The sequence below is a fragment of the Micromonospora sp. NPDC003241 genome (assembly GCF_053589795.1).
This window is the reverse complement of the sequence record NZ_JBSFSO010000049.1, coordinates 1-52,398: the sequence shown is the minus strand read 5'-3', so window position 1 is coordinate 52,398 and position 52,398 is coordinate 1. Positions and strand designations below refer to the sequence as shown.

The following is a 52,398-nucleotide window of genomic DNA, read 5'->3' as shown; positions in this document are numbered from 1 at the left end:
CAGCAACTTCGCGGCGGTGAACAACAGGATCAACGCGAAGATCAGGAACGCGAAGTCCAGCGTCTGCAACGCCGCCGCACCCAACGCGATGAAGACGCTCCGCAGCACCAGCGCCCCGGCGATGCCGAACAGCAGCACCCGCTGGGCCAGCTCCGTCGGCACCGCGAACGCGGCCAACAGCAGCATGAAGACGAAGAGGTTGTCCACCGACAGCGACTTCTCGACCAGATAGCCGGTGAGGTAGTGGACGCCCGGCTCGGAGCCGAACTCGGACCAGACCCAGGCACCGAAGGTCAGCGGCAGTGCGATATAGAAGGCCGACCAGCCCAACGCTTCCTTCAGCGACACCCGGTGCGGGCGATGCGTCACCGCGAAGTCGAGCACCAGCAGGGCCAGCACCCCGACGATGGTCACCGTCCAGAGCAACGGCGTGCCCACGGAGTGAAGTTCACCGGCGGAGTAAGACAATTCGGGCATGGGCCTTCCTCGAACACCGTGCATGTTCGAGGTCTCCTTCACCCACCGTTCGTGGGCAACCACCCGAGGCACACCCGGGGTGCGCCGTACTGACCGGTATGGTTCGTGGGAAGTACTCCCCTCGTACCGCCAAGGTTAGGACAGCCCGACCCCGGCCGCCAGGCGTCGGCGCGCGGCGCGTCGGCATGACGGTGCCCCGCCCGCTCCACACGAGGTGGGCGACACCGGCCGGGGCGCGACCGTGGTGGAGATCACCGAGGGCGTCGTCCCACGTCACCGACAGCGATCGCCCCGAACGGGGCGGACACGAACGCCGACGTCTTTCCACGCCGAGGCCGCACGCCCGGCCGCCGATCGGTATGGCCTGGGCCACGCCGGGCGGATTGTCGGCGTACCCGGCATGCGTGCCGGGTAGCTACGGAACTTTGCACCGACCAGCGCCACCTGCGGAGGTGATCGGATGACCGGGACGTTGCAGCAGCTCGTCGACCGCAACGACCTCGAGATGATCCGTGGGTGGTTGGACAGCAGACCGCCGTACGAGATCGCCGACGAACTCGCCCGACTCGACGCGGTCGCGGCCGGGGTGCCGTTCCGGCTGCTCGACAAGGACCCGGCACTCGCCGTCTTCGAGGAACTGGACCCGGTGGACCAGCAGCGCATCCTGGTGGGGCTGCGCGACCAGGCGTTCCACGAGTTGGTCGAGGAGATGGACCCGGACGACCGGGCCCGCATGCTCACCGAGGCGCCGGCCAAGGTCGCCCGGCGCGTCCTGGCCGGGCTGTCGCCGCGCGAGCGACAGATGACCGCCGAGCTGCTCGGTTATCCGCCCGGCTCGGTCGGGCAGATCATGACGCCGGAGGCGGTCGCGCTGCCCCGGCAGGTGACTGCCGCCCAGGCGCTCGACGTGGTGCGGCGCAAGGGCGCCGAGGCCGAGACCGTGTACGTGTTGCCGGTGGTCGACCCGGGCCGTCGCCTGGTCGGCGTGGTGGAGTTGCGGGACCTGGTGCTGAGCGCCGCCGACGTGCCGGTGGCCGATCTGGTCGACACCCATGTCTTCCGGGCCCGCGCCACCGACCCGGCCGAGGAGGCCGCCCGCCTGATGCGGGAGACCAACACCATCGCCCTGCCGGTCGTGGACAGCGAGGACCGGCTCGTCGGCCTGCTCACCATCGACGACGCGATGGAGATCATCGAGGCGGCGGACACCGAGGACGTGGCCCGTCAGGCCGGTACCGCGCCCTGGCCCGGCCACTACATGGCGGTGAGCGTCTGGCGGTTGGCCCGCTCCCGGGCACCCTGGTTGCTGCTGCTCATCGTCGCCTCGGTGCTCACCGTCAACGTGCTCCAGGCGTTCGAGGCCACGCTGTCGCAGGTGACCGCGCTGGCCCTGTTCATCCCACTGCTCGTGGGCACCGGCGGGAACGCGGGTGCACAGGCCACCACCTCCGCCGTACGCGCTCTCGCGCTGGGCGAGTTGCGCGGCTCGGACCTGCCGGCGGTGATCTGGCGGGAGTCCCGGGTCGGTCTGCTGCTCGGCGCGTTGCTGGCAGCGGTCGGCCTGGTCGTCGGCGTGGTCGTGGTCGGTGGTGAGATCGCCCTGGTCGTCGGCGTCTCGCTGGTGATCATCTGCGCCTGGGCCGCCACCGTCGGCGCCACCATGCCGATGCTGGCCAAGCGGCTCCGCATCGACCCGGCAGTCGTCTCCGCGCCGATGGTGACCACGCTCGTCGACGCCACCGGATTGATCATCTACTTCGGTGTCGCGCACGTCGTGCTGACGTTCTGACCTGACCCCCGACCTGCGCTGGCACCCGGCGGGCCACGTGACGGGCCCGCCGGGTGTGGCGGTGGTTCAGCGTTGCAGGGTGAGCAGTCCGGGGCGGTAGGGCAGGAGGCCGTAGTCGCCGCCGGAGCTGGGGGAACGTCCCTGGTAGAGCAGTTGCAGGTTGCAGGCGTTGACGGTCATGGTCTGGTCCGCGTTGGTGCGGATGAGTTCGCCGTGGCTGATGTCGTTGGTCCAGGTGGCGCCGCTGTTGGCCTTACCGGCGAAGGGGTTGCTCTCGGTGGCCGCCTGCGGCGTCCAGGTGCCGCCCAGGCTGGTGGCCGTGAACGAGCGGAAGAACCGCCCCTGGGCACCCATCGCCTCGACGAGCATGAGGTAACGGTTCTCGCCTTCGAGCTTGTAGACCTGGACGCCTTCGAAGAGGTTGGCCGTGGTGTCGGTCATGATCGTCGTGTAGTTCGAGCCGAAGCTGCCGGGGAAGTTCCCGATGGGCATGCTGGCCCGGTAGATGCGGCCGTTGTCCCCGGCGAAGAAGAGGTACATGTTCTGGCTGTCGCCGATGACGGCCTGGTCGATCGGGCCGGTGTTGGAGTTGGAGATGCTGCCGCTGAACAGCGTCTGCGGTGCCGACCAGCTGTTCACGTTCGTCGGGTTGGTCGACGTCCGGTAGGAGAACGCCGGGCCGCCCCACTGGTAGGCCAGGACCCACACGTTGCGCGGCGCGAAGTAGAACAGCGACGGGGCCACGGCGTTGAACGGCATCTGGTTCTGGCTGGCCGAGCCCATCTGGTTCCAGTTGGAGAACAGGCCGAAGTTCATCGACCCCCAGCTCGTGCCGAAGTCGTGCGTGGTGCCGTAGACCAGGTGCTGGCCGTTGTAGGGGGCGTGGGTGAAGTCCTTCAACGACACCCATCCCGAGCGCGGCTGCGCCAACGCACCCGTGGACGACCACCGGTACGACGACGGCAGGGAACACGTGCCCGGTGGCGGCGTGGTCGGGGGCGGGGTGGTCGGCGGCGGCGTGGTGGGCGGCGGGGTCGTCGGTGTCGTGCCGCCGTTGCAGGCCACACCGTTGAGGGCGAAGTTGGTCGGTGCCGGGTTGCTGCTCGTCCAGGAGCCGTTGAACCCGAAGGACACCGAGCCGTTGGTCGGGATCGCGCCGTTGTAGCTCACGTTCCTCGCGGTCACCGCCGTGCCGCTCTGCGTCAACGTGGTGTTCCAGGACTGCGTCACCGTCTGCCCGGCACCGAAAGACCAGGTCAACGTCCAACTGCTCAACGGATCGCCGAGATTCGTGATCGACACGTTGGCACCGAATCCACCCTGCCACTGCGACGCCACGGCGTACGTGACCGAACAACCTGCCGCTGCGGCGCCGGCCGGCGGCGCGACGACGGCCACCGCCGACGTCGCCAGCATCGCCACGCCGGCCGACACCAGACTGGCATTGACCATTCTGGATCTAGCCATGAAGCATCCTTCCCAGCACGGAATCGACCGACGCATTCGCGAAGGTCATTGTTAGGTGAGCGTTAACATACGTGTCAGGCATGCTACGGGAGCGCTCCCAACCCCTCAACCTTTGACGCCGATGGATGCGATTTAGGTCTTTGCGCCCATCCGAGGCCGGTGCCGCCGCCCACGCGCACCTGGGTACGCGTACTCAACCCGGTCCGGCCCGCGCGCTCAGGTGTCGGCGCGTCGGCGCGAACAGGATTGGCGACATGGCCGAACTGCCGCACCGACACATCGCCCTGGGTACCGCCGAGTCGCCGCTGCCGGCGCTGGCCGCGCGGTGCCGACAGACGACGCTGGCGACCGGCGGTCGCGCGGTCGCCACGCTGACCCGGCTCGCCGGTCGCCACCCCGCCGGATGGCGGTGGCTGGCCCGGCGGCACCACTCGCTCCTGGACCGGCTGGCCGCGGCGAACGCCCAGGCGTTCTGCGAACGGGCCGCTCGACAGGTCCCCGCGTACCGGTCCTTCCTGCGCACCCGCCCGGCCCGCGCCCGCCGCAGACTGGCCGACTTCCCGGAGACCGACAAGCACGGGTACGTGGCGGCCTACGACTCCGCCGCGCGGTGCTGGCAGGGCCGCATGCCGACCCGGGGAGTGGTGGTCGACGAGTCGGCCGGTTCGTCCGGGCGGCCGTTTAACTGGCCCCGGGGCGCCCAGGAGCTGCGCGCGGTGCACCGGGACATCGCCGGCTACACCGGGCTGGTCTTCCCGATGCGCCGACCGTTCGTCATCAACGCGTACTCGATGGGGGCCTGGGCCACCGGGACCACGACCGGCGCGGCGATGTCCCGGATCGCGGTCGTCAAGAACACCGGCCCGGACCTCGGGAAGATCGTCGACACGCTGCACGAGTTCGGTCCCGACTACGACTACCTGGTGACCGCCTACCCGCCGTTCCTCAAGCACCTGCGGGACCGGCTCGACGCCGGCGGCTTCGAGTGGGGGAAGTACCGCGTCTTCGCCAGTTGCGGGGGCGAGGGCATGACCGAGGCGCTGCGCGACTACCTGGAGCAGCGGTTCGCCCTGGTCCGCTCCGCGTACGGGGCCTCGGACCTGACCATTGGCATCGGTGCCGAGACCCGGTTCACGGTGTGGCTGCGGCGGCGGTTGCAGACCGACCGTGGGCTGCGGGCCGAGCTGCTCGGTGCCGACGAGCAGCGGCTGCCGATGGTGTTCCAGTACAACCCGTTCTCCACCTACCTGGAGACGAACGACCGTCGGGAGCTGGTGTGCACGGTCACCGGTGACGTGCTCCAGCCCCGACTGCGCTACAACATCGGCGACGAGGCGGTGCTGGTGCCGTACCAGCGGATCGTGGAGCTGGCACACGCCGACCCGGTCCGCCGGGCCGAGTTCCGCACCGCCGTCTCCGTCGAGCGGATGACCCTGCCGGTGCTGCTGCTGTTCGGCCGGCGCGACTCCACCGTCTCCTACCTGGGGGCCAACCTCTATCCCCAGGACGTCGAGTACGGCCTCTACACCGGCAACCCGCACGCCGCCGAGATCAACCGCTTCTGCCTGACGTTGGTCGAGGACGCGTCGCTGGAGACCCGGCCGGTGATCCACATCGAACTGCGCCGCCCGCTGCCCGAATCGCAGCGCGACGCGCTCGTCGCCGCCTGCCGCAGCGGCGTACGCCGGCACCTCACCTCGGTCTCCCGGGACTTCGCGCAGTCGCTGCTGGAGGACCCGACCGCCGGTGACCTGCGGGTGGAGCTGCACGAGCCGGGCAGCGGCCCGTTCACCGGCGAACAGAAGATCAAGAACGTCTACCTGGTGAGGTGATCATGCGTACCCGTGACTTCTCCCGCGCGCCCGCGCAGGCCCGCGCCGGCGCCATGTTCATCGGCGGGACCCGCTACGCCAACCCGCTGGTGCTGCTGCGACTGGCCCCGGACTGGTTCCGGATGGTCCGTGACATGCGCCGGATGTCCGGCTACTGCTGGCACACCGTCTACTGGCAGTTCCCGCTCACGCTCGGCACCATCGCGTTCTTCACCGACCGCGACGCGATGCTGCGCTTCGCGCGTACCCGCCACCACCGGAAGCTGATGGCCTGGCTGACCGACGGCACCCGGAACGCGACCGCCGGATTCATCCGGCTCTACACGGCCTCGCCGGACGGGTACTCCAACGGCACCTGGCGTGCCGAGGGACCGGAGATGGGGCACATCGACACGTTCACTCCGCTCGGTGCGGAGACGACCGGCCCGGCGGTGATCCGGTGAGTGCCGACGCGTACCGCTTCGAGCGGGTCACCTGCCGGCGTGGCCTGCGGGAGTTCCTCGGGCTCACCGACCGTCTGTACGCCGACGAGCCGCGTCACGTGCCCACTCCGCGCCAGCAGATCCGGCAGTGGTGGCAGGACGGCACCCCGATGTACGTGCTGCGGGACGCCACCGGCACGGTGGTCGGCCGGACCACCCTGCACACCGACTCGGCCTTCGACGCCAAGATCGGCCGCCGGTGTCAACTCTTCGGGCTGACCGAGTTCACCGCCCCGGCCGCCCGACCGCTGTTCGAGGCGATCTCCGCGCACGCCGACCCCGACCGGGACCTGCTCTTCGGCCCGGTGGCGCTGCTGCCCAACCAGGCCGGTGGCGTGATCACCTCCGGGTACGCCGAGCGCGGCTTCGTCGACAGCGCCTGGAACCCGGCGCACTACGCGGCGGCGTACGAGGCGTACGGGTTCCAGCGCCGGTTCGAGTCCGACACCTGGATCTGCCCGGTGCCCACCCCGGCCGAAGCGGCGCCACCGGTACGCGTCGACCCGGACGGGGCGCGGATCGAGCTGCACCGGGGTGACGTACGGCGTCTCGACGACCAACTCGACCTGCTCCGCGGCATGTTGAACGACTCCTTCGCCCAGCTCGGGTACTACACCCCGATCTGCGCCTGGCAGCTCCGGCGGCAGACCGACGGGCTGGCGTACCTGCTGGACGAGTCGTTGCTGCTCTATCTGACCCGGGACGGTCAGCCGGTGGCGTTCACGCTGTGCGTACCGGACATCAGCGAGTTCATGGTGGCGGTCCGCGGCGACCTGCACCTGGTCAACCAGATCCGGCTGCTCGGCACCCGCCGCCGCTACCGGCGGGAGGCGGTGCTGATCGTCAAGGGTGTGGTCCCGGAGTACCAGGGGCGCGGCTACCAGCGGTTGCTCTCCACACACCTGCACCACAACCTGCACACCGCCGGCTACACCGCGCTGCGCAGCACCTACGTCGGTCGGGACAACCCGGCGTCGGCGGCCCAGTACCGGCGGCTCGGTGGCCGCCCGTTGCACGGCTACACCTTCTATGCCAAGGAGCGGTAGGTGGACGTCGCCGCGTTCCGCGCGCTCGAACCGCTCTGCTGGCGGGCACCGAGCGCGCACAACACCCAGCCGTGGCGGCTGCGGTACGAGCCCGGGCAGATCCGGGTCGGGTGGAACCCGACGTACGCCCTGCCGGCGGCCGACCCCACCGGTCGTGACCTGTGCCTGTCCCTGGGCACGTTCGTGGAGACCTGCCTGATCGTCGCCGCCGACGCCGACCTGCCGCTGGAGTACGTCGCCGACCGCGACGACCCGTGGGTGGGCTGGTTCCGGCCGGCACCGAGCCGCTACCCGACGCCCTTTCGCACCACCGAGGTCTGGGATCGGCGTACCCACCGGGGCGGTTTCGTCGGCGGGCCGGACAGCGACGCGCTCGCGGCGGTGGACGCGGTCGCCCGGCAGGCCGGCGGCAGCGTCCGGACCGTGCCGCACGCCGACCGCCTCGGCGCTCTCCTGCGCGAGGCCGACCGGCAGGTGTACGCGGACCCGGCGGTCGTCGCCGAGCTGCGCCGCTGGCTGCGGCTGACCCCCGCGCATCCCGGCTACCGCGCCGACGGCCTCACCGACCGCTGCCTCGGGCTGTCCCGCCCGGCCGCGAACGGGCTGCGGGCGGCGCTGGCCGCGTATCCGGCGCTACGGCGGCTGGGGTTGCCGAGGCTGCTCGCCGCCGCCGAAGACCCGCTCGCCCGAGGCGGCGACGTGCTGGTCCTGGTCGCGCCCGAGTGGCTGGACCGGACCGGGCAGGTGGAGTTCGGGCGGGTGCTGCTGCGGTGCTGGTTGACGCTGCACGCGGCCGGGTTGGCGGCGCACCCGCTGAGCCAACTCGTCGACGTCGCGGCCACCCGGACGGCGCTCGGCACGCTGTTGGACGTGGCACCGGACCGGCTGCTGCACGTGACCAGGGTGGGCCACCCCACCCGACCGGCACCCCGATCCGCACGCCGCGTCACCGGCAGTGAGCACCCAGCGCCGCCCCGATGTAAGGAAGGGACCCTTTCAATACACCAGGCGTTAGTAGGGGACCCCTCCTTACACCTCGGACGCCGGCCGAGCGACAGCCAGGTTGCGGACGGTCACCTTGGAGGCGACACGTCGCAACATTGACATCGTTCGCTGACACGGCATACATTCGTGCCGATCTGGCAAGCGCTTTCATCACCGCCCCCGTCCTGGGCACAGCTGGGCGGCCTTCGCCGCACTGTGGGAGCGCTCCCGTCTCTGCGTCGTCACCGACGGCAGGTCGAGGCATCCAATTCCGAGGAGGACCGGAGCAGCGATGAAAAGACGAATGAGAGCGTTCACACACAATGCGGCCCGGGTGACCGCAGGTGCCGTACTCCTGGCGTCGGCCGGCGTCGCCGTGGCGATGCCCGCCGGTGCGGCGGCAGCCGGTTGCTCGGTGAACTACGCCGTGTCATCCCAGTGGCAGGGTGGCTTCGGCACCAACGTCACCATCACCAACCTCGGTGACCCGCTCACCAACTGGACGCTGACCTGGACCTTCGGCGCCGGGCAGAGCATCGACCAGGCGTGGAACGCCACGGTGAGCCAGAGCGGCGCCGCCGTCACCGCCCGGAACGTCAGCTACAACGGCGCCATCCCCACCAACGGCAACACGTCGTTCGGCTTCAACGGATCGTGGACCAGCAGCAACCCGGTGCCGACCAGCTTCTCGCTCAACGGGGTGGCCTGCACCGGCGGCACCACGCCCACCACGCCGCCGCCGACGACCCCACCGCCCACCACCCCGCCGCCCACCGGCGCGGCGGACATCACGGTCAACACCGCCACCCGCCACCAGACGGTCGACGGGTTCGGGGCGGCGCAGTCGATCTGGGGTAGCGCGTGGTCGACTGCCGAGACGCAGACATTGGTCGGGATGGGTGCCAACCAGTTGGGGTTGTCCATCGTGCGGACCGGTCTGTCGCCGGTGTCGAGCGAGTGGGCGACGCATGTGAACTCGTTGAGGACGGCGAAGTCGTCCGGGTCGGGCGTGAAGATCCTGGCCTCGCCGTGGACGGCCCCGGCGGCGTGGAAGACGAACAACAGTCGGATCAACGGCGGCAAGCTGCGCACCGACTACTACGACGACTACGCCAACCACCTCAACAGCTACGTCCAGTACATGCGCGGGCAGGGCGTGACGATCGACGTCACCTCGGTGCAGAACGAGCCGGACTGGCACCCGGACTACGACTCGATGGACTGGAGCGGCACCGAGCTGCGCAACTTCGTACGCGACCACGGCACGCGGGTGCAGAACACCAAGCTGATGGTCGCCGAGGCGGTGAACCTGAACTACACCTACACCGACCCGACGCTCAACGACACCACCGCCCGCAACAACATCGGCTACATCGGCGGACACCTGTACGGCACCGAGGCGTCCGGCCGACTCCGGTCGTACCCGCTGGCCGACCAGCACAACAAGCCGGTGTGGATGACCGAGTGGAACCTGCACGCGGCCGACGGCAACGGCTCCAACATCTGGGGCAACCCCGGCAACCAGACGGTCTGGAACGAGACGCTCGACGACATCATGCGTACGGTCCACCGGTCGATGGAGGCGAACTGGACCGCCTACGTCTGGTGGTACGGCAAGCGCTACTACTCCTTCATCGGTGACGGCGAGGCCGCCTTCGGCACCACCGCCGGCGCGCCGCTCAAGCGCGGATACGCCTTCTCGCAGTACTCCAAGTACGTCCGCCCCGGCTACCAGCGCGTCGCCCTGGCCAAGAGTTCCAAGGCCTCGCCGTTGGAGGTGACCGCGTACCAGGGTGGTGGGAAGACCACGCTGGTGATCCTCAACCGCTCGACCAGCGCGGTCAACAACGCCGTGATCCAGGTGCCGCAGTCCGTCACCCGGGCGGAGCACTACCTGACCTCGTTGAGCGCCAACGCGGCCAGCCAGCCGACCAGCGTCAACGGCGGGCAGGTCTCGGTCAACGTGGGCGCGCGCAGCATCTCCACCGTCGTCCTGACCCACTGAGTACCTCCCGACGACAACTGCGTGGCGCGCATGATGCGCGCCACGCAGTGCCCGTGGGGCGTCCGGTAGCCGCGACCGCCGTCCCGGTCCGGCAGGTCGTCGGCGCTGTCGGTCCCGGATGTGATGCTGACCGTCGTGATCGTGACGTTCGACAGCGAGTTGTGGACCTGGGCCGCCCGCCGTGACGAGAGTTGGACCTTCGTCAGCCTGCCGGTCGGGGCGTCCGAGGAGATCCGCGAGATCTCCGGCGGTACGCGTCGGGGTTTCGGTGCGGTACGAGTCCGGGCGGCCATCGGCGGGAGCCGGTGGACGACCTCGGTGTTCCCCGACAGCGCGCGCGGTTGCTACGTCCTTCCGGTCAAGCGCGCCGTCCGCACCGCCGAGGCGCTCGACGTGGGTGACACCGTGACCGTGACCGTCGAGCTGGTCGACCACGGATGACGGCGGTCACGGTCGACCCGCCGGCACCGGTCGACCCGCCGGCACCGGCGGACTCGGGGCGGATCAGGGTCGCAACCACCACGGGCTGGTGTAGGCCACGCCGAAGTCGTTGCAGGGGTGCCCGACCGGACCCGGTGTGCCGTTGGGCAGGGCCGGGTCGGAGATCCGCAGGACCACCCAGTCACCGTCGGCGGCGCGCAGCGGCACGGTGACCTCGGTGAGTCGGCCGTTGACGGTGTCGACGACGTCGACGACGGTCGGCGTCGAGGTGCCGGGGCGCAGCACCTGGACGCGCAGCGGCTTGCCGTCCCAGGCCGCGCCCCGGTCGATGTCCACCAGGAACCGCACGTCGCCGGAGGTCACGTTCACCACGCCACCCATGCGTACGCCGTTGGCAGTGGCGTCGACCCGCAGCCCGGAGACCCGGGTGGCGAAGCAACGGCGGGCGGCCATCGCCTCGAACACGGCGGCGCGGGTGTTCTCGGTGACCCACAGGCCGCTGCGGCCCTTGCCCTCGTGGAAGCCCCAGGTCGTGCCGTGCTCGTCGGTGACCCCGGTCAGGCCCGGCCGCCATCCGGCGTTGAGGCAGGCCACCAGCGGCGACGTACGGCCCGACGACCAGCCCTCGAAGAGGTAGTCGTCGGTGCGGTTGAACATCTCCAGACCGACGAGTTGGTCGCGAGCCGAGGCGTGGAAGGAGAAGTCGTCGAAGCGGCCCAGTTCCCGGCCCGGGTGGTTGAAGCTGGCCAGACCGCCGGGTCGGCCGGTGAGCCAGCGGTACAGGCTGCCGGTGCTGCCGGCCCGCAGCAGGTCGGCGAAGTCCGAGGTGTTCCAGACGTTGATGTGACCCTGCAACGGGTGGGACCACTCGAAGCCACGGATCGCGGTGAACCGGCCGGGGTCGTCGGCCGCGTTGGCCAATTCGCCGGTGGTCCGCCACTCCGACGAGCTGAGCCCGTCGACGGCGAAGAGCGTGGCGTGGTCGGTCAGCGCGGCGACGTCGAGACCCGCCTCGCGCATCGAGGCGAACGCGGCCTGCGCGCTGCCGTCCCCGTCCGACATGACGGTGTGGTTGTGCAGGTCGGCGTGGACCAACGTGGTCCCCTGGGTGATCGCCGAGGTGCGGGCGGCCCCGGCTGCCGCAACGGGGACGTCGGCCATCGTGGTGGTGCCCGCGCGGGCCGGGGTCGGCAAGGCGGCCAGCATCAGCATGCCGCCGGCACCGCCCAGCAACGCCCGTCGACCGACGGACGCGGTGACGTCGACCTGGCCGTACGGTGCCTCGTCGGTGGACCGGTGGTCGTGGTGACAGTGGTGCGGGTGAGGGTGTCCACTCATGAGCACACATAAACGTATGGCGATGTAACGACGCCACCGCCTCGGGGCGTCGGTCAGGCGAACAGTGCGCTACGAACGGCCCGAACGGCACATTCTCGGGTCGTATTCGCGTCGAATTCCGGGAGTGGCTCAGACGCCTCGCTACGATCCGATCGAACCGCCGTTCCCGGCGAATCGACTCCCCGTCGACATCGTGGAAATTCCACGTCCGACCGGAAAGGACAGCCGCTGATGAGAAGTGAGCATCCTTCCCCGCTCAACGACGACGGGACCCGCCGAGAGGACCTTTCACTTCCGGCGGGAGAAAGCGCCGAGACCGATCCCGCCGACCCGGACGGCACGCCCGACATCGTCGAGCAGCGCACGCCTCCCGGCAGCGAGGAGTTGACCGCACAGCCCTCACCGACCGCGCCGCCCTCCCCGACCGCACCGTCCTCACCGACCGCGCCGCCGGAGACCGACGACCCGGCGACCCGCACCCGTCGGCAGCGACTCCGTCGCGCGTTGAGGTCGGTCCCGGGGCTGATCGGCATCGTCGCCGGCCTGGTCGGGATCGTCGCCGGCATCGCGGCGCTGATGCCCAAGGAGCAGCCGTCGGACCCGTTCCGGAAGGCGTTGTTCACCGAGCCGTTCACCTCGACGGCGAGCGATCCGGACGAGGTCCGGCAGAGGTACGCGCTCTGGGTCGACACCGAGGACGGCGACGACGACGTGTGGCGGAGCGAGGTCGACACCGCCCAGGGCCTGTTCCGGCTCTCCAACCAGACCGGCTCCAACCAGGTGCGCTACATCTGGCTCAACGCGACCAACGCCGGTGACCGGGTGCCGGTCGACATGACCGACAGGCCGGTCTCCGTCGACGTACGAATCGCGAAGCGGAGCCGATCCACGAGCGCGGCCGGACTGATGTACCGCTGGTCCGGACAACCGAAGCGGTATTACGCATTCCTGCTCTCCGGAGACGGCACCTATTCGTTCGTGGCGCGCAGCGACGCCCTCGGATTCTCCTACCGGCTGACCGAGCGTTCCGAAAAGATCACCGCCGACGGCTGGAACAGCCTCGCCGTCGTCGGCAACGGCAATCAGCTCGATCTCTATATCAACGGCACGAAAGTGAAGACCGTCGACGCCGTGGACTTCCCGGACGGCACCACGGGGGTCATCGCGACCAGTATCGGTGCGTACGAGTTCGACAACTTCCGCATCTACGAATGACGGCACCGGTGCACGCCACCGGGCCCTCCGTGAGACGTGAGCCGGACGCCCACCCGGGCGAGCCGAGGCTCCGTCGCGGTGCCGGCATGTCGATCTCCGCACGGTCCTGACCAGGAGCGACCCGAGCCGTAACAGCCCTGGAACACCCTTGACATCGAAAGGCGACCCCCGCCACACTACCGATGCTAATTCGATTTAGCACAGGACCAGGTCCACAGAGTACCGAAACGGGTCATAACCCCCCGCCGGGCAGTAGCCCACGTGGCCCAGGAGGAGGCTCTCCACGTCCGATCACCCCGCGCCCCGTCGCGCGGGCCTCACCCACCTTCAGCGGCTCCTGCGGCAGTGAGCCGGAGCCGAGAGCCAGGGTCCGAACACGACCACGAGATCCGAACAGCACCGCGAGAAGCGGTTGTAGAGGAGTAGTGCTCAGTTGAAGACAGAGACCGGAAGGCGCAGGCTCAGGCGTACCGTCTCGGTGCTTGCCGCCATGTCACTCGGAGTCGGCCTCGTCGTCTCCGCGCCGGCTGCCGCCTCGGCCAAGCCCGCGTCCAAGGAGGGTGCCACCGTCAAGGCGGACAAGCACTCACCGACCGGATACACCGTCACGTTCGTCTACCGCAATCCGACCGCCACCCAGGTCCGGCTCGCCGGTGACCTGACCCTGCTCGACGTCAACACCGGCAACACGCGATACCAGCCGGAGGAGTGGCAGCCGGGTCGGTACCACGCCGGGGGAACCGAGTTCCTCCGCGACATGACCCGGGACAAGAAGGGCAACTGGTCGGTCTCGCTGCCGCTGCACGCGGGCGGCATCAGCTACTGGTACCGGGTCTGGGACCCGACCCAGGGCTGGGAGAACAAGCGCATCTGGGACCCTGCCTCGACCAACCCGCGTCCGCCGGGTGAATCCTCGTTCCGGACCCGGAACAACGACGTTCTCGACGCCGTGTACGTGCCGTACGCGGCGAAGCAGAACGACCCGGTACTCAAGGGCCGCGCCGAGTACGAGCTGCCGGCCAAGCCCAAGGACCGGGGCACCGTCCGGTACGTCCCGTACACCACCATCCTCGGCGACAGTGGCCACTACCTCGGTGTCTACCTGCCGCCCGGCTACGACGCCAAGCGCGCGCAGCCGTACAAGGTGGCCTACCTGGCGCACGGGATCTTCGGTGACGAGACCGACTTCATGGTGCCGGCGAACGTCCCGAACATCCTGGACAACATGACCGCGAAGGGTGAGATCGAGCCCACCGTGGTCGTCACCATGGGCAACCACTTCACCGGCACCAGCCTCGGCTTCGCCTCGTACAACCAGACCAACGCCGCCAACAACCTGGTCCAGACGATCCTGCCGCTCATCGAGGACCGATACAACGTCGCCACCGACCGGTCCGGCCGGGCGTACGCCGGGTTCTCCTACGGCGGCATGACCGGCGCCCACGTGATCCGGGGCTACCCGACCACGTTCGGCTACTACGGTCACTTCTCCGGCAACCCGTCGCTGAGCGCCCAGGACTACGACAACGTCGCGAACGCGGTCGGCGACGACGACCTCCTCGTCTTCCTCGGCAACGGCGTCTTCGAGGGCAACCTCAACAACCAGAACGCCATCGCCGACAACTTCCGGGCCCGTGGGTACACCGCCCACACCACCCAGGTCCCCGGCGCGCACGACGGCATGACCGCGAGCCAGCTCTTCACGATCTTCGCTCGCGACCACCTCTGGACGGGCGTCGACACGGTCGGTGACGCCCGCGCCAAGGTCAAGGCGAAGGCCGCGCCCGCATCGGTCCCCGCCGGGCGCGCGTTCACGCTCGACGTCGAGGTGCGGGCACAGACCCAGCACAAGAAGTCCCCGACGCCGACCGGCGAGATCACCGTGACCTTCGCCGGCACCACGCACGTGGTGACGCTGAACAAGGGCAAGGCCGTCGTGAAGCTGCCGACCACCGGGCTGTCCGCCGGGTCGTACGCCGTGCACGTCGCCTACTCCGGTGACCGGACCTACGCGCCCACCGCAGAGGTGCACCAGAAGCTGCGGGTGCGCTGAGGCGCTGAACACGGTGGGCCGGTGACCTCCCCCGTCCTCGGCCCACCCGCACCGGCGGGGTCGCGTCATCCCTGACGCGGCCCCGTCGGGGTGTCCGGCAACCGGACGGTGAACAGGCTGCCCTGGCCCAGGGTGCTCTGCACGTCGATGGTGCCGCCGTGTGCCCTGACCAGGTGCTGGGTGATCGCCAGGCCGAGGCCGCTGCCGCCGGTCGCGCGGGTGCGCGACCCGTCCGCCCGCCAGAACCGGTCGAAGATCTTCGGTAGGTGCTCGGCCGCGATGCCCACTCCGGTGTCCCGTACGGTGATCGTGGTGCCCTGCGCGGCGACGGTGACCGACCCGCCGGGCGGGGTGTACCGGATCGCGTTCGAGACCAGGTTGCCGACGATCTGCCGCAGCCGGACCGCGTCGGCCGGCAGCACGGGATCGTCCTCGATCTGCATGGTCAGCGCGATCCCGGCCGCCTGTGCCGTACCCCGATGACTGTCCACCACCTGCGTCACCACGTCGGCTACGTAGGTCGGCTCGGGATGGATCCGCAGCGTGCCCGCGTCCGCCGCGGCCAGGTCGGCGAGGTCGTCGATGATGTGCTGGAGCAGCACCGCCTCCTCGTGCAGCAGACCGAGCAGTTGAGCGTCGGTCGGCGCGAGGTCGTCCTGGGCCGCCTCCAGCCAACTGCGGATGTTGGTCAGCGGCGTACGCAGTTCGTGTGCGACGTCGCTGACCATGGCGCGTCGCTGTGCCTCGGCGCGGTCCCGGCGATGGATCGAGTCGTTGAGCGCCCGGGCCAACCGTCCGATCTCGTCCGGTGCGGAGACCGGGGCCGGTCGCTGCCGGTCGACGGCGTCGGTGAGTGTCCGCAACGGACGGACCAGCCGACGGCCGACCAGCACCGTGACGATGATGGTGGCGACCAGCACCGCGCCGGTCACCGTGACGATGCGGACGGTGTTCTCGCCGGACAGCGTGAACGTGGTCTGGTCGGCGCCGCTGTCCGGGGCGGTGATGAACAGCAGCACGGCCGGGGCCACGTGCGGCTGGAGCATGCTCCGCCGCGACTTCTCCACACACTCGCTGATCCGGGCCGCCTCGTCCGCGTCCACGTCGACCCGGAAGGTCTCCCGGGGGGCGGGACGGGCACTGCGCTCGTCGACGTAGTTGATCAGGTACGCGTTGAAGTCGGGCAGGATCTCCAGCCCCTCGTCCTCGCCCAGGTCGAGACACTTCCCGGCCAACTGCCCCAGGGACCGCAGCGCCTTCTCCTCGGCGGCGCTGGCCGTCAGGGGCTTCGCCTCGCATCGACCGGCCGCCCCGCGCGGATCCGGCGTGGTCAACACGACGGTGAAACGCCCGTCGGGCAGCGGCTCGATCTCTCCGTCCAGGCGACTCCCCCGCAGGCACGCCAACTGTTCCTTGGCCCTCGCCAGCAGCGCGTCGCGGACGTCGTCCGGCACCCGGAACGGGCCGACCGCCCGGGGGTCGATGCGGTCGGTGCCGCCGGTGAGGCCGAGATCCAGGTTCAGCGGATCGACCACGGCAGCCGGGCGGGCGGAGTCCAGCGAGGGACCGTCGAGCGTGTCGGCGACGATCGTCCGGTCGTCGGTCATCAGGGTGATCCGCCGGTCCAGCCCGGCGGCCCGCTGCTCGATGAGCGGCGACACTGCGGACCAGTCCGGGTGGGTGGCCGCGTACCCGATCAGCTCGTTGTAGACCTCGGTGTTCTCGGCGAGTGAGCGACCCTGCTCCTGGCTGATCGCCCGGGTCGCGGTCCGGGTGGCGAGCCATGCGGTGGACGTGATCGCGGCGATCGCGATCAGCACCGAGGTGACCAGCAGCCGGGTCACCAGGCTGTGCCGGATCGGCACCCGCCGGGCGCTCACCGGGATGTCGCCGGACCGCCGGCCAGCTTGTAGCCGACCCCGAAGACGGTGACCAACCAGGCCGGACGCTGCGGATCGCGTTCTATCTTGCGGCGCAGGTTCATCACGTGGACGTCGATGGTCCGCTCGGTCGAGCTGCGGTCGAGACCACGGGTGTGGTGCAGCAGTTGACCTCGGGTGAAGACCCGGTTCGGCTGCTTCACCATCGCCGCCAGGATGGCGAACTCGCCCCGGGTACAGGCGACCGGAACGCCGTCGACGGTCACCTGGTGCGCGGTCGGGTCGACCTCGATCGGTCCGACCCGCAGCAGCCCGGCCCCGGTGGGCGGCGACGTGCCCGGTCTGGCCCGCCGCAGCAGGGTACGGACCCGGGCCATCAGCTCCCGTGGGCTGTACGGCTTGGTCAGGTAGTCGTCCGCGCCGAGATCCAGTCCGGTCAGCAGGTCGTCCTCGGTGGACCGGGCAGTCAGCATCAGCACCAGCACGTCGGATTCCCCGCGCAGGGTCTTGCACACCTGCAGGCCGTCCAGCTCCGGCATCATCACGTCCAGCACCAGCAGGTCGGGGCGGAGCCGACGGGCGGTGTCCAGCGCCGCCCGGCCGTCGTGCACCACCACGGCGTCATGGCCCTCGGCGGTCAGGTATCGGCGTACCACCTCGGCTTGTCGAGGATCGTCGTCGGCGACCAGAACCTGTGCACACATGGCGGCGATGATAGGTCTGGATTCCCGCCGGTAGGGCTTCGGCGGCGATACCTGACAGGTTTCTAACGACCGCTGGACACCCTCGTCGGCATGGATCCGAAGCATGACGCCCCGACCGAGTTCATACCGCGTGTGCCCGATCCGCCGGTACGGCGACGCGGTCTGCGGTGGCTCGCCGTGGTGCTCGTGGTGGCGGTGCTGACGGTGGGTTCCGGGATCGCGGTCAGCCGGCATCGGGCCGACGCCCAGCCGGTGTCGGCGAACACGGACGTCGTCGCGACCACGCCGATCGTGCGCCGCGACCTGTCGACCACCCGGACGCTGCCCGGCAGCATCGGGTACGGCCCGACGCGTCCGATGGCTGGGCACCTGGCGGCGACGGTGACCTGGTTGCCGCGCGCCGGCACCACCGTCAAGCGGGGTGGACAACTGTTCCGGGCCGACGACCGGCCGGTGGTGCTCTTCTACGGCAGCCTGCCGATGTACCGGGACGTCGCCGGGCCGAACCTGGTCGGCCGGGACGTCCGGGTGGTCGCGGACAACCTGCGCGCGCTCGGCTACTCGGTCGGCCGGCAGCCGTCCCCCGGCGAGTGGGTGACGCCCCGGTCCCCGGCCCGGAGCGCCGCCGACGACGAGTCCGTCGAGGCCGGCGCCGCAGGGGCCGGTGCCGCAGGGGTCGGTGCCGCGCCGCATCGGGTACGCAGCGGCGAGGGCGTCCTCACGCCGGCCCTGGTAGCGGCGATCAAACGCTGGCAGACCGACCTCGGTGTGCCGGCCACCGGCACGATCCCGGTGGGACACGTCGAGGTGGCGAGCGGAGCGGTCCGAGTGGACTCGGTGACCGCACAGCCCGGTGACCCGGCGGAGACGCCACTGATGGCGGTGACCTCGGTCCGCAAGGTGATCACGGTCGGTGCCGAACTCACCGACGCCGCCACCATCAAGCGCGGGGACCGGATCCAGGTCGGCCTGCCCGACGACCGCAAGGTCCCCGCCCGGGTCGTCTCCGTCGGCCGTGATCTCGTCGCCAGCGACAGCGGCATCGCGAGCGGCCCGCCCCTGCTGACCGTGACGGTGGCCTTGGACAAGCCGCAGGCCATCGCCGACCTCGACTCCGGCGAGGTGCAGGTGCACTTCACCGGGCGTACCGCCGACGACGTCCTGGTCGCGCCGGTCGAGGCGCTGGTGGCGTTGCGTGAGGGCGGCTACGCGGTGCAGGGACCCGGCGGGCTGGTCGCGGTACGCACCGGTCTGTTCGCCGACGGCTGGGTGGAGATCACCGGCGACGGGCTGACCGAGGGCACCGAGGTGGTGGTGCCCTCGTGACCGGGCCGGTGCTCTCGGTGCGCCACGCGTCCATGGTCTATCCCGGCGGGGTGACCGCGCTGTCCGACGTGAGCCTGGACGTCGCCGCCGGGGAACTGGTGGCCGTCGTCGGCCCGTCGGGATCGGGCAAGTCGACCCTGCTCAACATCATCGGCACGTTGGATCGGCCCACCTCGGGCACCGTCCACATCGCCGGTCAGGACGTCGCGACACTCGGGGACCGGCGGCTGTCGGCACTGCGGGCCCGGGAGATCGGCTTCGTCTTCCAACAGTTCCACCTGGCCGACGGGCTCAGCGCCGTCGACAACGTCGCCACCGGCCTGCTCTACGCCGGAGTGCCACGACGGCAGCGGCGGGAGCACGCCCTGCGCGCCCTGGCCCGGGTCGGCCTGGCGCACCGCACCGGCCACCGCCCGGGGCAGTTGTCCGGGGGCGAGAAGCAACGCGTCGCGATCGCCCGCGCGCTGGCCAACCGGCCGTCGCTGGTGCTGGCCGACGAACCCACCGGCGCGCTCGACACCGCCACCGGGCAGTCCGTACTGCGGCTGCTGCGCCGACTCCACGAGGAAGGCACCACCATCGTGCTGATCACCCACGACCGGGGCATCGCCGCGTCTCTGCCCCGGCAGATCGAGATCCGCGACGGACGGCTGATCCGCGACGACACGCAGTCGTCGCCCGTCGCGGCCCGCGCGGTGCTGTCGGTCAGCCCGGCGCGTGCCGTGGAGTCGGGCGGCCCGGCGCGTGCCGTGAAGTCGGGCGGCCCGGCGCGTGCCGTGGAGTCGGGCGACCCGGCGTGTGCCGTGAAGTCGGTCAGCCCGGCCCGCGCCGTGGAGTTGGGCGCCCCGGTCGGCGATGTGGTGTCGGACCGGTGACCGGGCCGATCGACCGGGCGCCACGGCCGGCCCGGCTGGCCTTGCCGGATCTGCTCGCGCTCGGGGTGACCGGCCTACGGGCCCGTCCGCTGCGGGCGGTGCTCTCGGCGCTGGGTATCGCGATCGGCATCGCCACGATGATCGTGGTCACCGGTATCCCGGCCGCCGGCCAGGCCGCACTGCTGACCGAGTTGACCGCGCTCGGCACGAACTCCCTCCAGGCGATGGCGGCACCGGACCGCGATCCACCGGTCAAGCTGCCGGAATCAGCCGTGGGGATGGTGCAGCGCATCGGCCCGGTCACGGCAGCCAGCGCGGTCGGCAACACCCGCACCGTGGTACGCCGCAACGATCTCCTCGATCCCACCGACGGCTCCGGCCTCACCGTACTGGCCAGCCGCCTGGACCTGTTGCCCACGATCAACGCGCGGATCCGCGCCGGTAGCTGGCTGAACCCGGCCACGGCGGACTTCCCCACCGTCGTACTCGGCTCGGTGGCCGCGACCCGGCTCGGCATCGCCGACCTGCCCGCCGGAGAGCCAGCGCCTCAGGTGACGATCGCGGACCGCCGGTTCACCGTGATCGGCATCCTGGCCGAGACCCCGCTGTCCCCGGACATCGACCGGTCGGTGCTGGTCGGCTGGTCGGCGGCGCGCAGCGAGCTGCGGTTCGACGGCCACCCGACGGTGATCTACATACGCTGCGAGGAGTCGCAACTGGAGGCGGTACGCGGTGTGCTGGCGGAGACGATCTCGCCGGAGCGCCCCGGCACGGTGGTGGTGAGCCGTCCCTCCGACGCGTTGGCCGCGAAGCGGGCCACCGAGGGCAACTTCTCCGTGCTCTTCCTGGCGCTGGCTGCGGTCTCCCTCTTGGTCGGAGGCATCGGGGTGGCCAACACGATGGTCGTCTCGGTCCTGGAGCGCCGCGCCGAGATCGGCCTGCGGAGGGCGCTCGGGGCCACTCGTGGACAGATCCGCAGCCAGTTCCTGACCGAGTCGACCGTGCTGGCGGCACTCGGCGGTCTGGTGGGTACGGCGGTGGGGCTGCTCGCCACCGTCGGGTACGCGGCCTGGCAGGGGTGGCCACTGGTGCTGCCCGGCCAGGCTGCGGTCCTCGGGGTGGGTGGCGCCGTGGCGATCGGCGTGCTCGCCGGTGTCTACCCCTGCGTACGCGCGGCCCGGCTACCCCCGACGCAGGCCCTCGCCGCCGCCTGATCCTGCCGAAGGGCGGACACGAAGGAGCGCGGCGGCCGCTGCTTGTGTGTAAGGAGGGGTCCCTTCCTAACGCCTCGTGTATAGGAAGGGACCCCTGCTTACATCTCGGCGGGCGCCGTCAGTTCTGCGCGGCGGCCACCGTGCGCTCGCACTCGGGGGCGAGATCCAGGCCCATGCTGATCGAACGGGAGTGGTTCTGGTCGCCGCCGAAGGCGAGCGAGACGCCGTCCTCGGAGACCTCCACGTACTTGACGCCCTTGTCCTTGAGGCACTTCACGACTGCGACCGCGAAGTCCCGCGCCTCCGGGTTGGCCGGGTCCTTCTCCCACGGCGGCAGCGGATAGTACTTCGGCTCACAGATCCGGTTCGCCGCCTCGTACGCCTCCGCCTCCTTGGCGTTGGTCTCGCCGGACGGTCGGCCGGGGTGCCCGGCCGTCAGCTTTTCCGGGACGCCCTGCTGCTTCAGGCACTTGCGGTACGGCCCGAGCAGCGCCTGGTACTCCTCCGGCGTGGTGTCGAGCCGCTCGCGCGGACGTTCCTCCTTCGGCTGCGCCGAGCCGGTCCGTTCCGGCTCGGGGGTGGCCAGTGAGGCCACCTGTCCAGCGCCGTCGTCCGTCCTCTTCTCCTCCGCCGTCGTCCCGCAGGCCGACAACGCGATCAGCATGACGGCACCCATCAACAGCGTTCGGTTCCTGCGCATGACAACGCCTCTCGTCCGATCGGTCCGGGACGTTCCCGGGCCGCTGCGGCCGGTTCTCGGCCCGGCCGCAGCCAGCCTCGCGAGCGGACGTGAGGAACATGTCAGGTCGATGGGCCTCCCGGCGGGGCATCGACGGAGGGCCACGCCGGGCTCAGCTCTGGGTGATCACCGGGTCCGCGGCGAGGCTCTCGGTGCGTTGACCGATGAGGGTACGCAGACGATCCGCGTCGTCAGTCACGGTCTGCGCGTCCTGCCCGTCGACGCTCGACAACACCTCGGTGATGCCGTCGAGCGCCGCCAGGGCCGCGCCGTCGGCGTAGACCTGCCGATAGAGCTCGCGGTACGCGTCCTCGTACACCTGCGTGAACGTCTCGCTGGCGAGGAAGCGTTCCTTGAGGAGGTGACCGCCACCACCGGGTCCAGCACCACCCGGGCCGCCACCACCGGGCCCACCGTCACCGCGCCCAGCGTTGTCAGGTCCACCGTTGCCGGGCCCAGCGTCGCCGGTGCCCCCAGCATCGTCGGTCCCGCCGGTGTCGGGACGGCCCGCACGGTCCGGCCTCGCGTCCGGGGCGGCGACAGCCGGCGGATCTGTTCCCGGGGCGGTGAAGCCCGGCGGGGCCGCGCCTTCGTTCTCGGCATCCTGCTGGCCGGTCGGCGTACGGGTGGCGCCCCCGCCCCGGAAACCACCACCGAGACGCCCCTGCTCGTGCGGGCCCTGACCGGCGTCACCGCTGAAGGTCAGGTTGTAGTCCCAGCCGACCACGGTGAACTTCTTGCTGGTCAGGTCGTACCAGAGGTAGTAGTTGCGACCCGGACCGGACATGTCGTCGAAGTTGAGCAGCAGGTTCTGCCAGGCCACGTAGCGGGCGAAGGACTCCACGTCGACCCGGTCGGCGAGCTGTTCGTCGAACTCGGTGTCGCTGGCGTTCTCGACCCACCTGATCAGGTCGATGACCGGTTGCAGGTCCTGGCTGCCCTTCATGGTGATCTGTTTGAAGTCGTCGTCGTAGGCGGTCGGGTCGTCGCCCTGGTCGGTGAAACTGCCGGTGGCCAGCGACTTGTAGAGCACACCACTGCCGTCGATCTTCGCGGTGAAGTTCTCGTCGGGATGTTCCACCACCAGGCGGGCCGTGGTCGGCCGGTCGTTGACGGTGAAGCTGGTGTACGCGTACTCCTGGGCCACCTCACCGGCGTCAGCGAGCAGGTCGAGCGTCACCGCCTCGTTGAGCACCGTGGAACCGCCGCCCATGCCGGCGACTCGGAGGGAGAGTTCCCGGTGCCCCTGATAGCGGCGGCCGTCGACGTACTCGTCGAAGCGGATGAGCCAGGGCAGGTTCTCCGGTTCCTCGGCTTGGAGCGAGATCCGCGACATCCCGCCGCCGTTCGGTCCGGGACCCGCACCGTTAGGTGCCGCGCCGCCCGGTCCGCCCTGCGGGGTCTCGCCGTTGCGGCTCAGGCTGCGCAGCGTGGAGTTCCCCTTCAGGCGGATACCGACGCTGGGCACGCTGGTGCCGTCGACGACCAGGTCCGCCTCGATGTAGTCCTTCTCGCCCTCCGCATAGAAGGTGTCCAGCATCCGCTGGTAGTCCGCGTCGCGGAAGACGAGCGTGATGCTGTGCGCCACGGTCTCGTCGAACAGGTCGACGGTGCCGGTGATGTCCTGGGTGACCAGGTCACCGCCGACCGCGCTGCTGGTGACGTACGGGCGGATGCGCACCGTGCTGAGCGTCACCGTGAGGACGAGCAGGAAGGCGACGCAGCCGGCCAGGAACCTCCAGTAGTGCCGGACCCGGACCGGGATCCGGTGCTTGAGCCTCATCACAGGTCCGTCTGGTCGTAGCCGGTCAGCACCGTGACCCGCTGCCCGCCGGTGCGTTCGGCCAGAGCGGCGATCAGCTCGCCGGGCTCGGTGCCCTTCTTGAGCCGCACCGTGTACATGATCTCGGTCAACGCGCCGCCGCGAATCGTCTCCATGCTGACCAGCTCGAACTCGCTGGTGTGGCGGACCAACACGTCCTGGATGGACTCGGTGTAGTTCGCCACCGGCGGGACCTGCACCTTCACCACCTGCCGCTGCACGTTCGAGGCGAACCAGTTGAAGCGGTACATCAACACGATGATCAGGCTGATCGCAACGGCGGCGACCACGGCCAGGATGTAGAACCGGGTGCCGCAGGCCATGCCGACACCCATCACCAGGAAGATGAAGCCGACGTCCCGGGTCTCCTTGATGGCGTTGCGGAAGCGCACCACGGACAGCGCACCGACCAGGGCGAACGCGCGGGCGATGTTGGACCCGACGACGAGCATGATCAGCGAGATGAGCATGCCGAGGATGACGAGCGTCTGCACGTACGACTGGCTGTACGAGATGTTCCGGTGGGTGAATCGGTAGACCCAGCCGATCATCGCGCTGAGCAGGAAGGACAGCGACAGGGCGAGGGCGATGTCGCCGACGCTGAACGTACCGGAGAGGTCCTGGAATTCGAACGGCATGAGAATCAGCGCTCTCTAGGCGGAGGGATGGGAGACGGCGGCGGCGTCCGTCACGTGGAAGACGGAACGAGGGGCGCGGCCGAACGCCTCGACGCTCTGGCAGTACTTCGACATCCGGACGATCGACAGGTTCGCCCGGGCGGCCAGGTCGGTGAGCCAGTACGGCACCCGCTCGTTGGCCTTGATCTCCACCACGGCGAGCGTGGCCGGCACGATGAGGCGGTTCTCCGCCTCGGCGCCGAGGTGGAAGTCGCGGTCCCGGCCGCGTACCCGATGGTCGATGGTGACTCGCAGGCCGACGTCGGAATCCCGTCCGACGAACGCCTCCCGCTGGTATCCGGTCATCGCGACCGGACGCAGGTCCAGTCCGCAGACCAGTTCCAGCACCTCTTCGAGGAAGGCCCGCTGGTCGGGATGGTGCGCGACCATCTCCCGGCGGTCGCAGAAATCACGGGCCAGGCGGTACGGCAGGGCGACGCGACGCTTCTGGGTGACCCGGTTGACCCGTTGCTTGATCTCGACGTGCACGATGCTGTCGTCGGTGATCGTGGAACGGTCGCCGTAATGGCGCACCCGCAGTTTGCGACGGAACCGGAGACCTTCGATCTTCTCCCAATAGAAGCGCAGTCGATCGGTGTCGTAGTAGACGCTCCACACGCCGTACCCGGTCCAGTCGCCATGACTGTCGCGGCCCATTCGCGCGTCCAGTTCGGCACGCAGCGCCGGCACGTCACCGACCGGCACCACGTATTTGACCTCGTACCGATTGAACGCGTGCAATCGGCTCGGTGCGCGGAGGGCGTGGCCGGCCTGATCGTCGCGGTCCGCAGCCGGGCCGGGCCCGACGATCGGTGCCGACGGTGTACGCGTTGCGGGGCGGGCGGGTGCCCGGTTGCGCCAGGTGAGCATGGGATGTTGGCCGATCCGTAGGCGTCAGATGCCCACGAATACCAACAGGCGTACCTATGAACGGGCTTTGATTCTCGGATGAACCCCCGGTGAACGACGTCGGCGTCACCGGTGACGCCGACGTCGTCCGTGTTCGTTACGGGGTGACCACCCGGCCGCCGAAGGTCACGACCAGCCGGCCGTCGGACGCGAAGGACCAACCCAACGCACCCGAGTACGACGAGCACCGGGACCCGTTGGTGCCGGACCAGAACTGGTTCGAGCTGTCGGAGTTGCCGATGATCCGGTCGTTCGAGCCGCTGTTGCACGACGTGTTGTTGCGGAACACCGAGGAGCCGCCGTCGAAGTTGAAGTTGCGCTCGGTGTTGCCGATGTTGGCGTTGTTCGACACCGTCATCGTGCCGGGGTTCCGGTTGTAGGTGAACCCGTGCTTGCCGTTGTCGTACGCGATGTTGCCCCGGATGGTGTGGTTCACCGCGATGTCCTCACCACCGAGCTTGAAGCCGTTGCGGTCACCGTTGCCGGCCTGACCGCCGTTGCTCAGGGTGCCGTTGCCGTAGGCGAGGGAGGACTCGATGGTCACCGCGCCGATCGCGCCGGTGTCGCTCTTGGTGTAGAGGTCGTACCCGTCGTCGATGTTGTTGTGGGCGACCGTGTAGCGGAAGACGTTGCCGGAGCCGACGGTCAGCTTCGGGGCGAACCCGTCGGCGTCCTCACCGTCGGAGTCCACGTTGTCGTGCGACACCGTGCTCACCACGAGGTTGTTGGAGGGCCACTGGTCCCGGGGCGCGTTGGCGATCAGCCGCGAGAGCTGGAGCCCGGAGTCCCGGTTGTGGCGGGTCACCACCCGCTCGACGATGTTGTTGTTGCCGGCGAGCAGGATGCCGTTGTCCCCGGCCCGCTCGACGACGATGCCCCGGACGTGCCACCACGACCCGCCCATTTCGAGCCCCCGGTTGGCCGGGTCCTCGCTCTGCGCCGAGAAGTTCAGGATCGGGGTCTCCCCCGCGTACGCGAAGATGTTCTTTCGGGCGCTCGACGTGCCGTTGTTGCCCTGGCCGATGGTGATCGTCTGCGAGTAGCGGTAGGTACCGCCGCGCAGGAAGATCGTCCCGCCTGCGGTGATCCGGGTGATCGCGGAGGTGAGCGTCGTCGGGCTCGCCAGCGTCCCGGGCGCGCTGTCGGTGCCGGTCGGCGCCACGTAGAGCGTGCCGGACGAGGGCGGCGGGGTGGTCGGCGGAGGCGTGGTCGGCGGCGGGGTGGTCGGCCCGGTCGTCGGCGGCGGCGTGGTCGGCGGGGTCGTCGTGCCGGAGGCGTACGTCTCGAACTCGGCGACCCTCGGCGTACCGCTCGCGCTGGTGATCTCGAAGTTGATTTTGCGCAGCGAGGTGGCGGCGAAGGTGATCGTCCCGGCCCCGGTCCCGCTGGCCAGGGTCGCGCCGGTGTCGTTGTTGACGAGTCGCCAGCCGCCGATGACCCCGACCGCGCCGGACGCCTCGCGGATGGTGACCGAACCGACCGTGGTGGCGGCACCCCACTTGACCGAGATGCGGCCGGTCGAGCCGGACGGCGACCAGTATGTGCTCACGTTGCCGTCGATCACGTTGCCGTAGCTGGTGCCGCTGCCCTTGCTGGAGCCGTCGGAGCCCGCCCCGATACTGAGGTTGGTCGCGTTGGCGACGACCGACGCGGCGGCGAGGCCGTCCGTCGCACCCGACGCGTGGGTCACCGGCAGCGCCGCGGCCACCACGGCCGCCGCGACCACGGCGGTGCCGCCGGCCATAAGCCTGTGTCGCACTGTGCTTCTCACTGTTGGACTCCTCGGGAGTGAGCGCGGCGCGAGACACGTCCTGCACAGCCCGACACCGCAGGTGACTGAGTTTCGTAAGCTCTCGAACTGGCCATAGAGCGAAACATCGATGTAACCTCAGGCTAGGAAAGCGCTTACTCGCGGCGCAAGAGTAGAGATGTGCAGGTTTGTTGCAGAATCTCGGAGTTGTCCGCGAGTCACGGAAGATCCGGGCAGCCCGGCCCACCACCCATGCCCGAGCCTCAGTCCGACGGCCAGGGCTCCCGCACCCGCCGCCACGCCAGGATCCGCGCTCGGGCCACCGCCACCCTCGGACACCAGCCGTCCGCGTGGCACCGGAGGCACCGCCGGATCCGGTGACCGTCGATGACCGCCCAGGACAACTCGACCTCGACCGGGACGCGGCTCTCGTTCACCGACACACTCCCGCCCGGTACGCACCCGCCCACTCCGGATAGGCGGTGGCCGGACCCACCCGGTCGAGCAACGGCCTACGACCACGACGACGCCACCACCACCAGCGCTTCACCGAACCTCCCACCAGCGTGTTTACGACCACCTACAGAAGGTAACCCTGTACGTCCCTGTACGTCTATAGACGTACCGAACGGCTATGGTCGTCTACCGCATTCATAGGTTTCTGTCGTGGTCAATCCGATGAGCCCGACGCCCGTCTACGTTCAGCTGGCGGATCTCCTGGCCGCGAAGATCGAAAGCGGCGAGCTTCCCGCCAACCACCCACTGCCCAGCGAGAAGCAGCTACAGCAGGAGCACGGCGTGGCTCGGGGAACCGCCCGCGCGGCGGTACGCCTCCTACGCGAACGGGGACTCGCGTTCACCGTCCCGCAACGCGGTACGTACGTCGCCGACAGGTCCTGACTCAGCGACTCGGCATCCCCGCGCAGACCCAGCCGGGCCACCCCACACAAGGCAGCCCGCCCGACGTCACCCCCACAAAGCAGCCACCCGCACGCTGCCGCTTCCGGCGTGCGGGTGGCATCTCGCCTCGTCGATCATGGAGTTGTGGCTAGAGTTTCGGCCTGATTCGCCCTTTTCGCGGTTACCACAACTCCATGATCGCCGAATGCGTCTCGCCGTGCGGGCGACGGCGGGGGCGGGCAGGGCGGGCGGGGGCGGGTGAGACGCGGGGTCAGGCGTTGGCCACGGTCTTGCGGATCGCGTCGCGGGACTCGGTCACCTGCCGGCGCAGGTCGTCCAGGTCCACGCCGACGAGCTGACCGTTCCGCTTGCGCACCTGGCCGGCGACCACGACGGTCTCGATGTTGCGGGCGTCGGCGCCGAGCACCAGCGTGCCGACCGCGTCGTTGAGCGGCATCGTGTTGACGGCGTCGGCGGCGACGACCAGCAGGTCCGCCTGCTTGCCGGGGGTCAGCGAACCGGTGACGTCACCGAGTCCGTTGGTCCGGGCGCCCTGCGCCGTGGCGAAGTCGAGCACGTCGCGGGTGATGATCCGGTCCGGCGTGGTGTCCGTGCCGTACGCGGCGTTCACCGCGCGCATCCGCTGGATCGCGTGCAGGGTACGCATCTGGGTGAACATGTCGCTGGCCAGCGCCACCTCCACGTCGATGCTGAGTCCGGGCCGGATACCGACGGCAAGCGCCTCGTCGATCGCGGGTACCGCCGTCTCCAGGCCGATCTGCGCCTCCGAGGTCGGCGCCAGCGACACCGTGACCCCGGCGTCGCCCATCGCCTGCCACGCCTGCGAGGTGAGCCCGGTGGCGTGGATCAGGGTCAGGTCCGGGCCGAGCAGTCCGGCGGCGGCCCAGCGCAGGATCGCCGCCGACGACGGCACGCCGAACACCGCGTCCACGCTGACCCCGAGGTCGAGATCGCGGGCGACCGCCGCCAACTCCGGCCCGTAGGCCAGGGCCGGACCGGCGATCTCGTCGGTGGCCAACGCCGCCAGGCGCAGCGTCACCAGGCCACCGTTCGCCCCCTGGTACGCCCCGCACAACCGGGCCAGGTCGCCCGGCCACTGGCGGTCCCACTCGCCGAAGTGCGGTCCCATGGACGCGTGTACGCCCCGGATACCGGTGTCGATCAGCGCCTCGATCGCCGCGTCCGAGTGCGCTGCCGTACGGGAGTTGTGCGAGAAGTCGAGCATCGTGGTGATGCCGGCGTCGAGGGCGGTGAGCGCGGCGAGCCGGGTGCCGACGTACATGTCGTGGGGTGTGTAGACGGGTGCGATCCCGGCCAGCGTCGACATCACGTACGCCCCCAGGTCGGTCACGTCCGGGATGCTGCGGCGCATCTGCGCCTGCCAGGCGTGCCGATGGGTGTCGACGAATCCGGGACTGACGATCCGGCCGGTCGTGTCGACCACGGTTGCGCCCACCGCCTCCGGATGAGACCGCAGATCCGGGCCGACGGCGACGATCCGGTCCTCGCGGACCAGCACGTCACCCCGTTCCAGGTCGCCGATGGCCGGGTCCATGGTGACGACCGTGCCGCCGCTGAACAACATCATCGAACTCTCCCTTCGTTGTCTGCGCCTCACCGGCGGCGCAGGACGTAACCGGCGTGGTGCAGGACCCCGTCGACGAACCGGCCGTACGCCCAGAAGCCCAGGTCGTCGCGGTAGACGATCCGGTCGCCGTCGATCCAGAACGCCCCCTGGTACGCGTGCGGTCGGCCGCCCCGCGTCTCGTCGTACCGACCGTCGGCGGTGAGTTCCTGGTGCAGGAAGCCGGTCTCGTCGATCCACATGCCCAGGTAGGGGCTCTCGACCGATCGTGGTCCCGGCTCGGGCTCGATCGGGGCGGGCGTGAGCCGACGTCCGTTGACCAGTGCGATCTCGCCGTCGACGACGATCGCGGCGGCCTGCTCCGGACGCCAGACGATCATCTCCAGCACGGACCTGCCGGAGGTCGGGCCCGCGATCAGGGCGAAGGTGGCCGGGTTTCCGGGGGTGAGCGCGCCGACCCGGTCGGCCGGACGAACGCGCAGGCCGGCGACGGCGACACCGTCCACGACGGCGGGCACGATGGCCAGGCCGGTGCAGTCGATGACGATCGCGGCGTCGTCCTCGGCGGCGGTGTGCAGGCCGGTGCCGACCGCGACGATCTCGTTCGTACCGACCAACAGGTCAGCCGTGGCGAAGTCACCGATCACCGGGTCGAGCGTGTGGATGGCGGCGTTGACGAACATCAGTGGCCGGTGCCGGTCACCGGTGTTCCCGGCGATCTCCGCCAGTACCGCCTCGTCGAGCATGGGGCTGCTCATGGCGTACCTCCTGGGGTGGGGTTTCGTGTTTCCACCGTCACCGGCGGCGGAGTCGGCAGCCAGGCCGGACCGAACCAGGGTGTGCCGCACCCTGCCTGGCCGGAGCCCGCGCGGATACCGTTGGTGGCATGCCGACGACCGCGCTCGGGGCGTTCCTCACCGCCCGACGCGCCCGGTTGACCCCGGGCGACGTCGGCCTCGTCTCCAGTGGCACCCGACGCGTCGCCGGGCTGCGCCGCGAAGAGGTCGCGGTGCTGGCCGGGGTGAGCGTCGACTACTACACCCGGCTCGAACAGGGCCGGGAGCGCAACCCGTCCTCGTCGGTGCTGGCCGCCGTGGCCCGGGCGCTCGACCTCGGGCCGGACGCCCACGACCATCTCTTCCGGCTGGCCGGGCTCTCACCCGGCAATACGCCGACTCCCGCTCGACCGCAGGTCGGGCAGAGCCTGCGGGAACTGCTCGACGCCTGGCCGGACACCCCGGCCGTGGTCATCGACCGGCGACTCGACCTGCTGGCCGGCAACGCGCTGGCCGACGCGTTCTACGCGGACTTCGCCGAGGCGGACAACCTCGTCCGGATGGCCTTCCTCGACCCGGCCGGGACGACGTTCTTCGCCGACTGGCGTCGTACCGCCGAGGCGTGCGTGGCGAACCTGCGTCTGGCCCTCGGCCACGACCCGCACGACCGGCGGGCGCGGGAACTGGTCGAGCAGATGGGTGCCGCGAGCCCGGAGTTCCGCAGGTTGTGGGGGCGGCACGACGTGCAGGGCAAGACGCACGAGGCGAAGACGTTCCGGCACGGCGCGGTGGGCGAGCTGACGCTGTCCTACCACGCATTCGACGTACGGGACGCGCCCGGCCAGCAGTTGATCGTGTACCGGGCGGAGCCGCACAGCCGCAGCGCCGAGGCACTGCGGCTGCTGGGCACCCTGGCCGTCAGCCGTTGGCTCCGCTGACCCCGGGCTCGTACCGCCGATTCACGGCAGTTCGATGCGCTCGACGAGTTGCCGCACCGCGATCATGTCCAGGAAGGCGTGGCACCGCACCACCTTGCCGCCGCGCAGCTGCCAGATCCAGCAGTACTCGTTGTGGTAGTCGACGCCGTCGATGGCCGTCGCGTCACCCTCGAACCGGATGATCACGGTGTCCCCGTCGGTCCACATGTCCTTGATCGTCATCCTGAGGATCGACGACAGTCGGTCCAGGATCGGTGCCGAACCCTCCGCCAGGAACTCCGCCTTGGAGGTGTAGGTACGACCGTTGACGATCGTCCACCGGACGTCGTCGTGCAGGATCTCGTAGATGTCGCCGCCCGCGTTCTGCCGGGCGAAGGCACGCAAGACCGCCGCCCGGTTGCGGCCCTCCTCGCCCGGTTTCCCGGGGCCACGCCCACCGTCCCGCTGAGCCGGGGCCGCCGAGGCCGCACCGACCCCGGCCAGGGCCGTCAGGCCACCGGCCATCCCTGCCGTCAGGAGCACCCGCCGGCTGTGCTGCGTCACGCTGTCCTTCATCCTCGTTCCTCCCTCGCTTGCCGGTGCGCGTCGCTGCCCTCGCGATAGAAGACGTATCCCGCGTGGTGCAGGACGTCCCCGTCGAAGGTGCCGTCCGCGCTGAAACCGGTGTCGTCGACGTACTCGATCCGGGTCCCGACGACCTGGTAGGAACCCGTGTAGGCGCTCTCCCGCTCGCCCCGGGCCTCGTCGTACCGGCCGTCCGGCAGCAGCATCTGCCGGATGTGGCCGTCGGCCGTCACCCACATCCCGACGTACGGATGCGGCGACACGTCACCGGCGCCCGCCGGTGGCGTCGCAGCGGACGGCGTCGCGGTCGGTGCGGCAGTCGCCGAGTGCGGCGTCGCGTCGTCGGAAGCGGCACCACCGCTGCCCGCCTCGGCGGAGCAACCTACGAGCAACAGGACGCCGCAGGTCGCGCTGAACAGGCCCCCGAGTCTCGAATTCGCCATGTCGACCACGGTAGGTATCCGGTCCGGCAACAGCCTGGTCCCAGTACTCCCAGGAAGATGCCACCTTGCATGCCCGCCGCATACACCCTGGCGGAACCAGTGCCGTCCAGGAGGTCTATCCGAGGTCGTTCTACCTCACCGCGTTTCGGCGGATCGCCGTCAAAGACTCCGGCGAATCCGGTCGTGCAGGGCGACGAACTCCTGGGCCAGGGTCACGGTGTCGACCTGGCTCGACCACTCACGGATCCGGTCGGCCCGTCGACGAAGGATGTCCTTCTCAGCACTGCGTATCTCGGTAGCTGCCTCGAAGTCCTGAGCGTCGACCGCACGTTCCTTCTCCTGCCGGAGTCGGTCGATCCTCTCACCGAGTTCGCGTATGTCGTCCGGCACGTCGAAGGCCGGCTCCGTGCGCCGTTCCCGCGATGGCGGGCACCCGCGCGAGAACGCGCTCAGGAATTCGTGGATCTGGGCGCGGATCCGGTGCGGCGTGGCGTCCCACCGCGCGAGTGCCGCGCCGACACCGGCGTCGCAGGCGAGACCGATGAGGAGATGTTCCGTCGATAGAAAGCCTGCGCCCGCGACCTTGCTCTCGGTGTGCGCCAGCCGCAACGCCTGATCGAGCTGGGTCGTGGGAGTGGGTGCCCGGTTGCTCCCGCCACCCGCATGACCGAGTTGCTGGTCGAGTTCCGCGCCCAGGGTGTCCACCGGAACGCCCATCGACACCAGCACGCGAAGACCGACGCTCTCGCCTTCGGTCAGAAGTGCGAACAGGTAGTGCTGCGGGGAGACGTGATCGTGTCCACGGGCCTGGGCGTCCTGCTCAGCGAGCCTGGTGACCTTACGCGCTCGGTCGGTCCACCGTCGCCGGTCGTCGGTGGGAATGGCGTCGGACATGGGATTCCTCGGCTCGTGACGCGATCCTTCTTCACCAGTATCACCCGCAGCAGCGCCGGAGTTCTCGCGTGAGGACGGGGATCATCACCGCCGCAGGGACCAGGTGCAGCCCGAGGAGGGCGGCGGTGGTCGCGACGTTTCCACCGGTCAGGAACGGTGGGATCATCGAGATCGCGGTCAGCGACGCCGTCGTCCACAGGAATCGTCGGGCGGGACGGGCGCTCCAGCGGAGCAGGGCGACGGCGATGACGACGCCCACGACCGAGAAGAAGCCGGTCACCACCGCGAACCCGCCCAACGGGATCGCCTCGCCACCGTCGGGGAGCTCGAAGTCGACGCCCACGACCCGGGCGAGCGCGGCGGCGAGGGTGGTCACGACCATCGCCGCGAGCGTGGCGACGAGACCGATGCCGACGAGTCGGCCGAATCGACGGGTACGTCGGGGGCGGTCCGCTGCCGGACCGGCGACGACCCCGGCGTCAGGTGTGCTGCTCATGTCGTTCCTCTTCTCGTTGCGCGCCGGATCAGGACCGTGGCTGCTCGGTGTCGTCCGCCGGCAGCGACGTCGGCAGGCCGAGCCGGGGGAACAGGTCGGCGTGGAACGTGATGATCTCGGTGATCACCCCGCCGCTGATGCGCAGGACGTCGATGGTCAGCGGCAGGTACGCGCTTCCTCCCTCCCTCCGGTGATAGAAGCCGATGGCCGGCTGCCGGTTCACCGAGGTGGGGACGGCGCGCAGATTCGTCATGTCCTCGAAGCCGCTGTCGACCCAGTCCTTCACCACCGTGTCTCGGCCGATGTACAGGCCCGGGGTGGGCGGCATCGAGCAGCGGACGTCCTCCCGCAACAGCGCGGTGAGCCCGCCGATGTCCGTGGCCACGCTGGCGTCGGTGTAACGGCGTACCAGCTCGCGTGTGCCGGCGTCCTCCTCGCCGCCGGTCCAGTCCTGGCGCTCGGCGGGCAGGTGCTCCCGCATTCCGGCGCGGGCCCGCTGCAACGCGCTGTTCACCGAGTTGACGGAGTCCCCCAGGAGTTCCGCGACGTCCTTCGCCGGCCAGCCGAGCACGTCCCGCAGGATCAGCACGGCCCGTGGGCGCGGCGCGAGATGCTGGACCGCGACCAGGTACGCCAGCTCGATCGTCTCCCGCGCGACGGCGACCGCCTCCGGCTCGTCCGCGCCTGCGGCGGTCAACTCGTCGAGCAGCCGGTCCGGGTAGGGCTGCAACCAGCGCACCTCGCCGCCGATCGCCGGCTCCGGGCGGCGCTTGGCGAGCAGGTCCAGGCAGGCGTGGGTGGCGATGCGGTACAGCCAGGCCCGGAACGTCGACCGTCCCTCGAAGGTCTCCCGCCTTCGCCAGGCCCGCAGGAACGTCTCCTGCACGGTGTCCTCGGCGTCCTCGAACGATCCGAGCATCCGGTAGCAGTGCACGTGCAGCTCCCGACGGTGCCGTTCCGCCAGCCCCGAGAACGCCGACTCGTCGACCTCACCCAGACCGCTCATGACCTGCTCGTCCATCACGCCATCCTCATGCCTCGTCGAGTCCTGACGTAGGTATGACGGGCGCGGGCGCGACAACTCATCACTCCCGCCCACAGGGCCGGATGCGCCGAAGGTGGGTAGATCTGTTGTCGCCCCAACGACAACAGATCTACCCACCTCCTGCTGGCCAACGCGGCAGCCTGGATCGCCATCGGACAAATGGGCCGCACTACTCGGAACAGGTCAGGACCGACGATGCGGCGCAGGCCAGCGCCCGACACGGTCGCAGCACCCGCGCACGCCAGGGTCGGATCGACCGCTTGAGGCGTTCACCTCCGGCGCCGGAACCGCACCGGTCCCGGCCATCGGTCGCGCTCGGCGACCCGCGACCAGGCGCGGACCGAGGCGTGATGCAGCGCCGGGCGAGGCCACCGCAGCTCTCGCCCCGGCTCGGGCCCTCGGCGGCGGCTTCGCACCGGACGAGTGAACCTCTCCCGCTCTCCCCGGCGCCACCGCACGATCAGCGGTTCGGGAAGGCCATGAATGACGAGGGCGGAGGGGGTGTCGGATTGACAGTGACCATCGGGAATCGTCGGCGGTGAGAGCCGGACAGGTAGACCGATGGCGGACGGCACGATGAGAGGACGCGTAGACATGATCCCTCTGAAGACCTGACGGAAGGCACGGAAAGAGAGCCGACGGCGAGGTCGGCGACCGGTGCACGGAGCGGTGTCAGGTCTACAGAGCGGGCGGGGTCACGCGGGTGATGTCCTCTCGGGTGGCAGTCGCAGGGAGGCGGTCTTCGCTGCAAGATAGGCCGGCGCGGGGTGGCGGGGCCACCGATAATGGCCGGCGTCCTGGCCTCGATCCGGGAGCGCGGGGAGCGCGGATAGATGGACCTCACGAGTACGGTGTCGACATGGCAGCCCAGGTCCTTGGCCGCAAACCCCACCGTCCTACGGATCCTGCCGCGCGTCGGATTCTCGATCGAGCTCCGACCACGATCGACTCGACCTTCATTGCCGAGATCGATGATGCCGACGGGGTCGCGCTCGTCTCGTACGGCCGTCGGATGGTCGTGCTCGCGATGCGCGAACGTTCCATCGATCGCCTGCGGGACGGGCTTCTGTCGATGGCGCTCGGTGCGGCCGTCGATCCCGGCGACGACCGAGACCTCATGGTTTCTCTGGCGCTGCCGCACACGGCCGCCACTAACCTCGGGTTACGTCCGGCTGAGGTGTTCCAGACGACGGCGGTCCGCTTCGAGGAAGGTTGGCTCCCCGACCTCCTTCACGTGTTCGGCGCACGAACCGATGTGACGCTGGCGGCTTTCGGGTGGCGCCAGATCACGACTCCCGAGGGTCTGGACGTCATACAGGATCGGTGACAGCCGGGCCGCCACCCTGACGGAGCTCACACCGGAGCGTCGGCCCGAGTCACCTGCTGGTCCGGTGGTGCGAGGAGACGTTGGAGCAGTAGCAGGCCGCTCTTGATGTCGGCGCTCCCGTCGAGCAGCCACTGGGTGCCCAGGCCGTCGGCCGCCGCCAGGAGGAGTGAGGCCGCCTGGTCCAGGGGGATGTCCGTGCGTACGGCCCCGGCCTCCTGGCCTTCGGCGAGGAGACCGCTGATCTGGTCGCGCAGGTCGGCGTACCGCTCGGAGAAGTGGGCGCGCGAGCGTTCGTTGCCGGCCTCCAGGGCGTGGGCCACCATGCTGTTCAGCAACGACATCAGCCCCGGTACGCGCATGCTGTGTTCGGCCGACTGATGGATCAGGTCGACGAAGCTGGCATCCCCGTCGTACGCGGTCTCGAGGAAGCGGCGGTCGTGTTCCCGCAGCACCTCGATGAAGAGTTGCTCGCGAGTGCCGAAGTGGTGTTTGAGCACCGGATGTGTCACGCCGATCGCCTCGCCGATGGCGCGCAGTGAGGTGCCCTCGTATCCCAGCCGGTCGTAGACCGCCAGCACCTCGTCGATGATCTGCTGCCGCCGCGCGAGCCCCTTGGCGTACGGCCCCCGCTTCGAGCTGTCCCGCTTTTCCGGGTCGGTCATGGCCCACCTCCAGAGCGATCGGCGGTCGGCATGGTGTGCCGCCTGCCCGATCCTATGACCACGACCACGAAAATATCCAGTCGGATATTTTCGTGCTAGCGTCTGCGGCACGACAGGCCGTGAGGTCGCACTTCGTCGGCGGGAGCCGTGCGAGGTGGCCACGCGGGACCTGTTCACCGAGACGCAGGAGGAGACGGCATGGCATGGCACTTGTTCAGGCTCGGACGCTGGTCGTTCCGACGCCGCTGGACCGTGGCGGGAATCTGGGCCCTGCTGCTCCTCACCGTCGCGCTCGGTGCGACGACCCTGTCCGGCAAGACGAATGACGGCTTCGAGTTGTCCGGCATCGAGTCGACGCAGGCGTTCGACCTGATCAGGGAGCGGGACCCCGAGGCCGTGCCGAACGGCGCGACGGCGCGGGTGGTGTTCCAGGCCCCGGACGGCGAGACGTTGGCAGACCCGGCCAACCAGCAGGCCGTGGCCGACTCGCTCGCCGCGCTCAGGAGCGAGAACGTCCGGTCGGTCGTCGACCCGTTCCAGGCAGGGGCCATCTCCGAGGACGGGCGTACCGGCTTCGCCTCGGTCAGCTACTCCCGCGGCGCGGTCGACCTGACCACCTCGGACCGGGAGGCGCTGGAGGCCGCCCGCGACGTCGCCGAGCGGGCCGGACTGACCGCCACCGTGGGCGGAGACGTACTCGGTGTGGAGATCGGTGGCGCCATCGCCGAACTGATCGGCATCGCCATCGCCTTCGTCGTGCTGGCCCTCACCCTCGGGTCTCTGGTCGCGGCCGGGATGCCGCTGCTGACCGCGCTGGTGGGCGTCGGAATCGGTGCCGCCTCCATCGCCGCCCTCACCGGCTTCGTCGAGCTGAGCACCACCACCCCCGCGCTCGGCACGATGCTCGGGCTCGCGGTCGGCATCGACTACGCGCTGTTCATCCTCTCCCGTTACCAGGCCGAGGTCCGCCAGGGACGCCCGCTGGAGGAGGCGATCGGCCGGGCCGTCGGCACCGCAGGCTCCGCAGTGGTCTTCGCCGGCCTCACCGTCATCATCGCTCTCGTCGGCCTCGCCCTCTGCGGCATCGGATTCCTCACCGAGATGGGGCTGGGTGCCGCGTTCACCGTCGCGCTCGCCGTCCTCATCGCACTGACGCTGCTCCCCGCACTGCTCGGTTTCGCCGGCGCCCGCGTGGTGAAGAAGCAGATCGCCGCCGCCGCCGAGGACACCGACACCGGCCGGAGTTCCGGCACCTCACGTACCCTCGGTCGCCGTTGGATCGAAGGTCTCGCCCGCGTCCGCTGGCCCGCGCTCGTCGCCGGCATCGCGGCTGCCGTCGTCGCCTCCATCCCGGTGGCCTCCCTCCAGCTCGCACTCCCGGATGACGGCACCAAGCCCGCAGGCAGCGACGTACGGGTCGCCTACGACCTCATCGCCGACAACTTCGGCGCGGGCGCCAACGGGCCGCTGCTCGTCGTCATCGACACCGCGCAGGCCACCGACCCGGCCGCCGCAGTCGGGACCGCCACCGAGCGGTTGCTGGCACTGGCCGCCGAGGACGACTCCAACATCACCGCCGTGATCCCGCCCGTCACCAGTGACACCCCCGAGGCACAGCAGGCCTTCGCAGAGCAGCTCGGCACGACGCAGTACGCGACCCTCACGGTGATCCCCCAGTCCGGCCCCGCGAACGAGTCGACCAAGGACCTCGTCGCCGGCATCCGGGCCACGCTCTCCGACCTGCCCGACCAGACCGGAGCCCGCGCCCTGGTCACCGGCGTCACCGCCGTCGGCGTCGACATCTCCAACGAACTGACCGAGGTGTTCCCGCTCTATCTCGCCGTCGTGGTGGGGCTGGCACTCATCCTGCTCATCGCCGTGTTCCGCTCGATCTGGGTACCGGTCAAGGCGGCGCTCGGCTTCCTGTTCTCCGTGGGCGTCTCCCTCGGAGCGACCGTCGCGGTCTTCCAGTGGGGCTGGCTCAACGAACTCGTCGGTCTCGACACCGAGGGTCCGGTGCTGTTCCTGCTGCCGATCCTGCTCACCGGCATCCTGTTCGGCCTGGCCATGGACTACGAGGTCTTCCTCGTCACCCGCATGCGGGAGGCGTACGTCCACGGCACCCCGGCACGCCAGGCGGTCATCGACGGCTTCACCCACAGCGCCCGCGTCGTGGCCGCCGCAGCGCTCATCATGGTCGGCGTCTTCGCGGGCTTCACCCTCACCGACGACATCATCCTCAAGACCATCGGCTTCGCCCTGGCCATCGGCGTACTGGTCGACGCCTTCCTGGTCCGCATGCTGATCGTTCCGGCCGTCATGCTCATCCTCGGCCGGCGGATCTGGTGGATGCCCCGCTGGATGCAGAAGGTCGTGCCGACCTTCGACGTCGAAGGTGAATCGCTCGCACGACACCTCACCTGACACTCGGCCCGTGCCGGGCCGGCCTCTCGAACTCGGCAACCAGACTCGAAAGTCGCTCCGGTGTGGTCGCGGGAAGCAACAGTCCCGCCACCACACCGGAGCGTTCGAGTCCGATCCCCACAGAACCCCGGATATGCGCACATCGCCGTCAAGGTCGGCGAGTCCCCAGCACCCCAGACGATGCGAGGGGCGTCCGACGCACTAGCATTGCCGCGGTCCGCAGCGGCTGAAACGAGGCGAGATGCGTTGGCTCCGGCAGTTGCTGGGTAGCAGGCGAGTCCAGCTCGATCCAGAGCGGCAGCAGGCACTGCTGCGGGACGTGCGGCACCGGTACGGCGCGGGCTCGCAGGCCCGGTTCCCGGAACAGGTCGAAGCGATCACCCGGATGCTGAACGACGACGACGGCCTGGTGGTGGCGGCCCGGATCGTCAGCGAGGCCGCCGACGAGGCCCACACGCACCTGCAGGCCCAGGCCCACGACGTGTACCGACGGACGGGCCGGCGGCTCCTGGTGCACCGCCGCAACTACCGGCCGCTGTGGAAAGAGGCCGGACCGGCACTGCGGTGGCCCCTCGTCGGGCTGCCGTGCGGCCTCCACCCGTACGCGCAGGTGACCGCCGCCGTCGCGGTGGTCGGCAGCCACGCACCTCGACTCGACAAGGTGACCGACCCGAACCCGCTCCTCACCCGCGTGTTCGAGGTGCTCGACCTCACCACCGTCGGCATGGAGCACGGCCAGGTACGGGTGGACACCGATGCCGCAGCCCTGGCCGATCGACTGATCTCGACCGCCGGTCAGGTCCTCGCGGCCATGGACGACCCGCCCCGGCTGCCGCCCTCGGTCCGCGAGGTGATGCGCCGCAACAACACGCTCGACGTCCACGATCCGTCCGGTCCCCGAGTGGTCGGCGGGATCAACCTGGGCGCGCGGATGCGGGAGAGTCTGCTGGTCTGACCACTGCCGCGACAATCAGGGTTTCGATCGCCTGACCTCGTCGCGTACCGCACTCCTTTGCCCTTGGTGGTGGGCGAGCCGGTCTGCTTTCAGCGCCGGCGCATCACCGACCGGACGACACGTGGGTCAGTCGGGGCGCTGCTCGCCGCCCGCGTCGTTCAGGCCGTCGACGAGCATCTCCGCCTCGTCTGCCGAGATGGCCATCGTGCTGCCGAGCAGCTCGATCGCCTGCTCGCGCTGCCCGGCTTCCACGAGTGCCGCGATCCGGAGCCAGGTGAACGCGTCGGCCATCGCGTCACTGTTCCCGGCGGGTGCCGATGGCCACCCGGGCGGTGGAGCAGTGGTGTCCGGGGCCGACCGGTTCACCGCCGTGGCATCTGGAAAACCCGCTCCGGGTGCTGCGGATGCGGCGTCTGACGCCGCATCCGTAGCAGGCGTATCAGAGGTCAGCGCGCCAGAAGGGGCGTCAGAAGGGGCGCGGGAGGCGGCGTCGTGACTGCGGGCCTCGGCGATCCTGGTGGCCGCGTCCCGGAGGCGGGTGTCCGCATTCGGAGAGGCAGCGGCGGCGGCCCGCGCCTGCATCTCGCGTACCTGGGTGCCCAGCAGGTCCTGGCGGCCACTGCGGCGACGCAGGATCATCGTGATCACCGCGATGACCGAGACCGCGACGAGGAAGCCGACCACCAGCTCCAGCAGGCTCGCATCGGTGCCACCAGGGCTCATCAGGTCAGCCGGCCTCGACCGAGACGGGGCCGCCCGGCCGGGACGAGGTCACGATCCGCAGGTCGGGCAGGTTCGGATCGACGATGTCGACGTACGACGCCACCGCCGCGATCACTCCGGTCTCCCTCCGCATGCGGGGCATCGTAGTGCGGCATCGTGCCGGAGATGCATCTACCAGGCCGTGGTTCGGCCCACTCCTCGTCCAGGACCCGCCCCGCCGGTGGTCTCGACGGCGATCGCGTGTCTGCCGTGACGGTTCTGCGGCGGCCGTGCGGAACGGCCGCCGCGGAATCGCCCTCACTGGTTGATCGGGAACGCGTCTACGGCGGGGGGAGTCTTGGCCCGGTGCGATCCGGTCTTGCACCCCCCGAAGGGGCCAGCCGGGTCACGGAGGCTTTCCATCACCGGACCCAGGTAGTCCCGGTGCCAGTTCGCCGGGCCCAACGGTCCGCCCTGGTGGCCGGTCATCTCCTCCCAGGCCATCCAGAGCGCGTGTAGCTGGGCCACCGCCTCGGCGTGATTCCACCATCGCGCCGGAGTGATCGCCGGGCTGGCCGACGTGGTGATCCGATCCGGTGTGGTCGCCGCCGAGCGGATGAGCGGGCGGTTGGACCCGCCCATGACACCGTCATGCTGGACGAGGCAGCCAACGTGTGTCGGATCTCCGATCTGCCCGACCTCTACAGCCACCTCGGGTCGCGGGGCATCAGCGTGGTGACCCTGCTACAGAGCTACCGGCAGGGGGTGCGGGTCTGGGGCGAGGCGGGGATGGACGCGCTCTGGAGTGCCGCCACCATCAAGCTGCTCGGCGCCGGGCTCGACGACGCCGACTTCGTCGACAAGGTCGCCCGGCTGGTCGGGCAGCACGACGTACGGACTCCCAGCTACTCCAGCTCCAAGGACGGTTCGTCCCGATCGGTGTCGTACCGGCAGGAGCAGGTGCTGCCGGCGGACAAGATTCGAGCACTGCCCAAGGGCACCGCCCTGCTGCTGGCCACCGGCGTCCGGCCCGCCCTGATCCGGTTGCGCCCCTGGTACCGGGAGCCGAACGCGGGCCCGATCGCCGCGGCGGCCAAGGCCGAGGTACGGGCTATCACCGAACGTGCCGTGTCGGCCTGGCACCGCCGCGAACCACGCCCGGTGGATTGACCGACATGGCGTCGCGGACGATGCGGGCGGCCCGGCAGGCCCAGAAGTCGGTGATCGGGTTCGACACGTCGCAGCTGGCCTGGATGATCATCTCGGTGATCGGCATGTTCCCGCTGGTGGTCCTGGCGGCGCTGGCCCTGGTGGTCCTGGTCGTCATCCTCAGCATGGCCAGCGGGTCGCAGCTCACCTCGTACCCGCCGGACCCGTCCGGCAGCGGCGGGCCGGGCGGCGGCAGCGTCCTCATCGAACTCGCTGGCGGCGACGGCCGTGGAACCTTCGCCGGGGCGGGCGTGCCGGATCAGGAGCTCGTCGCGCCGATCAGGGCCGCGGCCAAGAAGTGCGACCTGCTCACGCCCGTGATCATCGCCGCGCAGATCGAGTACGCCTCGGACTTCGACGCGGCGAAGAAGGGCCCGCAGGGCCGGGCGGGACTCTCACAGCTGACGCCCGACGTGTTCAGCAGATTCGGCGAGGACGACGACGACAACGGCGAAACCTCGGCGCTCGACCCGGCGGACTCGATCCACGCCCACGCCCGGTACTTTTGCCACCTCGCCGACGAGACCGAGCGGCTGCTGGACGCGAAGATGGTCGTCGGTGACCACCTCACCCTGACCCTGATGGCGTGGGATATCGGACTGGAAGCGGTCAAGGCCCAGGGCGGCATGCCCGTCCTCGCCCTGGACAGCTACCCGTTTCGGATCCGCGGCCTCTTCGCGCGCTACACCACCGACCGTTCGGCGTCGGGGTCGCCCGCGTCCTCGGACCCCGCCCCGCCCGGGTCGGCGGGCCCGGCTGACGATTCGGAGGCGGAAACGTCACTGCTCAGCGGGGCGGATTTCGCGACAATGTTCCCCAACCGGAACCCCATCTACAGCCACGCCGGGCTGACCGACGCGATGGCGAAGTTCCCGGCCTTCGCCGCGACGGGCGACGAGCGCACCCGGAAGCGGGAGCTGGCCGCTTTCCTGGCCAACATCGACCACGAGTCCGGCGGACTCGTGCACGTCGAGGAGATCGATCGGACCGCCTGGGGCAACTACTGCGACACCGGCCAGCCCTACGGATGTCCCGCCGGCCAGACCGCCTACCACGGGCGCGGGCCGATCCAGCTCAGCTGGAACACCAATTACCAGGCGGCGGGCGACGCGCTCGGTCTCGACCTGCTCAACGAGCCGGACCTGGTGCGCGACGATGCCTCTGTCGCATGGCAGACCGCCCTGTGGTTCTGGATGACGCAGAGCGGTGCCGGCACGGTGACCGCGCACGCCGCGATCACCGGCGGAGAAGGATTCGGCGGGACCATCAGCGCCATCAACGGCGCCCTGGAGTGTGGCGGCCGAAACACCGCCCTGGTACAGGCTCGAGTCGACGCGTACCGGCGATTCGCCGCCACCCTGGGTGTCGACCCAGGCGACGCGAGCACGCTGGGGTGCTAGGTCCTGTTTCATTTGGCCGTCCTCGCGCAGTACGGCGACACCGGCAGCCTCAACCAGCAGTGAAGATCACCTCTGCCAGCTGACCACCGACGGCGGTGGGCCCGTACCCAGTACGGGCCCACAGCCGGATGACACCGACACCGGGAAGACAACGGGAGCCGCGCAGCCGACCCCCACCACGCAGGGCAGACCGTGAACTCTGTGGAGATCACGGCCGGTGATCTGATCAGGTGGGTACGCCGCTGGCGCGGGCGATGAGGGTGTCGAAGGCGCGGTCGGGCAGGATGCCCCTGACGGCGATGAGGGGCCGGGCGCCGAAGCCGACCGCGTAGCGGGTTCGAGGGCGGTGGGCGGTGACGGCTTTGCCGATCGCGTCGGCGATGACGGTGGGCGCTGAGTTGCGCCGAGCGTTGGCCTCGGAGCTGAGGCTCTTGGCGACGGCGTTGGCCTGGGTGGCGTAGGCGCCGTCGCCGGAGGTGTCCTTGAGGTGTTCTGCGGCGATGCCGCCCCACTCGGTCTGGATGCCTCCGGGCTCGATGACGACGACGTTGATCCCGAATTGTTTGGTTTCCAGGCGCAAGCAGTCGGAGAGGGCTTCGAGGGCGAACTTGGTCCCGTGGTACCAGCCACCGAGCGGGGTGTGGATCTTTCCTCCCATGGAGGTGATGTTGACGATCGTGCCGCCGCGCTGCGTACGCATGTGAGGCAGCACAAGCTGGGTCAGGCGCATGGCACCGAAGACGTTGACCTCGAACTGACGGCGGGCTTCGTCAAGCGGCACGTCCTCGATAGCACCGTAGGAGCCGTATCCGGCGTTGTTGACCAAGACGTCGATGCCGCCGGTCTCGGTGACGATCTTAGTGATCCCGTTGGTCATTGACTCGTCGTCAGTCACGTCCATCACCAGGGGCCGGACCCCATGGGCGGCCAACGGCTGTAGGCGGTCGACCCGCCGAGCAGCTCCGTAGACGATGAAGCCGAGTTCCTGCAGCCGCCGCGCGGCGGCCTCGCCGATGCCGGACGATGCGCCGGTGACGAGCGCGGTCTTACTGGTCATGCCAACCCCCACACAGGTAAGGTGAACATGGGTTCACCAAACAATAATGAACCCTCGTTCACGTTAGTGCAAGTGTGCGCCCCACCTTCTTGGAGAGCCCGTGACACAGGCCCGGCCGCCGCGCGCCGACGCGGTACGCAACCGCAGGAAGATCATGGACGCCGCCCGGGAACAGATCACCCTCCACGGCCCTGACATCGGTATGGACGAGATCTCCGCCGCAGCCGGCGTGGCCGTCGGCACCCTCTACCGACACTTCCCGAACAAGGCGGACCTAGTCGCGGCGGTCATCGCCGAGTACACCGGCCAGGTCGCCGACGATGCCGAAGCAGCCTGCCACCGTGTCGCCTCCGGCGCACCCGCCCTGCACGAGATCACCACGTTCCTCACGAACGTCGTTGAGGCATCCGCGACCAACCACGCCGTCAAGGCCGCCGCCCACGCCCTCGGGGCCTACCCCGCCGGCACCGACGCCGAAGAACGCGCGAGCACAGCACTGTTCAATCTGATCAAAAGCGGACAGACAGAAGGCGACATCCACCCCGACATCACCGTCGACGACATCTACCTCCTCGTCTCCACCGCCCCCACCGACCAGCCCCCCGCCACCCGTACCCGCTGGCTCACCCTGATACTGCCCGGCCTCACAACCCACCCCCACACCAGCGACCGCTCGCACCTCGACTGAGGAATCACTGAGAGGTCACCGGCTAAGTGGGGCCTGCCCCCTCCTACGCACGTCACGGACGACGTATGCGCGTCGCGCGCCGTCGTCATATTGACCGCTTCATTAGACGACCCCCCGCCCGCCACTCACCGGTCGCCTACGGCTGAAAGGTATCTGCCAGAAGACGTGCCAGCGCGCGAACAGCCCTATGTTGCAGTGCTCTAAGGGCACCCTCGCTCTTTTGCATGGTTCTGCGCTCGCCGCTTGTGGGCGGTGCATGTGACAGGTCAGACGGAGCCCGCGTGGCATCTGCCGACATCCTCGTGCGGACGGTGGATGATCCACGCGGGCCCCGGCTGGTGTACTGGCAGCGCCGAGTTCACGCCGTCGCCGAGGAGGGCGAGAATGGCTGTCCACACCTCGCGTCGACTATTGACGATTGCGTTGACTGGCTTGTCCGGCTTGTCGGCATTAGCGACCATCGGAGCGCTGGAAGAGTTCAGCGAGGTGCGGGGGCAGGCGCTACCCCATCGTTTCGACGAAGTCTTGCTGGTGTGGTTGTTGATGGTCAGTGTGCTAGCCGCAGGGGCGACGGTCGCTTACAGCCACGGACGACACCGAGTGACCCAGTGGATCCTGCTGGCCACCGGCTTAATGGGACTCATCCCTGCCGCCCTGCCCGGAGTCTTTGCTCTAGCCGCGCGCGCACTCGTAAAGCGAGAGCGGTGACTGTCGACCACGCCGACAGTCTCCGCCTCCACAAGATCGTGAATCTTGCAGACGTGACTCGACGGCCTCGACTAGATTCGGCCGCCACCGATCGCGGGTGGACGTGGCCGTCAACCTCACATGCAGTTTCGGTTGGTGGCCGGGACGCCGCTGGCGGCCGGTCAGTAGTCGGCGGGTGTGGGTTGGCATGCGGTGGCCAGCAGGACGGCGCCGCCGCTGACGATCGCGGCCAGGGGCGGGGCAGGCGGGTTCGGTTCGTCATGGCGTTGGTGTCAGTCGGTCTTGCGGGCGTGGATGACCCGGTGCGTGTAGGAGGCCAGGAGCACGCGCGGATCGGCCATGAGGGCACGGAAGCGGTCGAGGTCGTCGTCGGTGAACTCGGTGGTCAGTTCGGGGTGTAGGTGGGTGGTGATGTCGGCGAGGAGTCGGCTACCGGGCTGGTTTCCGGTCCAGGTCTCGGTGCCGATGTGGACGCAGTGCTGTGTCATGCCGCGGTTGACCAGCAGGGTCTCGGTGTTGCTCGTCCACGTGCCTGCCTCGTCGCTGCCGGCGATGGTGTGTCGGATCCGGTTCATGACGGCGGCGATCAGGTGGTCGTCGGTGGCGTCGGGTGCCCGGTAGACCCTCGGCGTGGAGGGCAGGATGTCGGCGAGGAGCAGCCAGCCGCCGGGGCGTAGTCGGGCGATCATCTGTTCCAACACGTCCACCGGGTCGCGTAGCGGTGTGGTGCTGCGACGGGCGACGACGTGGTGGTATCTGTCGTACTTCTCGGGCAGGACGTGCCGGTCCAGGTCACGCTGTTGTACGTCGATGACGTTGGTCGGGGTGAGTCGGCTGGTGTCGGTGTCGACGGCGGTGACGATCCCGTGGTCGCCGACGAGGTGTGCCAGGTGGGCGGTGATCTCCCCGGGACCTGCACCGACTTCGAGCACGGACTGGTCGGGTCTGATGTCGATCCGGTCCAAGATTCTGCGGATGACCGGGTCGAGCAGTCGGTGAACCGGGGCAGGGCGTGCCGACAGCGGCGTGGGCGTCATAGGGGCCTCCGGAGGTTGGTCTGGTGATGCCGGCGGCATCGGTCATGTGGCGGTGTTCGTGGCGGTGGGATCCGGTCGACGAGTTGGGCGGCTTCGTCGATGGCCTGCCGCTGGTGAGGCAGGAGCGGTCCGCCGGTCGAGGTCAGGACGCGGTGGTGACCTCAGGTGTGTGCGGTGTGCGGGGACGTGGGATCGGTGTCCTGATGGCGGCGGTGAGGTCGGCGGTGAGTGCGTCGATCTGCGCGGTGGTGATGCCGGGCATGCAGATGAGGTGGCTGGCGGGTCCGTCGGTGGCGAGCAGCCACTTGACCCGGACGGTCTCGGGTGGGGTGGGGAGGACGACCGTGAAGGCGTGGGGGTACCGCCATGCCTGCCAGCCGGTGGCGCGGATCTGTTCGACGGCGTATGCGGCGACGGTGCGGGCTTCGGCGGCCCGCCATCGGTGTCCTTCGCGGCCGTGGGCGGCGATGGCGTGCCAGAGCAGGGCGGCGGCCAGGCCGCAGCGGGATCCGGTGATGGTGGTGTCGGCGGCGGCGGTGTAGGCGATCGGTTGTCGGGCGGGGTTGCGGACGTGGTCGCGGATCAGGACCACCCCGCAGGGTGTGGGCACGCCGAGGAACTTGTGGCCGGACACGGCGATCGAGTCGATGCCGAGGTCGTCGCAGCGCAGCTTGCCGTCGAGGGCGAGTGGGATCCCGGACAGGGCGGCGTCGACGTGCAGGTGCCCGGCCGTGGGGTGGTGGGTGAGGATGGCGCGGATGCGGGTGATGTCGTCCACGGCTTCGGTCATGGTGGTGCCGGCGGTGGCGACCACGATGGCGGGCCATCGCCGTCGCTTGCGCAGTTGCTCGGCGAGGTGGTCGTAGTCCATCTCCCCGTCCGGGTGCGCCCGCACGACCGTCTTGTAGGCGCCGAGCAGGTCGACGATCTTGGGGATGGAGTAGTGGGCGGTGGTGGAGTAGTAGATCCGGGCTGTCGGCCAGCGGCGGTAGGCGGCGGCCAGGGCGGACAGGTTGCCTTCGGTGCCGCCGGTGGTGACGTAGCCCCACCGGTCACCGGCCGGTATCTCGAATAGGTCCGCCATCCAGGCGACCACCGCCTGTTCCAGCACCCGGGTGTGCGTGACCCCGCCGGTGTCGGCGGGGTCGCCGATGTTGTTCCACAGCCGGTGCCCGAGGCGGGCGATGACCGCGCTGTGGTCGAGGTCGACCGCGCCCGGGTACCCGATGGCGGTCGGTGCCGTGGCTGCGGCGTCGGCGACGAGGTGGTCGAGGACCGCGGTGACGTCGATGTCATCGCGGCTCAGATCGGCGGCCACCGCCAGATCGGCGATCGAGGTGTACGTCACCGTGGCCGCTTCCGGCGCAGTTGAGCTGTCAGGACCTCGTGCAGGGTGCCGAGGTGGTGCCACACCTGCCGGGTGTCGGCGTCGCCCTGGCTGGTGAGGTCGTGGTGCGGGTTGTGCCACAGCGGATCCCAGCGCACTTCGAGGGGTTTGCTGCTGCGCACGCCGGAGCTGCCGAGGCGGGCGTGCGGGTCACGGTCGATCTTGATGGCCGTGCCGTCGACCAGCAGCGCATAGCACTCGCTTCTCAAGTCGAACGCCGAGCGGACGGAGCCGGTCCCGGACGGGCTGCGCAGGGATCGGGCGAGTTGCTGCCACGACCCGTCGACGGAGTCGAGGGTGCTCACCCCGGCACCGACGTAGACCGCGTCGGTGGGCAGGGTCATGTCACCGCCGTTGACCATCGACCGTTCCGGACCCAGTGGATGCCACCACCGTCCCAGGGACCTGGCGTGGGAGATGTTGTCTACGGCGATGGCCGTCAGGTCCGCCAACAGGGCTACGAGGTTCTCCGACTCGGGAGCCGCCAGGAACATTCGGTAGGCGGTGTGTAGCCGGAACCCGTAAGGTTCCGTCGACGACGGCGCCGCGAAGAACAGCATCACCGCGTGCGGGCCGAGGGCCTCCCGCGTCCCGTATCGCTCGTCGGCGGCGAGCAGATGCCCCCGATTCACGCCCTTGCACCGGTAGAGGACCTGGTGACGCAGCTCCACCCACCACCGGCGGTCGGCGTCCGACTCACCCTCCGAGCCACCCTCCGCCTCTCCCGCTGCCGTCGCCTGCGGATCCGTTGCAGGCAGCTGCGGCTGGGGCGGTTCGGGTGGAGGTTCCGGAAGACGGTCGTAGGCGACCGCCGGCGGCCCGTACCCAGGCCCAGGTGGCGGCCGGTACCCGGATGCGGGTGATGGTCCGTAGTCGGGCCGGGGTCCGTGGTCGGCGGGCGGTCGGTGCGCGGCGGGCGAGGGCACCTGGCGGTGCTCCGGGCTCCAGCCGGGATGCAGAGGGTCGACCGGGTGGCCGGGACGGCCGGGAGGTCGGTGCGCGTGAGTCATCATCGTCGGCCCGTCAGATCGAGATGTTCAGGGCATCGGGCACCGCGTTCGGCTGCGGAGTACCGTCACCGATCCCGGCGTAGACCTCCGGCCGGGACTGCCGCACGTACTGGGCCCACATCCCGCCCGCGACCGCGGCGGCGATGATGATCAAGGGCAACAACAACGGAAACGGGGATCCGGGCGCGGCCCCCAGCAGACTCCCGACGTTCAGGATCATCGCGGCGAGCACCACCGTCCCCGCGATCAGGCCCAGCACCGGAGCGATCCGCCACTCCCACACGCCGGCCCGCTCACCCCGCACCTCGGGTGGGGCGAGTAGCGCGGCCAGGGACGCGGCCAGCAGCAGGCTCAGCAGACCCAGCGCACCCAACGTCGAGAGCCAGGTGAACATCTGACCCACCGGGTCCGCGCCGGCCGCCGCGAATCCGGCCACCACCACCGCGGCGATGACCGTCTGCGTCAGTGAGCCGCCACGCGGCGCGCTGACCCGCGTGCCGCCCTCGGCCCCCGCGAGCCGGGCCGGCAGCACGCCCTCCCGCGCCATCGCGAACACATACCGCGCGACCACGGCGTGGAAGGACAGCTTCGCGGTGAGGATCGCCAGGAGCAGCATCACTCCCGCCAGCGCCACCACCCCGCTACCGGCCCGGCTCAGGATCGTGAACGGCAGATCGCCGTCCGCCGCAGCCGCCTCGCCGACGGCGGTGGGGCCGACGGCCACGCCCATCGCCCACGCCGCCACCGCATACACCCCACCCAGGACGAGCGCGCCGACGACCGTGGCCCGACCGACCGACCGCCGGTCGACGGCCTCCTCCACGAACGACCCCGGCGCGTCGACGCCCATCAGCGAGGCCACGCAGAACGCCACCGCCCCGCCGATCCCGCCGACCATCAACCCCGCCACGTCGAAGCCCGCCCACACGTCACCGGCCGACGCCTGCCCCGCACCGGCCAGCACGAACACGGCGACGAGCAGCAGCGACACCACCAGCACGACCGCCAGTAGCCATGTCGAGCGGACGATCGGCGCGCGGCCGAACGCCGCGACCGCCACCAGGGCGATGCCCGCCCACACCCACCAGGCCCCGCCGATCTGAGCCGCGAGGGTGGCGCCGAGCAGCCCGTACAGGCTGATCTGGATCCCGTTGTAGGCCACCAGAGCGACCATGCCGCCGGCCACACCCCAACCACGACCCAACCCACGGGCGAGGATCCCGTAGTAGGCCGCCGGGTGCCCGACCTGACGCGCCATCGCCGTGTAACCCACCGCCAACACCGCCACCACAGCCGCGACCAGGACATACGTCAGCGGCAGCGCGGTGATGCCCGTGGTCGCGTAGATCGCGGGGATACCACCGACCAGAACAACCAAGGGTGCGGACGCCTGCGCCCCGAACACCCACAACCCGAACGGCGTCACCGTTCGACGCGCCAACGCCACCTGCACTCCCGCCGTCACCGCAGCTCACCCCATTGCGGGGAGTCGGGGCAGGACGGGTTGCCGCAGCCGGACACCGGATGCCCGATCACCGCGGACGCGTTGGCCGCCACCACGTACACCGCCGCGGGCCGCACCGGCCCGACACGCCAGAAGCCCTGGTCACGGGCCACGGCACGGTCGGCCGTGTGCCGGTCGGCGGTGAACCCGAACAGGTCGTGGCGACCATCGCGCCACTCCCGGCGCACCGCCCAGCCCCACATCTCCTCACTCGATCCCGTTCCTCCGTCCGTCGGGGTGCGGGCCACGAGCTGCCGCTCCGACAACGCCGGTCCGGCATTCGGTCTGAGAAACATGAGTAGAGGGCGGTGGCGTGTACGAACGGGCTGCACGGCGGGTACTCCTTCGTCGTCGAGAGGGTGTGACAGGCGGTCCGGCATCGCCCCAGGGCTCGCACACGAGCGGATGATCACCGCCGTGCTGCGAGCCCCGGGCGGACCGGCCGATGGTCCGAACCCGCGTCGCCTCCGTCGGAGGCGACGGCGGCCTGGGCCGGTGCCGTCCGGCCCACAGCTGTGCGGATTCGCATCCCGCCTCCCCTGTGAGCAGGTGACGCGAACGAGGAATCGCGTCACCGGGCTGCGGTCAGGCCGACTCCACAGATGTCGGGTCACCTGTCGTCACCGGGTCGTCCACGCCGCAGCAGTCGATGTCGTCGGAACAGTTATGACGGGGACCGGGACTGTCGAACACCGTCGACACGAAGAATCGACACGCCGTCGGCTCTTCGACGGTCGTCACGCTCGCCAGGCGAGTAGCCGGCGGTCGCCCTCGGTGGTGAGGCGGCAGCTCACGTGCCGTCTACACTCGCTGAAGCCAGCTCAGAGGGTCGGTGTCGCTGTCGGCGGCCAGCTGGATTTCCCGTGGACAGTCAGTTCCGAAGTTGTGCAAGGTAACCACGGGTAGCTCATCGCCCGGCGTTCACGAAGGCGACGATCTCATCGAGTCCAGGACGGTAGCCGTCGCTGGTGTCCACCTCGATCTCGGGCACGTCGAGCCGGACTGACTGGAAGCTGTGGTGACCGACGCCATGGGTTTGATGGTCACCGAGGTACGCATCGGCGTGGGCACGCCGGATCGCGTTCTCGTCCTGCCGTCGCTGTACGCGGTCGAAGGCCGTCTGCGCGTCGACCCGGCAATGCACCACCCGAATGTCGGCGATACCGATCAATGCCTGCAGGCCGGGGCGCCAGAGGCGGTCCTGGAAGGCCGCCTCGGCGACTGTGGTGACACCTGCGGACAACAGCAGTTGCAGCACCTTGAAGAACGTGGGCAGAGTCCGAAGGCTCAGCTCGTCGCTCGGTGCGGCGATGAAGTCGCCGGCCGCGTGGACCATGCCCTCCTTGATCTCGTCCCGGCAGATCGCCGGGCAACCGATCCGCCCGGCGAGCAGGTAGGCGAGCGTCGTCTTGCCAGCCCCCGAAGGCCCGCTAATGACGACAAGGGTCGGCGTTGCTCCCACCACATCGTTATAGCTCGGCCGATGCACGACACGACACCGGTAGGGATCAGCTCTGAGTAGTCATCTACGGCCAGATATCTCCCCGCTACAGATCTTGAATGGTCAGGTTCGTCCGATGTGGTCTGTGTGACGGCTTGGGGCTGGGGTAGATCCGTGGGATGAGGTATCCCGATGGAGGT

49 protein-coding genes and 1 pseudogene are annotated in these 52,398 nt (G+C 69.8%); 21 read left to right on the top strand and 29 right to left on the bottom strand.

Going from position 1 to position 52,398, the window contains the following annotated elements; all coding sequences use genetic code 11:
• A partial coding sequence (locus ACWDVW_RS27865; RefSeq protein WP_449954575.1) for a TerC family protein occupies window positions 1-477 on the bottom strand: 477 nt, incomplete at its 3' end.
• 460 nt (window positions 478-937) lie between these two features.
• Between ACWDVW_RS27865 and mgtE the strand changes: the two genes are divergently transcribed.
• On the top strand, window positions 938-2,266 hold the full coding sequence (gene mgtE / locus ACWDVW_RS27860) for a magnesium transporter (protein WP_449954573.1): 1,329 nt from the start codon (window positions 938-940) through the stop codon (window positions 2,264-2,266).
• A 66-nt stretch (window positions 2,267-2,332) separates the two neighbouring features.
• Here the strand turns inward: mgtE and ACWDVW_RS27855 are convergent, their stop codons facing one another.
• Window positions 2,333-3,733, bottom strand: coding sequence for a non-reducing end alpha-L-arabinofuranosidase family hydrolase (locus ACWDVW_RS27855; RefSeq protein WP_449954570.1), 1,401 nt, complete (start codon window positions 3,731-3,733; stop codon window positions 2,333-2,335).
• Window positions 3,734-3,987: 254 nt separating this feature from the next.
• Here ACWDVW_RS27855 and ACWDVW_RS27850 point away from each other — a divergent pair, with 254 nt between their 5' ends.
• From ACWDVW_RS27850 to ACWDVW_RS27825, 6 genes are all read left to right on the top strand, one after another.
• Window positions 3,988-5,565: a phenylacetate--CoA ligase family protein gene (locus ACWDVW_RS27850; RefSeq protein ID WP_449954567.1), complete on the top strand. Its 1,578-nt coding sequence runs from the start codon at window positions 3,988-3,990 to the stop codon at window positions 5,563-5,565.
• Window positions 5,566-5,567: 2 nt separating this feature from the next.
• The gene (locus ACWDVW_RS27845) at window positions 5,568-6,008 is read left to right on the top strand and encodes a DUF4188 domain-containing protein (protein WP_350699051.1); all 441 of its coding nucleotides are present in this window, start codon (window positions 5,568-5,570) and stop codon (window positions 6,006-6,008) included.
• Window positions 6,005-7,093, top strand: coding sequence for a hypothetical protein (locus ACWDVW_RS27840; RefSeq protein WP_449954564.1), 1,089 nt, complete (start codon window positions 6,005-6,007; stop codon window positions 7,091-7,093). Before ACWDVW_RS27845 ends, ACWDVW_RS27840 begins: the two co-directional genes overlap by 4 nt.
• On the top strand, window positions 7,094-8,197 hold the full coding sequence (locus tag ACWDVW_RS27835; RefSeq protein WP_449954561.1) for a nitroreductase: 1,104 nt from the start codon (window positions 7,094-7,096) through the stop codon (window positions 8,195-8,197).
• Window positions 8,198-8,381: 184 nt separating this feature from the next.
• Window positions 8,382-10,082, top strand: coding sequence for a cellulose binding domain-containing protein (locus ACWDVW_RS27830; protein WP_449954558.1), 1,701 nt, complete (start codon window positions 8,382-8,384; stop codon window positions 10,080-10,082).
• Between the two features lie 135 nt (window positions 10,083-10,217).
• Entirely contained in the window at window positions 10,218-10,523 is a 306-nt protein-coding gene (locus tag ACWDVW_RS27825) for a DUF1905 domain-containing protein (protein WP_396748945.1), read from the top strand.
• A 63-nt stretch (window positions 10,524-10,586) separates the two neighbouring features.
• Here the strand turns inward: ACWDVW_RS27825 and ACWDVW_RS27820 are convergent, their stop codons facing one another.
• Window positions 10,587-11,861: a CehA/McbA family metallohydrolase gene (locus ACWDVW_RS27820; RefSeq protein ID WP_449954554.1), complete on the bottom strand. Its 1,275-nt coding sequence runs from the start codon at window positions 11,859-11,861 to the stop codon at window positions 10,587-10,589.
• A 231-nt stretch (window positions 11,862-12,092) separates the two neighbouring features.
• Here ACWDVW_RS27820 and ACWDVW_RS27815 point away from each other — a divergent pair, with 231 nt between their 5' ends.
• Window positions 12,093-13,076 (top strand): LamG-like jellyroll fold domain-containing protein, encoded by a 984-nt coding sequence (locus ACWDVW_RS27815; RefSeq protein ID WP_449954552.1) that lies wholly within the window; start codon window positions 12,093-12,095, stop codon window positions 13,074-13,076.
• 490 nt (window positions 13,077-13,566) lie between these two features.
• The gene (locus ACWDVW_RS27810) at window positions 13,567-15,129 is read left to right on the top strand and encodes an alpha/beta hydrolase-fold protein (RefSeq protein WP_449954550.1); all 1,563 of its coding nucleotides are present in this window, start codon (window positions 13,567-13,569) and stop codon (window positions 15,127-15,129) included.
• 65 nt (window positions 15,130-15,194) lie between these two features.
• Here the strand turns inward: ACWDVW_RS27810 and ACWDVW_RS27805 are convergent, their stop codons facing one another.
• Together ACWDVW_RS27805 and ACWDVW_RS27800 are read right to left on the bottom strand one after the other, a co-directional pair.
• Complete coding sequence (locus ACWDVW_RS27805) at window positions 15,195-17,009, bottom strand: sensor histidine kinase (protein WP_449954548.1); 1,815 nt, start codon at window positions 17,007-17,009, stop codon at window positions 15,195-15,197.
• Complete coding sequence (locus ACWDVW_RS27800; RefSeq protein ID WP_449954546.1) at window positions 17,006-17,713, bottom strand: response regulator; 708 nt, start codon at window positions 17,711-17,713, stop codon at window positions 17,006-17,008. Before ACWDVW_RS27800 ends, ACWDVW_RS27805 begins: the two co-directional genes overlap by 4 nt.
• 90 nt (window positions 17,714-17,803) lie before the next feature.
• On the opposite strand from ACWDVW_RS27800, the gene ACWDVW_RS27795 reads away from it, so the two are divergent.
• The 3 genes and pseudogenes from ACWDVW_RS27795 to ACWDVW_RS27785 all read left to right on the top strand — a co-directional run bounded on the left by ACWDVW_RS27795 (window position 17,804) and on the right by ACWDVW_RS27785 (window position 21,128).
• A complete protein-coding gene (locus tag ACWDVW_RS27795) occupies window positions 17,804-19,039 on the top strand; it encodes an efflux RND transporter periplasmic adaptor subunit (protein WP_449954543.1) in 1,236 nt (411 codons plus the stop codon).
• Between the two features lie 32 nt (window positions 19,040-19,071).
• Window positions 19,072-19,701 (top strand): annotated as a pseudogene (locus tag ACWDVW_RS27790) (ABC transporter ATP-binding protein); the annotation flags it as partial.
• A gap of 209 nt (window positions 19,702-19,910) precedes the next feature.
• Window positions 19,911-21,128: an ABC transporter permease gene (locus tag ACWDVW_RS27785; RefSeq protein WP_449954540.1), complete on the top strand. Its 1,218-nt coding sequence runs from the start codon at window positions 19,911-19,913 to the stop codon at window positions 21,126-21,128.
• A 118-nt stretch (window positions 21,129-21,246) separates the two neighbouring features.
• Here the strand turns inward: ACWDVW_RS27785 and ACWDVW_RS27780 are convergent, their stop codons facing one another.
• The 6 genes from ACWDVW_RS27780 to ACWDVW_RS27755 all read right to left on the bottom strand — a co-directional run bounded on the left by ACWDVW_RS27780 (window position 21,247) and on the right by ACWDVW_RS27755 (window position 27,462).
• Window positions 21,247-21,828: a hypothetical protein gene (locus ACWDVW_RS27780; protein ID WP_449954538.1), complete on the bottom strand. Its 582-nt coding sequence runs from the start codon at window positions 21,826-21,828 to the stop codon at window positions 21,247-21,249.
• A gap of 151 nt (window positions 21,829-21,979) precedes the next feature.
• Window positions 21,980-23,650, bottom strand: coding sequence for a CotH kinase family protein (locus tag ACWDVW_RS27775; protein WP_449954535.1), 1,671 nt, complete (start codon window positions 23,648-23,650; stop codon window positions 21,980-21,982).
• Window positions 23,650-24,327: a DUF4956 domain-containing protein gene (locus ACWDVW_RS27770; protein ID WP_449954533.1), complete on the bottom strand. Its 678-nt coding sequence runs from the start codon at window positions 24,325-24,327 to the stop codon at window positions 23,650-23,652. Before ACWDVW_RS27770 ends, ACWDVW_RS27775 begins: the two co-directional genes overlap by 1 nt.
• A gap of 15 nt (window positions 24,328-24,342) precedes the next feature.
• On the bottom strand, window positions 24,343-25,107 hold the full coding sequence (locus ACWDVW_RS27765; RefSeq protein WP_449954530.1) for a VTC domain-containing protein: 765 nt from the start codon (window positions 25,105-25,107) through the stop codon (window positions 24,343-24,345).
• Between the two features lie 265 nt (window positions 25,108-25,372).
• The gene (locus tag ACWDVW_RS27760; RefSeq protein WP_449954527.1) at window positions 25,373-27,046 is read right to left on the bottom strand and encodes a cellulose-binding protein; all 1,674 of its coding nucleotides are present in this window, start codon (window positions 27,044-27,046) and stop codon (window positions 25,373-25,375) included.
• 242 nt (window positions 27,047-27,288) lie between these two features.
• The gene (locus tag ACWDVW_RS27755; RefSeq protein WP_350699017.1) at window positions 27,289-27,462 is read right to left on the bottom strand and encodes a hypothetical protein; all 174 of its coding nucleotides are present in this window, start codon (window positions 27,460-27,462) and stop codon (window positions 27,289-27,291) included.
• Window positions 27,463-27,703: 241 nt separating this feature from the next.
• Here ACWDVW_RS27755 and ACWDVW_RS27750 point away from each other — a divergent pair, with 241 nt between their 5' ends.
• Complete coding sequence (locus ACWDVW_RS27750) at window positions 27,704-27,925, top strand: GntR family transcriptional regulator (protein ID WP_131057819.1); 222 nt, start codon at window positions 27,704-27,706, stop codon at window positions 27,923-27,925.
• Window positions 27,926-28,196: 271 nt separating this feature from the next.
• On the opposite strand, the gene ACWDVW_RS27745 is transcribed toward ACWDVW_RS27750, so the two are convergent.
• Window positions 28,197-29,534, bottom strand: coding sequence for an amidohydrolase family protein (locus tag ACWDVW_RS27745; protein ID WP_449954523.1), 1,338 nt, complete (start codon window positions 29,532-29,534; stop codon window positions 28,197-28,199).
• Window positions 29,535-29,560: 26 nt separating this feature from the next.
• Window positions 29,561-30,289, bottom strand: a complete 729-nt coding sequence (locus ACWDVW_RS27740) for an Atu4866 domain-containing protein (protein WP_449954520.1) — start codon at window positions 30,287-30,289, stop codon at window positions 29,561-29,563.
• A gap of 128 nt (window positions 30,290-30,417) precedes the next feature.
• Between ACWDVW_RS27740 and ACWDVW_RS27735 the strand changes: the two genes are divergently transcribed.
• On the top strand, window positions 30,418-31,245 hold the full coding sequence (locus tag ACWDVW_RS27735) for a helix-turn-helix domain-containing protein (RefSeq protein ID WP_449954518.1): 828 nt from the start codon (window positions 30,418-30,420) through the stop codon (window positions 31,243-31,245).
• 21 nt (window positions 31,246-31,266) lie between these two features.
• Here ACWDVW_RS27735 and ACWDVW_RS27730 read toward each other — a convergent pair whose 3' ends face one another.
• The 5 genes from ACWDVW_RS27730 to ACWDVW_RS27710 form a co-directional block, all read right to left on the bottom strand.
• Window positions 31,267-31,800 carry a nuclear transport factor 2 family protein gene (locus ACWDVW_RS27730; protein ID WP_449954515.1) on the bottom strand — a complete coding sequence of 178 codons (534 nt, stop codon included), beginning with the start codon at window positions 31,798-31,800 and terminating at the stop codon, window positions 31,267-31,269.
• Window positions 31,797-32,252 carry an Atu4866 domain-containing protein gene (locus tag ACWDVW_RS27725; RefSeq protein ID WP_449954512.1) on the bottom strand — a complete coding sequence of 152 codons (456 nt, stop codon included), beginning with the start codon at window positions 32,250-32,252 and terminating at the stop codon, window positions 31,797-31,799. Before ACWDVW_RS27725 ends, ACWDVW_RS27730 begins: the two co-directional genes overlap by 4 nt.
• A gap of 159 nt (window positions 32,253-32,411) precedes the next feature.
• Window positions 32,412-33,146, bottom strand: a complete 735-nt coding sequence (locus ACWDVW_RS27720; RefSeq protein WP_449954509.1) for a Clp protease N-terminal domain-containing protein — start codon at window positions 33,144-33,146, stop codon at window positions 32,412-32,414.
• A 40-nt stretch (window positions 33,147-33,186) separates the two neighbouring features.
• Entirely contained in the window at window positions 33,187-33,642 is a 456-nt protein-coding gene (locus ACWDVW_RS27715; protein WP_449954506.1) for a DUF6069 family protein, read from the bottom strand.
• A gap of 28 nt (window positions 33,643-33,670) precedes the next feature.
• Window positions 33,671-34,663 carry an RNA polymerase subunit sigma-70 gene (locus ACWDVW_RS27710; RefSeq protein ID WP_449954503.1) on the bottom strand — a complete coding sequence of 331 codons (993 nt, stop codon included), beginning with the start codon at window positions 34,661-34,663 and terminating at the stop codon, window positions 33,671-33,673.
• 883 nt (window positions 34,664-35,546) lie between these two features.
• Here ACWDVW_RS27710 and ACWDVW_RS27705 point away from each other — a divergent pair.
• On the top strand, window positions 35,547-36,014 hold the full coding sequence (locus tag ACWDVW_RS27705; RefSeq protein ID WP_449954500.1) for a hypothetical protein: 468 nt from the start codon (window positions 35,547-35,549) through the stop codon (window positions 36,012-36,014).
• A gap of 26 nt (window positions 36,015-36,040) precedes the next feature.
• On the opposite strand, the gene ACWDVW_RS27700 is transcribed toward ACWDVW_RS27705, so the two are convergent.
• Entirely contained in the window at window positions 36,041-36,676 is a 636-nt protein-coding gene (locus tag ACWDVW_RS27700) for a TetR/AcrR family transcriptional regulator (RefSeq protein WP_449954498.1), read from the bottom strand.
• A gap of 198 nt (window positions 36,677-36,874) precedes the next feature.
• On the opposite strand from ACWDVW_RS27700, the gene ACWDVW_RS27695 reads away from it, so the two are divergent.
• Together ACWDVW_RS27695 and ACWDVW_RS27690 are read left to right on the top strand one after the other, a co-directional pair.
• Entirely contained in the window at window positions 36,875-39,100 is a 2,226-nt protein-coding gene (locus ACWDVW_RS27695) for an MMPL family transporter (RefSeq protein ID WP_449954495.1), read from the top strand.
• 241 nt (window positions 39,101-39,341) lie between these two features.
• Complete coding sequence (locus ACWDVW_RS27690; protein ID WP_449954492.1) at window positions 39,342-40,055, top strand: hypothetical protein; 714 nt, start codon at window positions 39,342-39,344, stop codon at window positions 40,053-40,055.
• Window positions 40,056-40,181: 126 nt separating this feature from the next.
• Here ACWDVW_RS27690 and ACWDVW_RS27685 read toward each other — a convergent pair whose 3' ends face one another.
• From ACWDVW_RS27685 to ACWDVW_RS27675, 3 genes are all read right to left on the bottom strand, one after another.
• The gene (locus ACWDVW_RS27685; protein ID WP_449954489.1) at window positions 40,182-40,778 is read right to left on the bottom strand and encodes a hypothetical protein; all 597 of its coding nucleotides are present in this window, start codon (window positions 40,776-40,778) and stop codon (window positions 40,182-40,184) included.
• Between the two features lie 4 nt (window positions 40,779-40,782).
• A complete protein-coding gene (locus ACWDVW_RS27680) occupies window positions 40,783-40,911 on the bottom strand; it encodes a hypothetical protein (protein WP_449954486.1) in 129 nt (42 codons plus the stop codon).
• A 164-nt stretch (window positions 40,912-41,075) separates the two neighbouring features.
• Window positions 41,076-41,399, bottom strand: a complete 324-nt coding sequence (locus ACWDVW_RS27675; RefSeq protein ID WP_449954483.1) for a DUF4913 domain-containing protein — start codon at window positions 41,397-41,399, stop codon at window positions 41,076-41,078.
• Between the two features lie 9 nt (window positions 41,400-41,408).
• On the opposite strand from ACWDVW_RS27675, the gene ACWDVW_RS27670 reads away from it, so the two are divergent.
• Window positions 41,409-41,927, top strand: coding sequence for a TraG/TraD/VirD4 family protein (locus ACWDVW_RS27670; RefSeq protein ID WP_449954481.1), 519 nt, complete (start codon window positions 41,409-41,411; stop codon window positions 41,925-41,927).
• Between the two features lie 116 nt (window positions 41,928-42,043).
• Window positions 42,044-43,366, top strand: a complete 1,323-nt coding sequence (locus ACWDVW_RS27665) for a glycoside hydrolase family 19 protein (RefSeq protein WP_449954478.1) — start codon at window positions 42,044-42,046, stop codon at window positions 43,364-43,366.
• A 226-nt stretch (window positions 43,367-43,592) separates the two neighbouring features.
• Here the strand turns inward: ACWDVW_RS27665 and ACWDVW_RS27660 are convergent, their stop codons facing one another.
• On the bottom strand, window positions 43,593-44,423 hold the full coding sequence (locus tag ACWDVW_RS27660; protein ID WP_449954476.1) for an oxidoreductase: 831 nt from the start codon (window positions 44,421-44,423) through the stop codon (window positions 43,593-43,595).
• Between the two features lie 154 nt (window positions 44,424-44,577).
• On the opposite strand from ACWDVW_RS27660, the gene ACWDVW_RS27655 reads away from it, so the two are divergent.
• Window positions 44,578-45,111, top strand: coding sequence for a TetR/AcrR family transcriptional regulator (locus tag ACWDVW_RS27655; protein WP_449954474.1), 534 nt, complete (start codon window positions 44,578-44,580; stop codon window positions 45,109-45,111).
• A gap of 384 nt (window positions 45,112-45,495) precedes the next feature.
• The gene (locus ACWDVW_RS27650) at window positions 45,496-45,819 is read left to right on the top strand and encodes a hypothetical protein (protein WP_449954472.1); all 324 of its coding nucleotides are present in this window, start codon (window positions 45,496-45,498) and stop codon (window positions 45,817-45,819) included.
• Between the two features lie 272 nt (window positions 45,820-46,091).
• On the opposite strand, the gene ACWDVW_RS27645 is transcribed toward ACWDVW_RS27650, so the two are convergent.
• The 6 genes from ACWDVW_RS27645 to ACWDVW_RS27620 all read right to left on the bottom strand — a co-directional run bounded on the left by ACWDVW_RS27645 (window position 46,092) and on the right by ACWDVW_RS27620 (window position 52,246).
• Window positions 46,092-46,856 carry a class I SAM-dependent methyltransferase gene (locus ACWDVW_RS27645; RefSeq protein ID WP_449954469.1) on the bottom strand — a complete coding sequence of 255 codons (765 nt, stop codon included), beginning with the start codon at window positions 46,854-46,856 and terminating at the stop codon, window positions 46,092-46,094.
• 142 nt (window positions 46,857-46,998) lie between these two features.
• Window positions 46,999-48,204, bottom strand: a complete 1,206-nt coding sequence (locus ACWDVW_RS27640; protein WP_449954467.1) for a histidine decarboxylase — start codon at window positions 48,202-48,204, stop codon at window positions 46,999-47,001.
• Window positions 48,201-48,875, bottom strand: a complete 675-nt coding sequence (locus ACWDVW_RS27635; RefSeq protein WP_449954464.1) for a hypothetical protein — start codon at window positions 48,873-48,875, stop codon at window positions 48,201-48,203. The genes ACWDVW_RS27640 and ACWDVW_RS27635 overlap by 4 nt, the downstream gene beginning before the upstream one ends.
• Window positions 48,876-49,266: 391 nt before the next feature.
• The gene (locus ACWDVW_RS27630; protein WP_449954460.1) at window positions 49,267-50,718 is read right to left on the bottom strand and encodes an APC family permease; all 1,452 of its coding nucleotides are present in this window, start codon (window positions 50,716-50,718) and stop codon (window positions 49,267-49,269) included.
• Window positions 50,715-51,053, bottom strand: coding sequence for a hypothetical protein (locus ACWDVW_RS27625; protein ID WP_449954457.1), 339 nt, complete (start codon window positions 51,051-51,053; stop codon window positions 50,715-50,717). The genes ACWDVW_RS27630 and ACWDVW_RS27625 overlap by 4 nt, the downstream gene beginning before the upstream one ends.
• A 611-nt stretch (window positions 51,054-51,664) precedes the next feature.
• Window positions 51,665-52,246, bottom strand: a complete 582-nt coding sequence (locus ACWDVW_RS27620; protein WP_449954454.1) for an AAA family ATPase — start codon at window positions 52,244-52,246, stop codon at window positions 51,665-51,667.
• Window positions 52,247-52,398 lie beyond the last annotated feature (152 nt).

Coding starts and splice junctions, on each gene's coding strand:
- mgtE (WP_449954573.1), top strand. CDS start 938: ATGACCGGGACGTTGCAGCAGCTCGTCGACCGCAACGACCTCGAGATG.
- ACWDVW_RS27855 (WP_449954570.1), bottom strand. CDS start 3,733: ATGGCTAGATCCAGAATGGTCAATGCCAGTCTGGTGTCGGCCGGCGTG.
- ACWDVW_RS27850 (WP_449954567.1), top strand. CDS start 3,988: ATGGCCGAACTGCCGCACCGACACATCGCCCTGGGTACCGCCGAGTCG.
- ACWDVW_RS27845 (WP_350699051.1), top strand. CDS start 5,568: ATGCGTACCCGTGACTTCTCCCGCGCGCCCGCGCAGGCCCGCGCCGGC.
- ACWDVW_RS27830 (WP_449954558.1), top strand. CDS start 8,382: ATGAGAGCGTTCACACACAATGCGGCCCGGGTGACCGCAGGTGCCGTA.
- ACWDVW_RS27820 (WP_449954554.1), bottom strand. CDS start 11,861: ATGAGTGGACACCCTCACCCGCACCACTGTCACCACGACCACCGGTCC.
- ACWDVW_RS27815 (WP_449954552.1), top strand. CDS start 12,093: ATGAGAAGTGAGCATCCTTCCCCGCTCAACGACGACGGGACCCGCCGA.
- ACWDVW_RS27810 (WP_449954550.1), top strand. CDS start 13,567: ATGTCACTCGGAGTCGGCCTCGTCGTCTCCGCGCCGGCTGCCGCCTCG.
- ACWDVW_RS27800 (WP_449954546.1), bottom strand. CDS start 17,713: ATGTGTGCACAGGTTCTGGTCGCCGACGACGATCCTCGACAAGCCGAG.
- ACWDVW_RS27795 (WP_449954543.1), top strand. CDS start 17,804: ATGGATCCGAAGCATGACGCCCCGACCGAGTTCATACCGCGTGTGCCC.
- ACWDVW_RS27780 (WP_449954538.1), bottom strand. CDS start 21,828: ATGCGCAGGAACCGAACGCTGTTGATGGGTGCCGTCATGCTGATCGCG.
- ACWDVW_RS27775 (WP_449954535.1), bottom strand. CDS start 23,650: ATGAGGCTCAAGCACCGGATCCCGGTCCGGGTCCGGCACTACTGGAGG.
- ACWDVW_RS27770 (WP_449954533.1), bottom strand. CDS start 24,327: ATGCCGTTCGAATTCCAGGACCTCTCCGGTACGTTCAGCGTCGGCGAC.
- ACWDVW_RS27750 (WP_131057819.1), top strand. CDS start 27,704: ATGAGCCCGACGCCCGTCTACGTTCAGCTGGCGGATCTCCTGGCCGCG.
- ACWDVW_RS27745 (WP_449954523.1), bottom strand. CDS start 29,534: ATGATGTTGTTCAGCGGCGGCACGGTCGTCACCATGGACCCGGCCATC.
- ACWDVW_RS27740 (WP_449954520.1), bottom strand. CDS start 30,289: ATGAGCAGCCCCATGCTCGACGAGGCGGTACTGGCGGAGATCGCCGGG.
- ACWDVW_RS27735 (WP_449954518.1), top strand. CDS start 30,418: ATGCCGACGACCGCGCTCGGGGCGTTCCTCACCGCCCGACGCGCCCGG.
- ACWDVW_RS27730 (WP_449954515.1), bottom strand. CDS start 31,800: ATGAAGGACAGCGTGACGCAGCACAGCCGGCGGGTGCTCCTGACGGCA.
- ACWDVW_RS27725 (WP_449954512.1), bottom strand. CDS start 32,252: ATGGCGAATTCGAGACTCGGGGGCCTGTTCAGCGCGACCTGCGGCGTC.
- ACWDVW_RS27720 (WP_449954509.1), bottom strand. CDS start 33,146: ATGTCCGACGCCATTCCCACCGACGACCGGCGACGGTGGACCGACCGA.
- ACWDVW_RS27715 (WP_449954506.1), bottom strand. CDS start 33,642: ATGAGCAGCACACCTGACGCCGGGGTCGTCGCCGGTCCGGCAGCGGAC.
- ACWDVW_RS27710 (WP_449954503.1), bottom strand. CDS start 34,663: ATGGACGAGCAGGTCATGAGCGGTCTGGGTGAGGTCGACGAGTCGGCG.
- ACWDVW_RS27705 (WP_449954500.1), top strand. CDS start 35,547: ATGGCAGCCCAGGTCCTTGGCCGCAAACCCCACCGTCCTACGGATCCT.
- ACWDVW_RS27700 (WP_449954498.1), bottom strand. CDS start 36,676: ATGACCGACCCGGAAAAGCGGGACAGCTCGAAGCGGGGGCCGTACGCC.
- ACWDVW_RS27695 (WP_449954495.1), top strand. CDS start 36,875: ATGGCATGGCACTTGTTCAGGCTCGGACGCTGGTCGTTCCGACGCCGC.
- ACWDVW_RS27690 (WP_449954492.1), top strand. CDS start 39,342: ATGCGTTGGCTCCGGCAGTTGCTGGGTAGCAGGCGAGTCCAGCTCGAT.
- ACWDVW_RS27685 (WP_449954489.1), bottom strand. CDS start 40,778: ATGAGCCCTGGTGGCACCGATGCGAGCCTGCTGGAGCTGGTGGTCGGC.
- ACWDVW_RS27680 (WP_449954486.1), bottom strand. CDS start 40,911: ATGCGGAGGGAGACCGGAGTGATCGCGGCGGTGGCGTCGTACGTCGAC.
- ACWDVW_RS27675 (WP_449954483.1), bottom strand. CDS start 41,399: ATGGGCGGGTCCAACCGCCCGCTCATCCGCTCGGCGGCGACCACACCG.
- ACWDVW_RS27670 (WP_449954481.1), top strand. CDS start 41,409: ATGCTGGACGAGGCAGCCAACGTGTGTCGGATCTCCGATCTGCCCGAC.
- ACWDVW_RS27660 (WP_449954476.1), bottom strand. CDS start 44,423: ATGACCAGTAAGACCGCGCTCGTCACCGGCGCATCGTCCGGCATCGGC.
- ACWDVW_RS27655 (WP_449954474.1), top strand. CDS start 44,578: ATGGACGCCGCCCGGGAACAGATCACCCTCCACGGCCCTGACATCGGT.
- ACWDVW_RS27650 (WP_449954472.1), top strand. CDS start 45,496: ATGGCTGTCCACACCTCGCGTCGACTATTGACGATTGCGTTGACTGGC.
- ACWDVW_RS27645 (WP_449954469.1), bottom strand. CDS start 46,856: ATGACGCCCACGCCGCTGTCGGCACGCCCTGCCCCGGTTCACCGACTG.
- ACWDVW_RS27625 (WP_449954457.1), bottom strand. CDS start 51,053: ATGTTTCTCAGACCGAATGCCGGACCGGCGTTGTCGGAGCGGCAGCTC.